This is a genomic window from Paenibacillus sp. FSL R5-0407, assembly GCF_038009185.1.
Classification (GTDB): Bacteria; Bacillota; Bacilli; order Paenibacillales; family Paenibacillaceae; genus Fontibacillus; species Fontibacillus vini.
The window spans coordinates 4,000,001-4,057,671 of record NZ_JBBPAX010000001.1; the positions used below are offsets into that span (position 1 = coordinate 4,000,001).

The window sequence follows — 57,671 nt, forward strand, 5'->3', positions numbered from 1 at the left end:
CAGGGAGCTTGCTCTCTGGGGTTGTGGGACGTCTCACATGGAGTTACAAAGGAACAGGGTAGACGAAGAGGTCTGGAAAGGCCCGCCAAAGAAGGTAAAAGCCCTGTAATCGAAATTCTGTTCCCTCCGAGACGGATCCCGAGTAGTGCGGGGCACGTGAAACCCCGTATGAATCTGCCAGGACCATCTGGTAAGGCTAAATACTCCCTAGTGACCGATAGTGAAGCAGTACCGTGAGGGAAAGGTGAAAAGCACCCCGGAAGGGGAGTGAAAAAGAACCTGAAACCGTGTGCTTACAAGAAGTCAGAGCCCGATCTATGGGTGATGGCGTGCCTTTTGTAGAATGAACCGGCGAGTTACGTTTGCAAGCAAGGTTAAGCCGAGAAGGTGGAGCCGCAGCGAAAGCGAGTCTGAATAGGGCGATTAAGTTTGTAGGCGTAGACCCGAAACCGTGTGATCTACCCCTGTCCAGGGTGAAGGTGCGGTAACACGCACTGGAGGCCCGAACCCACGTATGTTGAAAAATGCGGGGATGAGGTGGGGGTAGCGGAGAAATTCCAATCGAACTCGGAGATAGCTGGTTCTCCCCGAAATAGCTTTAGGGCTAGCCTCGGAAAGAAGAGTAGTGGAGGTAGAGCACTGATTGGGTGCGGGGCCCGCCAAGGGTTACCAAGCTCAGTCAAACTCCGAATGCCATATACTTTTATCCGGGAGTCAGACAGTGAGTGCTAAGATCCATTGTCAAAAGGGAAACAGCCCAGACCATCAGCTAAGGTCCCCAAGTGTGTGTTAAGTGGGAAAGGATGTGGAGTTGCACAGACAACCAGGATGTTGGCTTAGAAGCAGCCACCATTTAAAGAGTGCGTAATAGCTCACTGGTCGAGTGACTCTGCGCCGAAAATGTAACGGGGCTAAACACACCACCGAAGCTATGGCTTGAATCGACTTCACTGCTTCTTTGAGGGAGTGAAGACCCAAGTGACATTTTTGCCGAAAGCAAACCTGTTAGAGGTTTCGGCTAAATGCTTCCAGGGGATAAACACACTTCGAAGCTGGAGTGAAGTCGATTCAGGGGTAGGGGAGCGTTGTATGTAGGTTGAAGGTGTACCGTAAGGAGCGCTGGACAGCATACAAGTGAGAATGCCGGTATGAGTAACGAAAAGATCAGTGAGAATCTGATCCGCCGAAAGCCTAAGGGTTCCTGAGGAAGGTTCGTCCGCTCAGGGTAAGTCGGGACCTAAGGCGAGGCCGAAAGGCGTAGTCGAAGGACAACAGGTTGAAATTCCTGTACCACCGTAAACCGTTATGAGCAATGGGGTGACGCAGTAGGGTAGTGACGCGAGCTGATGGATGCTCGTCCAAGCAGTGAGGCTGATGTGTAGGCAAATCCGCACATCGATAAGGCTGGGCTGTGATGGGGAGGGAAAATTTACAGTACCGAAGGTCATGATCTCACACTGCCAAGAAAAGCCTCTAGCCAGGTGAAGGTGCCCGTACCGCAAACCGACACAGGTAGGCGAGAAGAGAATTCTAAGGCGCGCGGAAGAACTCTCGTTAAGGAACTCGGCAAAATGACCCCGTAACTTCGGGAGAAGGGGTGCCCCGGTAGTGTGAATAGCACGAGGGGGCCGCAGTGAAAAGGCCCAAGCGACTGTTTAGCAAAAACACAGGTCTGTGCGAAGCCGCAAGGCGAAGTATACGGGCTGACGCCTGCCCGGTGCTGGAAGGTTAAGGGGAGTGGTTAGGGGTAACCCGAAGCTATGAACTGAAGCCCCAGTAAACGGCGGCCGTAACTATAACGGTCCTAAGGTAGCGAAATTCCTTGTCAGGTAAATTCTGACCCGCACGAATGGCGTAACGACTTGGGCGCTGTCTCAACGAGAGATCCGGTGAAATTTTAATACCTGTGAAGATGCAGGTTACCCGCGACAAGACGGAAAGACCCCATGGAGCTTTACTGCAGCTTGATATTGGACTTTGATACGATTTGTACAGGATAGGTGGGAGCCTAAGAAGCCGGAGCGCCAGCTTCGGTGGAGGCGCCGTTGGGATACCACCCTGATCGTATTGGAGTTCTAACCTGGTACCGTGATCCGGTGCGGGGACAGTGTCAGGCGGGCAGTTTGACTGGGGCGGTCGCCTCCTAAAGAGTAACGGAGGCGCCCCAAGGTTCCCTCAGAATGGTTGGAAATCATTCGAAGAGTGCAAAGGCATAAGGGAGCTTGACTGCGAGACTGACAAGTCGAGCAGGGACGAAAGTCGGGCTTAGTGATCCGGTGGTACCGCATGGAAGGGCCATCGCTCAACGGATAAAAGCTACCCTGGGGATAACAGGCTTATCTCCCCCAAGAGTCCACATCGACGGGGAGGTTTGGCACCTCGATGTCGGCTCATCGCATCCTGGGGCTGAAGTAGGTCCCAAGGGTTGGGCTGTTCGCCCATTAAAGCGGTACGCGAGCTGGGTTCAGAACGTCGTGAGACAGTTCGGTCCCTATCTGTCGTGGGCGTAGGAAATTTGAGAGGAGCTGTCCTTAGTACGAGAGGACCGGGATGGACGCACCGCTGGTGCACCAGTTGTTCCGCCAGGAGCATAGCTGGGTAGCTACGTGCGGACGGGATAAGCGCTGAAAGCATCTAAGCGTGAAGCCCCCCTCAAGATGAGATTTCCCAACTAGTAAGACCCCTTGAAGACCACGAGGTTGATAGGCCTGAGGTGGAAGTGCAGCAATGTATGGAGCTGACAGGTACTAATCGGTCGAGGGCTTATCCAAATTTCTAATGCAAATTTAAGTTTCGTATCCAGTTTTCAAGGATTAACACCTTGAATTTATGGCTTGGAGAGATACCCAAGTGGCTATAAGGGGACCCTCTGCTAAGGGGTTAGACTGCGTAAGCGGTGCGAGGGTTCGAATCCCTCTCTCTCCGCCATTTGTACAAGCTTAATATTATTAATATGGCGGTGTAGCTCAGCTGGCTAGAGCGTACGGTTCATACCCGTGAGGTCGGGGGTTCGATCCCCTCCGCCGCTACCATATTACCCAGGAGGCTTAGCTCAGCTGGGAGAGCATCTGCCTTACAAGCAGAGGGTCGGGGGTTCGATCCCCTCAGCCTCCACCATTTCATATTTCACAACATGCCGTTGTAGCTCAATTGGTAGAGCAACTGACTTGTAATCAGTAGGTTGGGGGTTCAAGTCCTCTCGACGGCACCATCTTTACCAAATGCGGAGCCGTGGTGTAGAGGCCTAACATGCCTGCCTGTCACGCAGGAGACCGCGGGTTCGAATCCCGTCGGCTCCGCCATTTTTTACAGAATGTATATTTCCACAATGAAGTGGGAAAGTTACCAACTTAACCGCTTTATTTTTTTGACCAATTTCATATGGCTCGGTAGCTCAGTCGGTAGAGCAGAGGACTGAAAATCCTCGTGTCGGCGGTTCGATTCCGTCCCGAGCCACTTTATGTTACTTAAGACTACGGTCTTAATGCAGCATAACCCTGGAGGCTTAGTGAAGTGGCTAAACACGGCAGACTGTAAATCTGCTCTCTACGAGTTCGGTGGTTCGAATCCATCAGCCTCCACCATTTCTTTTGAGCCATTAGCTCAGTTGGTAGAGCACCTGACTTTTAATCAGGGTGTCGAAGGTTCGAGTCCTTCATGGCTCATGTCAAAAGTCGTCAACTTCGGTTGGCGGCTTTTTGTGTTTTACTAATATAAATACCGGCTGACAGATCGGCGGCATTATCGTAACCCGGACAGGTTATGCTAAAATAGCATTAATAATCATAATTCATGGAGTGGAAGGGCAACGGGTATGGAAATGAATTCGCTGAAACAACAGGTGGAGGAAATCTCGGGCATTCCTTTAACCGTGATGGAGTTGGGGATGACGGAATGGGAGTCATTAGCGGCGAAGGCTGGTGAAGTTGCCAATGGCTCGCATAATGGCTTGATACGGTTGGATAACCGGTATATTTGGTTATGGAAAAGAAAAAGTACGTCGTCGGTACAAATCCTTGAAGCGGATGCGGCAAGCTTAACGGAAGTCGAGGCGAAGCTTATCGGGCTATTGATTGCTGGAACGCACGACACCGGGAAGGCCGCGCCAGCCAAAAAAGATGAGGAGTCCCGGAGCATCGAGCTTGGTGTTTGGATTGAGGAATGTCTGGATCGCGAGGATCTGCATGCCGCGGTACCGGAGAATATGGCCTTGAAATCCCGGTTGCAGACGCCAATGCTGCCTTTTCTCGTAAGTTGGGAGAATCGTGCCGGTCAAGGCGTAGCATTTTCCAAGCTGTACAAATTGCTGAGGAGTTATTTCGGCGGTGACTTGCTGCTGATACCTATAAAAGAAGATTGGATGATTCTAGTAAGCGAAGCCTTACTGACAGATCTGCGGGAAGAGAGCGAAGAAGGAGCCGACAACGAAAGGGATTTGCTCGGTGCCTTGTGCCAAGGACTTTATGAGTTGATTTCAAATGAATGGGTTGGGGGAGGCTGTCATTTAGCCGTCCACGAACTGATTTCAGGCGATCATCATATTGCCCGGGCGGCTTTGGCATTGCGGGAAACGTTAAGGATCGGACATCTGTTCGACGTGACCGAGCATATTCATTTACCTTGGGAGCTACAATTGGAACGGTTAGTATCCAGTATTCCGGCAGAAGATCGCGAACGTTTCATTAATGAGACGAGCGGACATCAAGGTATCTTTGCGGATGAAGAAATGAGGACAACACTGGAAACCTTCTTTCAAATGGACTGCAATGTAAGCGAGACGGCAAAGCGGCTTTATATTCATCGGAATACGTTGATGTACCGGATCGATAAGATCAAACAGGAAACAGGACTGGATGTCCGGACCTTTCGTGACGCGGTATTAATCAACCTGGAATTACTATTGTACAAAGTGACAAAAAGAGCCTAATGTTTTTTGTGCAGTTTGTGCATAGCGGTTTTCCGCCCGAATAGGTAATATATAAATATGAATTGTATCCGATTTCATTTTTAGATTAATACTCTAAAATTAACTTATTAGGAGGCCAAACCCATGGCAGGCGTACGCTTAGAACACATTTATAAGAAATATGCAGGCGCAGACAAAGCAACTGTAATTGACGTAAATCTTGATATTGCTGATAAAGAATTCCTCGTATTGGTAGGACCTTCCGGTTGCGGTAAGTCGACTACCTTGCGTATGATTGCAGGTCTGGAAGAAATCTCCGAAGGTAAATTGTACATCGGCGACCGCGTCGTGAACGACGTAGCTCCTAAAGACCGCGATATCGCGATGGTATTCCAATCCTACGCTTTGTATCCGCATATGAACGTTTATCAAAACATGGCGTTCGGTTTGAAACTGCGTAAAGTGAAGAAAGAAGAAATCGATCAACGCGTTCGCGAAGCAGCTAAAATTCTCGATATCGAGCATTTGCTTGATCGTAAACCAAAAGCTCTTTCCGGTGGTCAGCGTCAACGGGTAGCCTTGGGCCGCGCTATTGTCCGCGATCCACAAGTCTTCCTCATGGACGAACCACTTTCAAACTTGGATGCTAAACTGCGTGGTCAAATGCGCGCGGAAATCACTAAGCTGGTTAAACGTCTTGAAACTACTTGCATTTACGTAACACATGACCAAACAGAAGCTATGACGATGGGTGACCGGATCGTAGTTATGCAAGACGGTATCATTCAACAAGCTGCTTCTCCTGAAGAACTGTACAACCAACCGCAAAACATCTTCGTTGCCGGATTTATCGGATCCCCAACGATGAACTTCATCAACGGTACGCTGGTTGAACAAAACGGTGCGGTTTACTTCCAATCCGACTTCGCAAAAGTAGAAGTACCACAAGGTAAAGCTGTAGTTCTGAAGGAAAAAGGATATGTAAACGGTAAAGAAGTTATCATGGGCGTGCGTCCAGAAGATATCCATGAAGAGCCAATCTTCTTGGAAGGATCCCCTAACACGATCTTTACTGCAAACGTAGACGTAACCGAGAACCTGGGTCATGAAATGTTGCTCTACTTGGCAAGCAGTTCTTCCCTGATCGCTCGCGTAGACGGACGTTCCAATACTCGCGAAGGCGACAACGTGAAATTGGCCATCGATATGAACAAAATTCATATCTTCGACAAAGAAACCGAATTGAACGTATTCTTCTCCTAATCGATAAGAATCGACATAAGAACCGCCCTTCGGGGCGGTTTTTTAATTTTACTTTTTGGGGCTGTGATTGATTTACAGCGTAATTTCCTTTACGATGAATACATTGACAGGAATGAAGGATGAAGCGGATTTTTACATATTATCGCAGGCCGGGTCCGCAAGTGGGTAGGATTACCCAGTAAACTTAACGGAAGGCCATTTCGGAAAGGAAGAACACCATGGCTAAAAAAGTAAAAGTATCTGAATTGGTTCACCAATTCGGGCTGGAGGTTGTTTCCGGGGAACAGGGGCTGAAACGGGTTATTACCGTGGATGACTTGTATCGTCCGGGTCTTGAGATGGCTGGTTATTTCGAGTATCACCCGCCTGAGCGCGTGCAAATTCTCGGCAAAACCGAGCTGGCCTTCTATGAGACGCTTCCTTTGGACGAACGGAAAGACCGGATGGAACGCCTATGCAGCAGCGAGGAATTGCCTTGTATCATCGTCACGAGATCTTGGGAAGTTCCGCAAGAATTAATCGATATCAGCTCCGAGAAGAACATCCCCGTATTGCGCAGCAGTATGGCCACAACGATCCTTTCCAGCCGGATCACCAGCTTCCTGGAACGGAAACTGGCTCCAACAGCGACGATCCATGGGGTACTCGTGGATGTTTACGGTGTCGGCATGCTGATTACCGGTACCAGCGGTATCGGGAAAAGCGAAACGGCGCTCGAATTGGTTAAACGCGGCCATCGCCTGATTGCCGATGATGCAGTGGAAATCCGTCAGACGTCGGATAATCAGCTGCACGGCTCGGCACCTGAGTTGATCCGCCATTTGCTCGAGATCCGGGGAGTAGGTATCATCAACGTAATGACCTTGTTCGGAGCCGGTGCGATCCGGAACAACAAGCGGATTACGCTGGTAGTCCGACTGGAAGCATGGCAGCAGGAGAAGCAGTACGACCGCTTGGGTCTGGACGAAGAGACCACGCGGATTATCGACACCGATGTGCCTTTGGTTACGATTCCAGTTCGCCCGGGACGAAACCTGGCGGTAATTATTGAAGTGGCCGCCATGAACTTCCGTCTGAAACGGATGGGATACAATGCCGCCCTGCAATTTACGACGAAGCTGACAGAGACGATTGCTGAAGATATCGACGATTTGGATTAGGAGCGTGAATGATGGGTACCTTGTTATTGAACCCGATCGCTTTTTCGATCGGTAGTCTTGAAGTACATTGGTATGGATTAATCTTAGGCTTCGGAGCTTTGATGGGGCTGGTGTTTGCCATATGGGAAGGGAAACGATTCAAAATTCCACAGGAGTTCTTCATGGACTTGCTGCTATTGGGAGTTCCTTCGGCCATCATCGCGGCACGGATCTACTTTGTAGCCTTTATGTGGGATGACTATAAGAACAACCTGCTCGATATTTTTAAAATATGGAATGGCGGTATCGCTATATATGGCGCCCTCATCGGTGCGATTATTTGTGCGGTCATCTTTACGCGTCGACGGGGTTACAACTTCTGGCGAATCGCCGATATATGTGCGCCATCGCTCCTTATTGGCCAATTGATCGGCCGATGGGGCAACTTTGTCAATCAGGAGGCGTATGGCGGTCCGACAACCGAGGGCTTCTTGAGCGACTATTTGCATTTACCTTCATTTATTGTGAATCAAATGAATGTTCAAGGTACCTTCCATCACCCTACCTTCTTGTATGAATCTCTATGGAATCTCGTAGGGCTGGTTATCCTGATCATTTTGCGGAGACAGAAGTTTTTGCGGGCAGGGGAATTATTCTTCTCCTATTTCATCTGGTATTCGATCGGCCGCTTCTTTATCGAAGCGCTTAGAACGGACAGCCTGGCTTTCCAAGGCGCAGACTGGCTTGCTTCCTTCGTGAATGGATTGTGGACGCCTATGACTTGGATGGGCTTCGAACAGGGCTATCTGGCTCCGTCTTACGGGAATGTCCGAATATCGCAATTGTTGGCTATTCTTTTCGTAGTTGTAGCTGTAGCCATGATCATCATCCGCCGCAGAACCGTAAGGGATCTGCCGCGGTACTGCGACCCGATCGTTTCAACGCGGGTAAAAGAGGTGGAGAGCCTGACTTCCGCCCCTGTACAGGAGTCCCAGACTGCACATTCTAGTGAGGCATCCGCTGTAAAAGGGAACGAAGTTATCACCGAGGAGACAAAGGAATCAACGGAGAAATAAAGGAGCAACCGCTGCATGATTAACACCGTATTATTTGACCTTGATGGAACTATTATCGATACGAATGAACTGATCATCTCTACGTTCATGCATGTACTGGGCAGTCATTTTCCCCAACAGCCGTATACAAGGGAACAAATCATTCCGCATATGGGAATGACGCTGGAGCAACAGATGCAAACTTTTTCGGGGAGACAGGAAGTCGCCGAGCTGGTTGCAGACTATCGTTCCTACAATGGGCTGCATCATGACGCGATGGTTCGAGAGTTTCCCCGCGTGAATGAAGTCATCAGCACGCTGCATCAACGTGGTATCAAGATGGGCGTCGTAACGACAAAAATCAGACCAACGACCCTTCGGGCACTGGAACTGTTCGGACTCAAGCAATATATGGACACGATTGTGACGGTACAGGATGTGGAGCATCCGAAGCCGCATCCCGAGCCCGTATTAACGGCGGTGAAACAGCTGGGGGCGGATCCGTCCCGAACGCTCATGGTAGGGGACAGTGCGGCTGACATTCAGTCCGCGAAGGCGGCTGGGGTGAAGGCAGCTGGAGTTGCTTGGTCGCTGAAAGGCGCAGAAGTGTTAAGTCAATATGATCCGGATTATATCCTGCAGGACATGACCGATTTATACGGTGTGCTGGGATGGGAGTCAGTGGAAAAGTGAGAAAGGTCAAACGCTATCCGGTCGAGGGCCCAAACGCGTTATGGCAGCTCTATCGGACGGTAAGTCCGTGGAAGGGCGTCAAAAACTTTATTTTTATCCAGATCAGCAGGTATTGTCCGGTATTGTCCGTGAAAAATTGGATTTATCGAAGAATCCTTGGCATGAGAGTAGGGGAGCATACGGCCTTTGGCCTGATGGTCATGGTCGATGTATTTTATCCTGAGCTCATCACGATCGGCCGGAACTCGGTCATCGGATATAACACGACCATTCTGGCGCATGAGTATTTGATTAAAGAGTATCGGCTCGGCGAAGTGCGGATTGGCGATGAGGTATTGATCGGCGCCAATTCGACCATTCTGCCTGGAGTCACTATAGGTGATGGGGCTGTAGTGGCCGCCGGCTCGGTAGTGCATAAGGATGTAGCCGCAGGAACCTTCGTCGGGGGAAACCCGCTGCGGGTGCTGGAACGGAAAAACCCGGAGGGAGCCATTAACGGACCCGTTGAGACGGCGAAGACGTTTGACGGGGAGTAACGGGCAAAGATGTTTTGACTATTAGAAATAAGAGAGGCCTATGCGCATTGCGCATAGGCCTTTTTGAACGTCAGGTAAAAAATGTAGCAACTTACTTTCAGCATCGATTCAGCGCAAATTCAGTTTATGGGAGTAACCTATGAATCGTGGATATTGGTTACTGCGATGACTGGAATAGATAATGTAGTTCCCTAATTTTCCTGAATTAGGTATGATGGGATTAGAATTGGGATTGCGGTTTTAGGACATTTCAATATTTTCACAGCTTCATTTCAGCAGGATATAGGGTAACTAAATGGTATTAACTTACGTCTTGTTACATCGCAGAGGTAGTTAGCATCAGAGAGCCTATGAATACTGGGAGTTGATGACGTGAAGTCGAAGGTCAAGGAAAGATTGCCCCAGCTGGATCTGTTTCGGGCATTCGCCATATTTTGCGTGATTCAAGTGCATGCCTCTTCATTTGCGGCCGGGTGGCAAGCCTTGGATTCGTCCGCTTTTTACTTTTACAATTGGATGAACATCTTTTTTAGAATTGGGACAAGTTCGTTCATCTTTCTGAGCAGTTTCGTTTTGTTCTACAACTATTATGATAAGCCGGTAAGTAAGAGCCTGATCGGTCGGTTCTATAAAAAAAGACTAACCTACATTATCCTGCCTTATTTGCTCGTATCCTTCTGTTATTTTCTTGTGGCAGTCTGGATCCAAAGGGATTTCCTCGATCATTCGGTCACGGAACTGCTTCAACTGCTGGGGATCAAGCTATTGACGGGCAGTGCATATACACATTTATATTTTATTTTTATTAACATTCAATTTTACATTCTGTTTCCGCTGCTGCTTTGGTTAATTCAGTCTCTGGGCAAGAGCAGGGTAGCTGTCGCATGGGTTCTTCCCGCAGGACTGGCGATTCAATGGGCCTTTTTCTTCTGGAATAAATATCAGTTGGAGCTTCCCAACAAAGGGAGTTATGCTCCTTCGTATATGTCCTTTTACATGCTGGGTGCCGTGCTGGCGATTTACTTCGATAAAATCAAAGGTTGGCTGACCACGGGGGGGAAACAAGCTACCAGGCTTCAAAAGGTATTCACCTTATCGCTTTGGGGGAGCTGGCTGATCATGGCGTTTGTCGACGTGCAGCTGTACTATGGATTCCGAAAAAAACTATATTTGCCGGATACGACTACGTTTGAGCTTGTATGGAACATCCATTTGCTGCTCTCTGCGGTCGTACTGTTAAAAGGAGCCTTTCTGCTTTACCGTAAGGGCTCGGCTTTCTGGGTGAAGGCGATGACCCGCTTGGGCCAGCTATCCTTCGCCATCTATCTGTTCCATCCGTTTGTCCTGCTGATCTACCGGAAATTCCGCAATCGTTTGGCGGGAGAGGATTTTTCGCTGGCTTATTTTTTCTTTATCATCGGCGGTTCGGTTTGCGCCTTGGTTCTGTCATGGGTGTTTGTGCAGTTCTGTTTCAAACGGCTTCCCTTCGCTTCCTGGTTCCTTGGAAATGTGCCGGATTCATTAAAGAAGAAGAAAAAGAAGATGTTGCCGGGGCAAGAAGACCACAGTTCCACCCCTACTGTAAATGTAAATATGTAAGGAGCGAAGCCGGCTTGGAAACAAGCCGGTTTTTGTGTGCGGGAAAAAGAATGGGGGCGGCCATGACATTCTATAATTTTCCTAATATACTAGGAGTACAGTTCGTTCCGGCACCGCCGGGACAAGCCTAAGCAGGCGTTGACGGTTCTGGAGCAAGTATGATAAGATATGCCATATTCTTTAATTTGGTAGTATGGTAGCACTTTAATATGATAAAGAAAACTTCGATATGAAAAAGTAACTCTATGTGGTGAGGTGAGCGTTTTGTCGAAACCGAAGGGCTTTGAAAAACCAGCCGGCGTTCGCGATTATCTGCCGTATGCGGCCGAGAAGCTGCGGGCGATCGAGCGCAGTGTGCTGGATTGCATGTCCGGCTGGGGCTATCGTCAAATCCTGACGCCGACGATGGAATATTACGATACGGTAGGCATGGCCAGCTCGACGTCGGACCGTAAGCTGTTTAAACTGCTCAACAATCGGGGAACTACGATGGTTCTCCGTTCGGATATGACGGCCCCGATCGCTCGGGTCGTTGCATCGATGCTGAAGGAGGAGCCTCTTCCGCTGCGGTTGTCTTATCACGCTAACGTGTTTCGCGCGATTGAAGAGGAAGCGGGCAAAGAGGCCGAGTTTTTTCAAACCGGCGTAGAGCTTGTTGGTGACGACTCCCCGGAGGCGGATGCGGAAGTGGTGGCCCTTGCGGTAGCTTCCCTGAAAGCGGCCGGAGTTACGTCCTTCAAGATTGCGCTGGGTCATGTCGGATTCCTGAACGGGCTGCTGGAAGACGCGGTACCCGGGCAGGAGGAGATCCGGGAAACGCTGAAGGAAGGGCTGCTTCACCGGGACTATGTTGGTTACCGCGAGACTTTGGCGGGCCTGTCCTTGTCGGAGGAACAGCGCGAAGAGCTGGAAGGCATCCTTCGGCTGCGCGGCGGGAAAGAGATTTGCCGCCAGGCGCTCGAGCTCAGCGGGAATCCACTGGCGCAGCATGCGGTTCAGCATCTGAGCGAGGTCTGGGACACATTGGAGGATTACGGCGTGGCACAGCACGTGATGATCGATCTGACGATGATCGGCGATTTCTCGTACTATACGGGCATGACGTTCGAAGGATATGCCGCCGAGCTGGGCTTCCCGGTATGCAGCGGCGGACGCTACGACAACCTGCTGCAGCAGTTTGGGCGTCCGGCACCGGCAACGGGCTTCTCGCTTAAGACCAACCGGATTCTTGACGGAGTGGATGGTATCAAGCCGGAGCGGGAGCTGCCGGTGCTGATGCAGTATGATGCGGCGAACCGCAAGCTGGCGTTTGACGAAGCTGCGCAGCTGCGCGGTGAAGGACGCAGCGTAGTGATGCGCCATGTCGAAGGGCCGGAGAATGTGCTAAGCGATACGATTGCCAGGGAAGTCCGGACGGGGCCGCTGGGCCCGGCATACGGCGAGATCCGGACTTATACGAGCTTTTAGGGAGGACGGAAAGATGTTGATCATCTTTGCGATGAAGCTGTCTTCTCCGCAGCAAATTAACCGGAAAAACTACAGTTAATTTGCTGGACACGAGCAGTTAAGGATAAATAACTGGAAAAAATACAGTTATTTCATGGATTCTCGAGAGTTTGATCGGTTATTTGGGGTATTAACTGTAGATTTTCCATCTAATCGTTAAAATTGGCTGCTTAGAGAGAATTTAGCTGCAGATTTTCCAGTTAATTGTGATGGGGACCAATAGTTGAGAGTAGTAGCCCGCCTACAATGGAGTGTTGGTTGGAATAGCTGATGCTAGTGAGGCAAATGAGGCGAATGGACATTAATTGTAATACTGTGGTCGAAAGGAGGCTGATCTGTCTTGGGCGAAATTATAAAGGTTGCTATGCCTAAAGGGCGTATTTATAAAAAAGCGTCGGCCTTGTTCCGCGAGGCGGGGATTCAAATTCCGGATGATGTGGATGAATCCCGAAAACTGGTCATTCCGCTGCCGGAGATCGGTATGGAGTTCATTCTGGCTAAGCCGGTCGACGTGCCTACATATGTGGAATACGGAGTAGCTGACATCGGGATCGTTGGTAAAGACGTGCTGATGGAAGAGAATCGGGACGTATACGAACTGCTGGACCTCGGGATTGCCCGTTGCCGGATGTCCGTTATTGCGCTGCCGGATTGGAAGCCGGGGATTCACCAGCGTGTGGCGACGAAGTATCCGAATGTCGCATCTCAGTATTTTCGCGAGCATGGGCAGCAGGTGGAGGTCATTAAGCTGAACGGCTCCATCGAGCTGGCGCCGCTGATCGGTCTGGCGGACCGGATCGTCGATATGGTCGAAACGGGTCAGACGCTTCGCGAGAATGGATTGGTGGAGCTCGAAAGTATCTTTGAAATTACAAGCCGGCTGGTGGCCAACCGCGTCAGCTATCGGATGAAAAATGCGGAGATTCAAGCGGTATGCGATGCACTCGAAAAGGCCATTGCAGCGAAAAGCGAAGTGTAAGTAGGGGAGTTTGCCGCTAAGGAGCAAGCAGGAAACATAAACAAGATACAAGTAAAGAAGATATAAGGAAGTTCAAAGATAAGGAATGACGGAAGCCGGGGAGGGCTGCGGGATGAAAATCGTAAAGGCACAGGAATTTGATCTGCGGCGGGAGGTCGAATACGGATCGGCGGAGCAAAATGAAGCGGTCCGGACCATCGTCTTGGATGTGAAAAATGAAGGAGATGCCGCTCTGCTGCGGTATACGGAGAAGTTCGACGGCGTGAAGCTGGAAACGGCCGGACTGCGGGTGACGCAGGAGGAGCTGCAGGCGGCGTACAGCCAGGTGGAGCCATCGTTTGTCGAGGCTATTTCGGCGGCTGCGGCGAATATACGATCTTTTCATACGAGACAGAAGCGCAACTCCTGGATGGATTTGCAGCCGGACGGCACTCTTCTCGGTCAAATCATCCGCCCGCTCAAGCGGGTGGGCGTGTATGTGCCGGGCGGCAAAGCATCGTACCCTTCCTCGGTGCTGATGAACGTCATTCCGGCACAAGTTGCCGGCGTGCGGGAGATCGTGATGGTCACGCCGCCGGCCACCGGCGGGAAAGCGGGTATCGACCCGTATATCCTCGTCGCGGCGGCCGAAGCCGGCGTGCACGAAATTTACCGGGTCGGGGGAGCGCAGGCCATAGCTGCGCTGGCCTATGGCACAGATACGATTGCGCCGGTCGATAAGATCTGCGGACCGGGCAACATTTACGTCGCGCTGGCGAAGCGCGAAGTGTACGGCGTGGTCGACATCGACAGCATCGCCGGGCCGAGCGAGATCGCCGTGCTGGCGGACGACAGCGCCGATCCGGCCTACGTGGCGGCGGACCTGCTGTCGCAGGCCGAGCATGACGAGATGGCCTCAGCGATCCTTGTGACGCCGTCCGAGGCTTTTGCCAAGGCATGTCAGGCGGAGGTGGAGCGCCAACTGGCGGAGTTGCCGCGCCGGGACATCGCCGGAGCGTCGGTTCGGGATTACGGCGCAGTCATTCTCGTCGATTCCGTGGAAGAGGGAATCGACGTTATCAATAAGCTGGCGCCGGAGCATTTTGAGCTCATCGTAGAGGAGCCGATGGCTTATCTCGGCTTGATCGAGAACGCCGGAGCTATATTCCTTGGACCATATAGCTCGGAGCCGGTGGGCGATTATTTTGCCGGACCGAACCATATTATTCCGACCAACGGCACGGCGCGGTTCTCGTCGCCGGTCGATGTGGACGATTTTATTAAAAAATCGAGTCTGATTTATTACAGCAAGGAAGCGCTGCTGCAAAACGGCGCGACGATCATGGAGCTGGCTCGTCGGGAAGGCCTGGAAGGCCATGCCCGGGCGATCGAGATCCGGCTGCTTAAAGAAGGAAAGGCGGGGGCGAACAATGACAACCAATAATTCGGAAGCGCGGGAACGCCGCGCGGAGATCAGCCGTAAAACGAACGAAACGGACATCAACCTGCAATTTGCGGTCGATGGCACCGGTCAATCGGAGCTGGAGACGGATGTGCCGTTTTTGAACCATATGCTGGATTTATTTACGAAGCACGGGCATTTTGATCTCTCGGTGCAGGCGCACGGGGATATCGATATCGATGATCATCACACGGTTGAGGATATCGGCATCTGTTTGGGGCAATGTCTCCGTGAGGCGCTCGGCGACAAGCGGGGCATCAAGCGTTACGCCAGCGTATTCATCCCGATGGATGAGGCGCTTGCGCAGGTCGTCATCGACGTCAGCAACCGGCCGCACTTTGAATATCGCGCGGAGTATCCGTCCGACCGGGTCGGCAGCTTCGACGTTCAACTCGTACACGAGTTCCTTTGGAAGCTGGCGCTCGAGGCACGGATCACACTGCACGTGATCGTGCATTACGGTCAGAACACGCACCACATGATCGAGGCCGTGTTCAAGGCGCTCGGCCGTGCTATCGATGAGGCGACGAGCCTGGATCCTCGCGTGACGGGCGTGCCGTCGACGAAGGGAGTGCTGTAGGTGACGATCGCAATTGTCGACTACGGCATGGGAAATTTGCACAGCGTCAGCAAGGCTGTCGAGCGGCTCGGCTACGAGGGGCTCGTCACCGGTGACGCTGATGCGATCTTGGGCGCCGACGGCGTGCTGCTGCCCGGCGTAGGCGCCTTCGGCGACGCGATGGAGCATCTCCGCGCGTCGGGGCTGGACGCCGTGGTGCGCCAGGCGGCCGCGGCGGGAGTGCCGCTGCTCGGCATTTGCCTCGGCATGCAGTTGCTCTTCAGCGAGAGCGAAGAGCATGGGCGGAACGAGGGGCTCGGCATTTTGCCGGGCAAGGCGGTGCGCTTTGCAGGAGGCAGCGCGGTAAGCGGCAGTGCCGATGCGGGCACCAGCGCTAGCGGCGATCATGGCGCCGCAGCGAGTGCCGGTGGCCCCATGGGCGGCCTGAAGGTGCCGCATATGGGCTGGAACCGGCTGGCGTTCCTGCAGCCGGATAGCCCGCTCCTGGCGGGCCTTGAGGAAGGACATGTATACTTCGTCCATTCCTATCACGTGCTGCCGGAGCGCCGGGAAGATCTGCTGGCCGTTACGGACTACGGCCATCCGGTTACGGCCATCGTGGGCCGCGGGAACGTATATGGCATGCAGTTCCATCCGGAAAAGAGCGGCGAGCTCGGCATGGCGCTGCTTCGCAACTTCCTGTCGCTGGCTGAGCGGAAATAGGTAACTAGACTACTATTTGAGTAAATGGCAAGTGGCGGAGGGTGGATCCCCTTGTTGGAGAATATCCAACGAAAAGGGTCCAAGTAGGCAGAGTGGGCTGATTCATTGGAGATTATCCAATGAGATGACCGAAATGTACCCGAATCGGGCTCGACAAGGCCAAAATGATTGGAGAATATCCAACCAGGCCACCAGCGTTGAGTGTTACAACGCAATTTCGTTGGAATTTTTCCAATGAAGGGAACTCCGCGACAAACTTTATATATAAAAGAACGGGAGGAAGAAACATGTCTTCATTCGTGATATACCCGGCGATCGACATCCGGGGAGGGAAATGTGTACGGCTTGTCCAGGGGGACTATGCCCGTGAGACGGTATACAATGAGAATCCGGTGGAAGTCGCCCGCTCTTGGGAAGCGCAAGGGGGAAGCTTCATCCATCTGGTCGATTTGGACGGAGCCAAAGCCGGGCATCCGGTGAATGATGCGCTCATCGGCGAGATCGCCCGCAGCGTGCAGGTGCCGGTTCAGGTCGGCGGCGGCCTGCGGACGCTGGCCGATGTAGAACGGCTGCTTGGCCTCGGCGTCAGCCGGGTCATTATCGGCACCGCGGCGATTGAAGACCGCGCCTTTACAGAGGCTGTGCTCGGTACCTACGGCGACAAGGTCGCCATCGGCATTGACGCGCGTAACGGATACGTGGCGACGCGCGGCTGGCTGGAGACCTCCGAGGTCCAAGCTGAAGTGTTGGCCAAAGAGCTTGCCTCCAAAGGGGCGGAGACTTTTATTTTCACCGATATCTCCCGGGACGGGATGATGCAAGGACCGAACGTGGAAGCCATTCGTTCGCTCGCTCAGGCTTCGGGACGCAAGGTGATTGCTTCCGGCGGAGTAACCGTGCAGGACGATCTTCTGAAACTGGCCGCTTACGCCGATCAAGGTATCGGCGGGGCCATTGTCGGCAAGGCGCTTTACACCGGCAATATTGACCTAGCGGCGGCGCTCGAAGCCATTTCATCGGCAGTGAAATAGAGAAGGGGAGTTGAGAGGACGATGCTGGCAAAACGAATCATTCCATGCCTGGACGTGAAGGACGGCAGGGTTGTGAAAGGCGTCAATTTCGTTAATCTCCGCGATGCCGGAGACCCGGTCGAATTGGCCGCGCTGTATGATCGCGAAGGGGCGGACGAGATTGTATTCCTCGATATTTCGGCTTCGAATGAAGGCCGGGCTACGATGATCGAAGTCGTCCGGCAGACTGCCGGAGAAATTGCGATTCCCTTCACGGTCGGGGGCGGGATCTCGCAAGTCGACGATATGAAACGCATTTTGCGGGCCGGGGCCGACAAAATCGGCATCAACACGGCGGCCGTCCTGAACCCTCAGCTGATCTCCGACGGAGCGCGCCGTTTTGGCTCCCAATGCATCGTTGTGGCGGTGGATGCCAAGTTCAATCCGGCGTGGGGGGAATGGGAAGTCTATACGCATGGCGGTCGCAAGGCATCCGGAATTAAAGCCCTGGATTGGGTCAAAGAAGCCGAGTCGCGGGGTGCGGGCGAGATTTTGCTGACGAGCATGGATGCCGATGGCACCAAGGACGGATTCGATCTGCCGCTTACGAGTGCGGTAAGCCGCTCGATAGGGATTCCGGTCATCGCTTCCGGAGGCGCTGGCAAGGCGGATGATTTTTATGAAGTATTCACGGAAGGACAGGCGGACGCTGCGCTGGCGGCGACGATTTTTCATTATAAAGAAATAGCAGTACCGGATTTAAAGAAGGACCTGAAGTCCAGAGGGGTGGAAATACGATGACACAAAACCAATCGCTGCAGCTTTCCCTGCCGCTGGAGGCGCTTGTGCAGGAGATCAAATGGGATGCGCACGGACTGGTTCCGGCCATCGTTCAGGATGCGTCCAGCAAAGAAGTGCTAATGCTCGCCTACATGAACCGGGAATCTTTAGGCAAATCGGTGGAAACCGGCCAAACCTGGTTCTGGAGCCGTTCCCGTTCCGAATTGTGGAATAAGGGCGCGACATCGGGCAACACCCAGCAAATTCGTGCGCTCCGCTATGATTGCGATGGGGATACGCTGCTTGTGGAAGTGGACCGTCAAGGACCGGCCTGCCATACCGGAGAGGATACGTGTTTCTTCCGTACGGCGGCCGTTGGGGCAGGCGACGCAGTACCCGGAGCATCTACCGGTTGGACTGAATTCGTTCCCGAAAATCAGGTTGTGCAAAGCACGGATCTTGGCAGCCGATTTGCGGTCCTGGACGAATTGGAGCGTCTGATCGCCGAACGTTACGCGGAACGACCGGAAGGCGCGTATACCACGTATTTGTTCGAGAAAGGCATCGATAAAATTTTGAAAAAAGTAGGCGAAGAGACCGCCGAATCCATCATCGCCGCCAAGAACGGGGATAACGACGAGCTGCGATACGAGGTTAGCGACTTGATCTATCATCTGTTGGTGCTGCTACGCGAGCGCAACTTACCGCTCGATGACATCATGCGCGAACTGGAGCGGCGTCATGAACGGCCGCGCCGCGACTAAGGCGGGGTGATCCAGGATGCTGATCGATTATCATACCCATCACGCCCGTTGCGGGCATGCCGTTGGTTCGTTGGAACAGTACGTACAGCGCGGTATTGAGATCGGTTTGACTCAAATCGGGCTGTCCGATCATATGCCGCTGCTGCATGTAGATCCGGCAACATATTATCCGGAAATGGCCATGCCGATGGAAGAATTGCCGCGTTATGTGGAAGAGGCGTTTGCCCTCAAGGAAAAGTACCGCGGTCAGATCGACGTCCGGGTAGGCTTAGAGGGAGATTACATCGAAGGCTGGGAAGAGCAGATCAGTTCCATTATCCGGGAGTATCCTTGGGATTATGTGATTGGATCGGTTCATTTTCTCGGCGAGTGGGATATTTCGGACTTCCGGCAGGTGCATAACTGGGAGGGCCAGGACGTGTTTGCCGTGTATGAACGGTATTATGATGCGGTTGCCAAGGCGGCACGGACCGGGTTGTACGACATCATGGGCCACCTCGATGTAATTAAGCGCTTCGGAAACCGGCCGGACCCGGGAAGAGAAGAGGAAACCATCGAGTTGGAGCGGCGAGCGCTTAGCGCGGTCAAAGCGGCCGGCATAGCGATGGAGCTGAATGCCTCCGGGCTGTCCAAGCCTGTGGCGGAAATGTTCCCGAGCCGCCGGATTCTGGAGACTGCCGTACAAATGGGCATTCCGCTTACGGTCGGTTCAGACGCGCATGATCCGCTCAAGCTGAGCGAGCACCTGGACAAGGCGCGGACTTTGTTGTATGAGCTCGGCGTGCGCGAATTGGCCACGTTCGAGGGACGGCGTAGAACGATGATTCCGCTTCTTTTAACGGAATAACGGTTACTGAGTAAATCTTAAGACGGTCTTGGGACCGTCTTTTTTGTTTTGGTCGTCTCACATTCAATATCCATCCGATTCGACAATTCTCTCCCTTTCCTTTTGCTGGTGGAAATTCCTCCGGAATGTGCGATTTTCCGTAAGTATTTCCCGTGGGAGGACAGCTTTCACTATGGTATACTGTGAGATGGAGAATAAGACTTGAGAGTAAGAAAAGGGAGGTGCCTTGTTTGAAAGAGAAAAGGGAACCCGAAGAGAAACGGGGAAACGTACTGCCGATCTCTATGGATGCGGGCTTTTTCTTTGAGCGGGCTGTCTCTTCATTGGACCGTTACCACTACGACAAGGCATTAAAATATTTTCGCAAAGCGGTGGAGTATGAACCGAACAATCCGGTAAACCATTGCAATATGGCGGGGATTTTGTCGGAAATGGGGGACTACGAGGCGTCCAACGCCGCGTTATCCGTCGTTCTGAAGGAGATCGACCCGAATATGACGGAATGTTATTTCTATATGGCAAATAACTATGCGAACATGGATAATTTCGAGGCTGCCGAAGAGGCGCTTGTAACGTATTTGGAAGAGGATGCTAACGGCCAGTTCCTGACGGAGGCGGAGGAAATGATGGACCTGCTCCAATACGAGCTGGATCGTCCGACGAAGCTGAAGAGCATCAAATCAATGGAAGGCGTAGTCGAGCACGACCGGGCCCGTGAATTGCTGGAAGAAGGCAAGTTTACGCAAGCCGTGGCGATCCTGGAAGAAATCGTGGAGAAGCGCCCGGATTTCCATGCGGCCCACAACAATTTGGCGCTTGGCTATTACTATCTTGGCCTGTTCGACAAAGCCATGGATACGATCGGAGAGGTACTGAAGAAAGAGCCGGGCAATCTGCATGGGCTGTGCAATTTGGCTATATTTTATCAGCATGCGGGCAATAGCGCTGCACTGCTGGAGCTTTCGGGCCGGTTGCGCAAAATCATTCCTTTCCACCAGGAGCATGTGTTTAAGTTAGCAACAACGATGGGGATTCTGGGCGAGCATGAAGCGGCCTTCGGACATTTTAGCCGGCTGCTTCGAAATGGAGAGATGGACCAGGACCCTTCGTTGTATCATTATGCCGCGGTAGCGGCCTATCATACGCAGCGTATGAGCGCTGCCAAGACATTGTGGCGCAAGGTTAAGAGGCTGGATCCTGGCAGCGGAGTAGCGGACTTTTATTTGCAGGGCCTGGAAGAACGGGAGACGACCGGGGCTCAAATTTCCCGCTCTATGACGGTTAGCTATCATTATCATCTTCCATTTGAAGAGCAGTTCAAGCATTGGGAAACGTCCCAAGACAATCTGGCTTCCGAAATTAGCGGGAATCCGTTGGTACGCTCGTCCTTTTTCTGGGCGCTGCGCCACGGGGACGCAAAGACGAAGCTGCAGGTCATCCAGGCATTCGGCCTGATTGCCGACCTGGAAGTGGAGGAAGCGCTGAAGGCTTTTCTGCTGGAACCTGAAGAAGATCAGTATTTAAAAGATATCGCCTTGTTCGTCCTTCGTAACCTGGGCGTTAATCACCCGTTGCCCGTCTGCTTCGGCGAAAAAACCACGCTGGTAGATCCCAGCCGGGTCGCATCTGGTTTACCGGTCTGGAAGACCGAGTGGCAGGCGGTCGTCGATTTGGCGTTGAAGCAGATGAAGCGGAGCTTTGACCTTCAGCAGCAGCATGATCTTGAAACCTTATGGGCGGAATTTCTCACCCTATTATATCCGGAGACTCCCGAAATTACGCATATCGAAGGATGGGCCGCCGCGCTGGAATATTTGACGGCCAAAATCCACCGTCGTCCTGTCACTTACGAAGCTGTGGCGGAGCGCTATGGGATTTCGGCATCCACGGCCCGCCGGTATACCCGACGGATCGATGAAGTATGCGGAGTGAAGGAGAAGATGGAAACCATCTTTCCTTCCGTCCAATAGCTGTACAAAAACGGGTAAAGCAAGTCCAACTTGGGTAAAACTTAGTATAAGTAGATATTCAAAAAGTCGACTTTTCAGCACCGAGAAGGTTGGATGAAGGAGGGACTGAGGAGCGGAGCGTAGGCAAAACCTACGTGAGTACCGGAAGGCCCTTCTGAATTCAAGACTCGACGCCGGGTATGCAACCTGGGCTACTTCGTGATCAAAAGGTGACTTATTGAACAACCTCTATAAGAATGAGTTTCAATAAGTCAGGCTTTAGAGGCCTGGCTTTTGAATATCTTTTATGTTGAGAATTACATATTTCAAGGAGGAGGCGCCATGTATAAATCAATTGTAATCGGAACCGGTCCCGCAGGTTTGACGGCGGCCATTTATCTGGCCCGTGCGAATTTGAACCCGCTTGTCATTGAAGGAGTTCAGCCGGGCGGGCAGTTGACGACGACGACCGAAGTGGAGAATTTCCCTGGATTCCCCGAGGGCATCCAAGGACCTGAGCTAATGGACAATATGCGTAAACAAGCCGAACGTTTTGGTGCCGAGTTTCGCAGCGGTTGGGTGGAGCAAGTGAATTTTACCGATCGTCCGTTTAAAGTGAAGGTAGAAGGCGGAGAAGAACTGGAAGCGGAGAGCATCATTTTGTCGACCGGAGCTTCGGCGAGATATCTCGGGATTCCGGGCGAGCAGGAAAACGTAGGTCGCGGGGTCAGCACTTGTGCAACTTGCGACGGATTCTTTTTCCGCGGCAAAAAGATTGTCGTGGTCGGAGGCGGCGACTCCGCTATGGAGGAAGCTAGCTTCCTGACGCGATTCGGTTCCAGTGTGACGGTGGTACACCGGCGTGATGAGCTGCGGGCCTCCAAGATTATGCAGGACCGGGCCAAGAACAACGAGAAAGTGAAATGGGCGCTGAACCGGACTCCGTTATCGGTTGAAACGGATGAGACCGGCATAGTGAAAGGCTTGAAAGTACGGAATAATGAAACCAATCAGGAGGAACTCGTGGAGGCTGACGGCGTCTTTGTGGCGATCGGGCACACGCCGAACACGAAGTTTCTGGGTGACGCGATTACTACCGACGATCACGGCTACATTGTCGTGAAGCCGGGTACGACGGAGACGAATATCCCGGGCGTATTCGCCTGCGGAGATGTACAGGATACGCGCTACCGTCAGGCAATCACCGCTGCCGGGTCGGGCTGCATGGCCGCGATGGACTGCGAGAAATACCTCGAAGGCAGCATGGTACATGACTGGAGCGAGACCCTGAACCCGTAAGACAGCATAAATGAGAAGCCTTTCCCTAATCCGCCCGGCCTGACCGGGCCGGACTATGGGAAAGGCTTTTTGAGATGCCGGAGTAGACTATCTGTAAGCTAGAAGTGTAAATTTTGGTATCAACGGCTGATCAGTCGTATATCCTATGTATATACACTTTGGGAGGAATGAGTTATAATTGGCTCATTAGAAAGGAAAGGATGCGACAGTGATGACTACGGCAACGCTCAGCAAGTGGGGAAATAGTACAGCTATTCGTATTCCGAATCAATTACTGAAACGGCTCAATCTGGAAGAGGGCACTGAAGTTGAGATTATTGTGACACCAGAAAATGACTTGTTACTTCGTCCTGTCGATAAACCGCAAGAATCGAATGAGGAGCTGCGAGCTCATTTGCAGAGTCTGCTTTCAAAGATTAAGCCGGGTGCTCGTCATGAGGAGATCGATCTCGGTGTTGAAGGGGATGAGTTAATTTGACCCATCCGCGGCGCGGAGATTTGGTGTGGCTCGATTTTGATCCGCAAGCGGGTCATGAACACGCTGGTCGGAGACCGGCAATTGTGTTGTCCGAGGCCGACTTTAATGAATTGACCGGTTTTGCAGTCGTGTGTCCGATTACGAGTCAGATAAAAGACTATCCATTCGAGGTTGTTTTGCCGGAGGGACTACCGTTTTCCGGGGTAGCTCTTACGGATCAATTCAAAAGTTTGGACGTGAGAAAGCGGCGAATCCATATCGCAGGACATATTAGTCCGGAGTCAGAATTTATGAGAGCCGTCCTTCGCAATGCGCGATCTATTTTGGCATAGAGCAAAGCGCCGTTTAACCTTGGAAGCAGGGTTAAACGGCGCTTATTTATTTTGACAATATCTCAAATCCAACCCTTCTCTTCAGCAAGACGAACGGCTTCGATCCGGCTCTTCACCTCAAGCTTATTCAAAATCTCGGAAATATAATTGCGAACCGTCCCGTAGGACAAATGCAGGCTTGAGGCGATTTCGCCGGCGCTATTTCCATCTGCTGCAAGCCTTAGGATATCCTGTTCTCTCGCGGTAAGGGGGTTTTCCTCCCGCATGCTGCCGAAAACCAACTCGGGCGATACTTCCAGATGTCCGGCCATGACGCGGCGAATCGCTTCGGCCAGCTCATCGCTGGACTCGTCCTTGAGCAGGTAGCCTTGAATGCCTGCCTTGGCGGCTCTTTCAAAGTAACCCGGTCTGGCGAAGGTAGTCAAAATAATCACTTTGCACGGAGACCCTTGCACCTTCAGTTTATCTGCGACATCGAGCCCGCTCAGCCGGGGCATTTCGATATCCATCAGGCAGACATCGGGCTGGAGCCGCTCAATCAGGTCGAGCGCTTCAACCCCGTCCGCCGCTTGTCCGATGACTTCGAGATCATCTTCGAGATCCAGCAGAGAGGCGAGCGCGCCTCGCAGGAGGCGTTGGTCTTCCGCGATGACAATGCGAATCACGCCGATACACCTTCTTTCTGTTCTTTAACGATTAAGGGGACGGTTACCAGAAGCCGCAAACCGTTTTTCTCCCCGGAAGATAAAGACAAGGAACCATCAATTAGGGAAAGACGTTCGGCCATTCCTTTGAGCCCGTTACCGGGATCAACCTTGGCGGCAGCGGCAATCGTATCTCCCGTTTCGAGTACGTTTCCGTTGTCCTCCACCGACACTTTAACGACCGCATCGGTTGTGCTGATCGTGATGAAGCAGCGGCTTGCCTCGCTGTGCTTTACGATATTGGTGACAGCCTCTTTGATGCAAAGGCTGAGGATGTTTTGCGTCAGGTCGGATACACTTTCCAAAGCAGCATCCCCTTCAATGTCCAGAGAAATGTCGGCGGCCCGGAGGATTTCCCCGGCCTCCGCCAGACCTTCCGCCACACTTACGGCCCGCATATCGGAGACGAGCTCCCGCACTTGGCGAAGCGCGGCCCGGGAGGTCCGCTGGATCTCCCCGGCTTCCGTTTGGGCACGCTCCGGATCTTTAAGTACCAGCTTTTCTACGAGCTGGCTTTTTAAAGTGATCAACGAAAGGGTATGCCCCAAGGTGTCATGCAAATCCCTCGCGATGCGCATGCGCTCTTCCCGTTTGACCAACTCTTTGATCTGCTGATTCGCCAGATCCAGCTCCTTTTCGAGGTTCTGTCTGCGGACCATAGAGCGGATCCCGAAAGGGGACGCAAGCATAATGGCAAAGAAGGGCAGTGTAAAGACGAAATCATTTAGAGATATACTTGCTACTGCTAGCGATAGGGGCACAAGCTCGACCAAAGCAAAGGCGATCATGGCGATATTGAATTTGCGGTGATCGGTATACCACCCGATAAAATTGGCCGTGAAAAAGCCCATGTACAGGTTAAACGGATTGTAGAACATGCATAGCACGACGATGATCGCCATTTGCAGAGCGAGCCACAGGGAAAAGGCTTTTCCCGATACCATGTAGAGCTGACGATAGGTTACAACGAATAAGGCGATCATTGCGTAGCCGAGGATCAGCTTCAGGCCGGTCTCGTTACGGATGTTGAATATGGGCAGAGCGATATAGATCAGCCACATGAAAGGAAATAATCCGTACTTTTTTGGAAACAGCGTGAACTTTTTCCCGGTTGACATTTTGAGCTACACCACTTCCTGTTTTTTTCTGATATACGTGGATAGTATCATAAACAGAATGAGATAGCCCAGCAAAATCACAACATTACTCCAATGCGGTGCATTCCCGCGAATAATTTCCCATGCTCCATTGCCAAAATTGTAGGAAGGTAGCCATTTTCCGATGTTTTGCATGAGCTTCGGGAGGACTTCCATCGGCATCCACATGCCGCCGATAACAGCGAGAGCCATGTAAATGGCGTTGCTGACTCCACTGGCTGTGTCGACCCGTTTCATGGTGCCGACCAGCGTACCGATGGCCAGAAATGGCAAGGAGCCGATCAGAATCCACAATGCACTGTAGATCCAAATAGAGATAGGCAGCGATACGTTGTTGATCAGAACACCCGCCACAAAAATGAAGATGATTGAGAGAAGATGCATTACCGTTTGGCTGAACATTTTTCCAAAGAAATAGATGGGGCCAGGCAGCGGCGTCACCCGCATGAAAGTCGTCCAGCCCTGTGTCCGTTCCTGTACCAGACGAATGCCGAGGGTCATTATGGCAGAGCCCATTACACTGAAGGTGGTCATCGACATGAGATAATGTGCGGCCCATTCCGCCTGATTGTCCGCCCCGGTATTGACGACCCGGGTAAAGATGAAGTAGAACACGATCGGCATCAATAGAGACCAGAATACATAGTAGGGATTTCGGATTACCCGCAACAGCTCGGCTTTGCATTGTTTTAACAGCATGGACGTTTTCATAGTTATACGGCCTCCTCTTGATTTACGGTCAGTTGTTCAAAAGCCTCATCCAATCGCCCTTGGTCGATCCGGATATCCCGAACCTCGAGCTTTTCCGCAAAAATGGACTCCAGCGCCAGGTCGGTATCGTCCGTATTCACGTAGATCCGTCCATCCCTGTCATAGTGATCGGTTAGCAGCGGCAAGGCTTTAAGCCGTTCGCGGAATCCCGGTCCATCTTGGCGGGGCATGAAGGAGACCGAGCGTTTCACGATCCGGGACTTGATCTCATCCGGCGTTCCGTCTGCTACCAGGGCACCTTTATGAAAAAGAAGAATCCGATCGGCGGTATCGTCAGCTTCCTGCAAATAATGGGTCGTGAAAATAATTGTTTTACCCTGTCCGGCCAGCTTCCGGACACTGTCCCAGAATCGGCGGCGGGCGGTAATATCCAGTCCGACCGTCGGCTCATCGAAGAAGAGCAGGTCGGGATTGCCCGCCATGGCGAGAGCGAAGCCGAGACTGCGCTTTTGTCCGCCGGACAGCTTTTCCGCGTATCGCTTGAGGTCGCTGTCCTGAAGCCCGGTCAGGGTTATCAGAGATTCCATATCCATCGGGTTCGGATAGTAACTGCGGATGAGGTCCAGTACCTCTCTGACCTTCAGCCGGTCCATAATGCTGACTTCCTGAAGCATCGCCCCGGTCTTGTCACGGACGGATTGGTCCTTGGGGGCTTTGCCGAACACTTTGATCTCACCTTCCGTTGGCTCAAGTAACCCGAGGATCATCGATAACGCGGTAGTTTTGCCCGCCCCGTTGGGTCCCAGAATTGCCGTAACCGAGCCTTTTTCAATTCGAAAAGAAAGGTCGTTGACCGCTTTTTTATCCTTAAACATTTTGCTGACATGCTTCATTTCTATAATGGCTTCCATAAGTTCGCCTCCGTTATTACTGATCTTATCCATAGAATACCGGAGGGATGGAACCGTCGTTAGTAAGGAGTGTCATGAAATGAGGGTGACAACTGTCATGAAATGAAGCGGGAGGAACGAAAAAAGCCGCTGCATAGGCAGCGGCGGGGCGCATTAAGCGAGCGTCAGGCCCGATGTGAGCTAGAATATTTTTATCAAAAGAACGATTACGCCAATAATGCCGACAAGGATCAGTAAATTTGAAACTTGCCTCCAAAGCCCGGGTGTTCCTTCGGATTGAAGCTTTTTTTGGTTAGTATCGTAGTTGGCTTTAAAGGCGTACGGGTCGTCAGGTTCGCGGAAAGGTTTATGGTTATCGCTAAACATGAATCAGCTCCCCTTTCGTATTCCTTGATTTCCATAATTATACCAAATGGAGTAAGAAAAGTTCCAATCCATAGAAAAACCGCCCGGGTAGCGAGCGCCCCCTTAGCTTTATAGATGCTTTGGGATGCTCCTTCCGGACGGTTTGTTTGTTTTGCAGGCGTTAAATTTCCTTGCGTCGGAAATGGATCAGTCCGACTGCGAAGAACAGGAGGAAGCTGCCGACGACGGTAATCATCAAGCTTTCGAGCGGAAGGTTAAACGCGCCGAAGTTCTCCTCCCTGGTTGGCATCATGGCAAGAACGGGCTGGGCCCACGGATAGAATGGGCCGACTTTTGCCGAATTGACGATCAGTATGTTGGGGATCGTCAGCGAGACATTCAGGGCGAGCGGAGCGGCAAAGCTCGCCCAGCTCAGGGACACGCCGAGCTGCAGCGCAACCAGCGGCAGGCAGGAAACCCAGCCGCCCAGCAGGCTGGAGGCGATTGCGGCCCAAGGGATCGGGGCCGTGAAGCCCTGGATCCAGCCGGCGGCAAGGATGCCGGCCAGGAACAGCAGCTGGCAAATGGCCAGCAGGCCAGCCACGACGGTGAACTTGGCCAGATAAACGGATGTTCGCGAGACCGGCAGGACAAGCAGTTGCTTCCAGCCGCCGCCGGTATGCTCGTACCGGCATAGGAAGGCCGGGAACAGGCCGGACATAATCGGCAGGAAGAACAAGGCATGAAGCGTGACCATGGCGCCGAGCATGACGGTCCAAGGGTTCGCATCGCTATACGACGTTTCGGTCAGCGCGCCGATCAACGTAGACAACAGGGGACTGGCCAGCAGAAGCAGCCAGATGCGCGACTTCGACATTTTCAATCTTTCCGAAGACAAAACACGGAAAAAGGAGCCCATTTATTCCACATCCTTTCGGTTGAAGTGGATCATACCCATCACCATGATAACGGCGCCGCAGATGATGCCTGCGCCGACGAACCAACTGGCATGAGGGCCGCTGTAACTGAAGGTCGGCCAATTGAGCGGGAACCATTCCGGAAGCTGCAGGGCAAACGGAGATATGATGGCTGCCGCTACCCCAAATGTCACCGGCAGAGCCTGGTTTCGGAAGGTTAGCGACAGCCACAACTGAAGCGCGAGCAAAGGCAGCGCGCCCAGATAAGGGAAGAAGCCCATCCGCAGGATGTCGCTCAGCGGAATATCAGTACCGAAACCAAGCGCCAGGCCCAGCACGATCGTAAAGATCGGCAGCAATATACAGGACGCCGTAAGCAGCAGAAAACAAAGCGTAAACTTGCCGCTGAACACGGCGGTTCTGGAAATAGGCAACGCCAGAAGTTGTTTCCAGGAACTCATTTGATGTTCCACATTAGCGACCAAAGAGCTGACCAAGGTTACGCCCAGGTAAAGCGCAATGGGAACGAAAATGACGACATTGTCGATCAGGCCGCCCCAGAGGTCCTCCGCGTACTGCTTTTTCAGGTAATCAAGCCGCAGCCCGAAATTGAGCGCCTGCATGGCGACAAGACCGATTGGGGCCAGAAAAATAAGGAACCAGATTCCTTTCCCGCGGATTTTGAGGAAGTCGGCCGACAAAGAACGTAGCATCATGGCCGGACTCCCTCCCCGATAACTTCCATAAAAATATCTTCAAGCGACTTTTTATTCTGTTCCACCCGGTAAATGTCATGGCCGTTCTCGACCAGACGCTTGACGAGTTGGGCCACCTGCGGATCTTTCATGCCCGGGAATACCAGTGTGCCCTCCTTCAAGATACCGGCAGCACCCAGGTCGCGGGCCAGCCAAAGCGCGGAATCAGGCTCGGAGACGACCAGTTCCATGTCATGCGAGGCTTGAAGCCGCAGATTCTGGATCGTATCCTGGAATACCATTTGCCCTTCCCGGATGATACCTACCCGGTTGGCCATTTGCTCAACTTCGCCCAGCAGATGGCTGGAGACAAGCACAGTAATACCATATTGGGCCGGCATGCTCTTGATCAGCTCGCGAATCTCATGAATCCCGGCGGGATCAAGACCGTTGGTAGGCTCGTCGAGAATGAGCAGATCCGGGCTTCCAAGCAGGGAGGCGGCAATGCCAAGCCGCTGCTTCATCCCGAGGGAGTAGCCTTTAACCGCCCGGCGCGACTCGCTCGTGAGCGACACGATCTCCAGCACCTCGTCGATGCGCGACTTCGGCGCGCCCAGAATGCGGCGGATCGCTTCCAGGTTGTCTACGGCGTTCAGATGGCCGTAATAGGACGGGTACTCAACGAGCGACCCGATCCGGCGGAGTATTGCGAGTTTATCCTTGCGCAGCTCGCGGCCGAAGATGCGGATAGAGCCTTCAGTGGGCTGGATCAGACCGAGCAGCATGCGGATTGTTGTCGTTTTGCCGGCTCCGTTCGGGCCGAGGAATCCGTAGATATCCCCTTTGGCTATTTCCAGATTCAAATGGTCCACCGCTGGCCGTCCACGGTATTTTTTAGTTAAATCCTTCGTTTGAATAATCATTTCATGATTCACGTAATATCACCTCGGTAATGATCATATCGTCCGAAGTTTAAAGGTGAAGGGGGCCCAAGTTTAAATTTTGTTTAAATCTTTGGTTTGATAGAGGTTGGTTTGATGGGTTTAGCAGGCCGATATCAAGTCTTTAACAAGTCTAAGTTGAGTACAGCAGGTTACTCGGAGTACTTCAGGTAATTGAGAAGTTATCTTAGAAACTGCTGAGTATACTTCAACCTCGGCCGATCCCGAGAACTCGGGTCAATCCCTTCCAACCCTCGCCACCCCCCTCCGATCCCCGCCCAGCGCTGCTAACGAACCGTACCGTACTTATTTGCTAAAAAATGGCCTCAAATCAGATCTAACGAACTCCAGCGACGCTATTGAGTAAATTTAGGCATAAATAGTAGCAGTTTGCTCGGAATAAGGTTACTGGGGTTCGTAAGAATCTTAAACTGCGGTATTTAGGCCAAATAAGGTTTACTGAGTTCGTTAGGTGCAGAGAGACGAGAGTTTTCGAGGCAAATGGCAAATTGGATATACGGTGGAAAGTTAAAACAAACTCCCAAAGTGCCATCAAACCCCACCAACCCCACGAATCTCATTTTCTAACGAACCGTACAGTACTTATTTGAGAAAAAATGGCCCCAAACCAGATCTAACGAACTCCAGCGGCGCTATTGAGTAAATTTAGGCATAGAAAGCAGTAGTTTTCTCGGAATAAGGTTACTGGGGTTCGTTAGAATCTCAAACTGCGGTATTTGGGCCAAATAAGGTTTGATGAGTTCGTTAGGCGCAGAGGGACCAGAACCAGGGAGCTCCCAGGCGAGTGGCAAAATGTTTGTCTAAAGAAACTCCAGCGGTTTTGAGTATGTTCAGCGAATGTTCAACCCAATAACCCATATGTACGGTATCGTTGCTGGCCTCCGGCGACGAACAGAAGACGGAGCTCGACTAGTTTGTGAAGAATCCTTCTAGCGTTTTGAGGGGTTATTCTGAGGTGGTTCGCCAGCTCTGCTGGTGTAAACGGGCGGAATTGCCGTCTAGCGTAACGAAGAGTCTCCGCCTCGAGCCAGGTTAAGGGAGAAGGTATGTCCGTGCTGATAAACTTTCCGATAAAGGCGAGGACCAACTGCTGGCAGCGTTTCGGTTCGTCGGTGATGGAAAGAAAAGCTATCGGGAGAAAAATCCAATCGTCCAATGCCATTAAACAGTGCCGCCAACATAAGTCTTTAAAGCGTCGTACATCGAGATCTCTTGCATGAGGTCCGTAACCTTGAATCTCGATGCCTCCCTTTGCTGCGCCACCCGGCAGGTAGGCTAGATCCACGTAACGGTAGCCGTTGTTTGCATCTCGTACTTCCCATTCCGGATATAGGTGATCGAAGTTTTTTACGGCAGGGAACCAAACCGAACGCAAGAATTCAATTGTGCCATGGCCGAGACCTTTTTCCAATATTTCGCGTCTTCTAATGTTTTGTTCCTCCTCAATAGCTGCTTGAATCCATTCCTTATAAGCTTGTTCGAACCTCAACATCGTTAATAACACCATCCTCTCATTCATTGAGTATTGGGGTAGAAAAGCAAAAAGCCGCCCTGACAACTTCGCCTCCCATCAGGGAGGGAAATATGCCAAAGCGGCGTGTGCTTCACGACCGGACCAATGAATATCTACAGTATAACCTAAATGGGTGATAACTCAATTCTTTTGAACGGGATAAATGTACACCCTCGTCCCGCCCTCAACGGAAGACTCCGTCTCCCGCACCAGCTCCATTTCCCGCAGCAGCAGATCGACGATTTGCAGGCCGAGCCCGGCACCCTTGGCAGGGGAAAGGGAGCCAAGTCCTGGGCCGCGATCGGCGATGACCAGCGCCGTTTTCCGGTGGCGCTGTTCGATCGAGATGCCGACATAACCGCCGGATCCCGCATGACGGACCAGATTCTGGAACAGGTTATCCAGTACGCGGCGGAAACCCTGCTCATCTATGTGCCAAATCAAGGGATCCTCCGGCAGATCGATATCGGCCTCGATTCCCGCTTTTTCCCACAGCGGGTACCAAGCGGCGGCGCTCACCCGCACGACGCGAAGCATGTCCCGATCCTCCAGATTCATAGCATAGCGTCCGCTGGCGAGCAGATTGTAGGATAGGAGATGATCGATGAGACCGCTCAGGTCATTAATCTTGGTCTCCATCAGCGCCAAGGCTTGTTGACCCTGATCCGACAATGGCTCTTTACGGAAGGAATAGAGCTGGCCCCCAAGCACGGTCAGCGGCGTCCGCAAGTCATGAGACAAATTACTGATCAGGCTTTTGCGGAGCTCCTCCTCTTCATGTTCCCGGCGTCGGCTGTCATCGAGCTCATCAACCATATGGTTAAAGGCCTGCTCCAGGCGTCCGATTTCATCGGGCCGGCCCAACGGGACGCGGACGGGCAATCCGTTCGGTCCGGTACGGGTCATGCCGGATTCCAACCGAAGCAGGCGTTTGCGGATGTCGCGAAAGAATAAATACGAGATCAGAATAAAGAAGGAGAACATCAAGAAGATAAAGAATCCGTAAAACCGATAATCCCCTTCCCGGCCTCCGGTCAACGGTTTCATATTTTTGCGCGGGAGCTCAAACACCATAAAGCCTTGGCCAGCGGCCTGACTTTTGCCGCCAATAAAAGCGACGACGGTAAAAGGATCGGAATCCACGGCATGCTTCATATAGGCAACTGCATCTTCCGGCGTCCATTTGGACGGCAAACCGCTTTGTTCCGGCAATTGCAGGCGGGTCAGTCCCTCCGCATCCACCCAAAACATAGAGGCATCAGGATAATCCTGCTTTAAAGCCCGAAGTCTTTCGTTAATTTCCTCGGGGGTTTTGCCGCTTAGAGATGAGGCTGCATTATGCCAAGCATTCTCCAATTGTAGTCCCGATCCGTAGGAACGGACGACCTCCGTTTTGTCTGGAACAGACGCGGGAAAGAAAGCCCGGTTGACGCCCCATGACGCCAAAAAGCTCACCGGGATCAGAATGGGTATAAATACAAGCGCGAAGCCGATGATGCCCAAATAGCGGGACAACAGCGAGTTGCGGAACTTCTTGAAAGGCTGGCCGCTGTGTCTTCTCATGCCCGTACCCGGTAACCGATCCCGCGGATCGTCTCGATGACTTCGGGCGCGGCGGGGTCACGCTCCAGCTTTTCGCGCATATGGCGGATATGCACCATTAAGGTTTTATCCCCGTCCAGATAGGGCTCTCCCCAAACCGCCTCATAGATCTGTTCCTTCGTCATGATTTGACCCAAATGCCGCAGCAGGTATTGAAAAATATGAAATTGCTTTCCGGTCAGCGTAATTTCTTCCCCGGTCTCACGGTTTTTGATGATATTCTCCTTCTCGTAGACGAGCAGGTGGCGAAGCTCCAGAGGTTCGGCTGAAGGAGGGCCGCTGCGACGGAGGAGAACTTCCGCCCGGGCAGCTAATTCATCGGGATGAAACGGCTTGGTCAGGTAATCGTCGGCAAATTGCAATCCTTGCAGCTTGTCGTCGATAGAGGTTCGGGCGGACAGCATCAAGATCGGGAGTCCCGGATATTGCTTTTTGAGCCGCTGTCCGACGGTGAATCCGTCCAGTCCGGGCAGCATGACATCGAGAATGGCCAAGTTGCACGAGGCTGCCTCCTCGATCGCCCGCTCTCCACTGGTGAGCCAGGTGACGCTATAGCCGCGCTCTTTTAAATCTCTGCTGACCCATTCCCCGATTTCGGGATCATCTTCAATATATAGAATGTTTTTGCCTGGTATCATAACTGGGATCCTTCCTTTCTGGCTTTTCGACTCTATTGTTGCAAATTGGTGAGGAAAAATAAACTGCCAAGAACAACATAATAAATTTGTGATTCTGATCACAAGTTCAAATTGCCCGCCATGTTACTTTTTTTATATGAGAATGGTTATCAATTGAATTTTACTTATTGGTGTGCAAATAGATTGAGATGGAAGAACGAAGGGAGATCCGTGCAATGAGCGAACTCATCAATAACCGGGAGCATGGGGTGCCGGAACAGTCGCGCCGTCAGGCTCTGCTGAAGGAAATCATCAAGGAGCTGCACCAGGGGAAGAGCGTGGAGGAAGTCAAAGCGCGTTTTGAAGAAGCGGTAGGCGATGTCACGGTATCTGAGATTTCCGCTATGGAGCATGCGCTGATGGAAGAGGAAGGCATTCCGGTTGAGGAAGTGCAACGGTTGTGTTCCGTGCATACGGCGATTTTTAAAGGATCGATTGAGGATATTCACCGTTCTTCCAAGCCGGAGGAGCAGCCCGGACATCCCGTGCATACCTTCAAACTGGAGAATCGCGAAATTGAGCGTTTGGTTAATTTTAAGCTGGAACTGCATCTGGATAAATTCCGGAAAGAAGACTCCGAGGACATCATATTAAAGCTGCTGGAGGATTTGAACCTGCTGATGGATCTCGACAAGCATTACAGCCGCAAGGAAAATTTGCTCTTCCCTTATCTGGAGAAGTACGGGATCTACGGGCCGACTAAAGTCATGTGGGGGGTCGATGACGGCATCCGCATGATGATTAAGGAGGTCAAGGGCAAGCTGGCCGCTTATGATGGGGACAAGGAGACACTGTCCATTGATCTTGAGCGGATTATCCAGGAAGTGAATGCCATGATCTTTAAAGAGGAGAACATCCTGCTTCCGATGGCGCTTGAGAAATTAACGGAGGACGAGTGGGTGCGAATCGCCCGGGAATCCGACCAGATCGGCTTTTGCCTGACGGCTCCCGAGCAGGAATGGGTTCCTGAACGCATACCGCTTCCCGGCCTGGTGGCCGTAGAAGAGGAGGGGAAAGGCGAAACACCGCAGGGCTTCGTGAAATTCCAAACCGGCATTTTGTCGGTGGAGCAGCTTGAAGCGGTTATGAATCACCTGCCCGTCGATTTGACCTTTATCGATGAGAATGATGTGGTCCGGTATTTCTCGCACGGCAAGGAGCGGATTTTCGCGCGGACTAATGCGGTAATCGGCCGTACGGTTCAGAACTGTCACCCGCCCCAAAGCGTACACGTCGTCGAGGAGCTGTTGGCGGATTTTAAATCGGGCAAAAAGGATGCCGAGGATTTCTGGATTCCGGTCAAGGATAAATTTGTGTACATCCGTTACTTCGCGGTCCGCAGTGAGGACGGGCGTTATCTCGGAACTCTGGAATTCACGCAAAATATCGCACCGATCCGCGCCTTGGAAGGGCAAAAGCGGATATTGTCTTAACATAATGGATAGCCCCGATTTCCTTGGGTAGGAGTCGGGGTTGTTTTTATATCGGCATGGGCGTACTGCTCTCGTATATCGTTTGCATTCCACAGTAAGGACAGGCCGCCTATACCCTTGCCGGAAGGACCTGGCCAGACACTGAACTTATGGGGCTGTGATCGTTGTCATATTGCCCGGAAGCCTTGTCTTTACTGGATTCTCGGTCTCCCTGCGTCTCTTGACCGAACGGGAGGGTTCGCTTATAGTTGGTACGTAGGAATATTCTTTTTTAAGGTTGTCCAAAAAGTCATCTTTCCACGACGAAGTAGATCAGGATGAGGATTCGACGTCGAATCCTGAATTCAGCCGGGCCTTCCGTTGCTCACGTACCTAATGAGCAAATGCTTACGAAGTCGTTTTCTACGAAAACGTTTAGCTCTGCTACTCAGTCCCTATCTTCATCCAACCTAAAGCGTTTTGTAAAAACGCACTTCGGAAGGATAAGCTTCGGTCCTGAAAACCTGACTTTTTGAACTCGAACTTTTATCATTTACTATTTAAGAGAAAAAGGTGGCTTGTACAATGTCTGAAAAAATCTACATTGGTGTTGACCTGGGCGGGACGGCGATTAAAGTCGGCATCTGTAATGAGGAAGGTCAGCTTCTTCATACTTACGAAGGGCCCACCGAAACGGAGAAAGGCGCGGAGACGATCATTAATAACATTGAGCGTTACGTTCGCCTGATTGTGGAACAATCCCCTTTTGAGTGGGAGCAAGTGGCAGGTGTAGGTGCCGGGGTGGCCGGCTTTACTAACGTTCGCGAAGGCATTATTATTTTTGCGCCGAATGTAGGTTTGAAGGATCTTCACATCCGTGAAATCTTGGAAGAACGTTTGGGCAAGCCGATCAAAATAGACAACGACGCCAACGTGGCAGCACTCGGCGAGGCTTGGGGCGGCGCAGGCAAAGGCGTCGAAAATTGCGTATGCTATACCCTGGGCACCGGGGTCGGCGGCGGTATTATCATTGACGGCAAAATTTATCAAGGCTTCTCCGGCCTGGCTGGGGAACTTGGACATATGGCTGTCGTTCCCGATCTGGAAGCGATTCAATGCGGCTGCGGCCAAATGGGTTGCCTGGAGACGGTTTCTTCGGCTACCGGAATCATTCGGATGGCTAAGGATGCCGTTGCCCGCGGCGAACGTACGTCTCTTGCCCTTGTGGACAACATCATGGCGAAGGACGTATTCGACGCGGCTAAAGCCGGCGACGAAACGGCTGTACGCATCGTAAACCGTGCCGCATTCTATCTTGGGAAATCGCTGGCGGCAGTAGCTGTCGTGCTGAACCCTGAACTGTTCATTATCGGCGGCGGCGTTTCCAAAGCCGGTGATATTCTGTTTGATGAAGTACGCAGTGTGTTTGCGAAGCATACTCCTGAACCGGTTCAAAAAGGATTGCAAATCGTTCCCGCTTCTTTGGGCAACGATGCCGGAATGGTTGGGGCCGCAGGTTTGTTCCTTCGTTCTTAATTAGCAGTAATCAGGAATCCATGCAAGAGATATAGAGGAATAGGAGACTTTGCGAGGAGGGAAAAGGATGCCGGAAAAAGATATTTCTTCTGTTGCCAATCTGATCATTATCACAGGCATGTCTGGAGCCGGAAAGTCGTTGGCCGTAAGAAGCTTGGAGGATCTCGGATTTTTCTGCGTTGACAATTTGCCCCCGGTACTTATCCCTAAGTTTGCCGAACTCATCGAGCAATCGAAGGGTAAGATCGCCAAAGTGGCGCTAGTCATTGACCTGCGCGGCCGGGAGTTCTTTACGGCGCTGTCGGAATCGCTCGGGTATATCAAGGACCATTTTACGATCAAAAGCGAAATCCTGTTCCTGGACGCAACCGATGCCGTGCTTGTACAGCGGTATAAGGAAAGCCGCCGTCGCCATCCGCTGGCGCCGGAAGGAATGCCGCTCGACGGAATCCGGCTGGAACGCAAGATGCTCGAGGAACTGAAGTTGTCGGCAACTCAAGTGATCGATACCAGCAACATGAAGCCGGGGCAGCTTAAAGAAAAGATCATTTCCCGGTTCTCCCACTTGGAGAGCAGCAATTTATCTGTTAATATTACTTCTTTCGGGTTCAAGTACGGCATACCGATCGACGCCGACCTGGTGTTTGACGTCCGTTTCCTGCCGAACCCGCATTATATAGAGCAGCTTCGTCCACACACGGGACAAGACAGTGAAGTATATGATTATGTTATGAAGTGGCCGGAAACCCAGGTATTCCTGACCAAATTGCTAGACATGCTGCACTTCCTGCTGCCTCAGTATCATAAAGAGGGAAAAAGCCAGGTCATTATCGGGATCGGCTGTACCGGCGGCAAACACCGTTCGGTTGCGATCGCGGAATATTTGGGCCGGATGCTCGGGACCAGCGAAACGGAGAGTATTCGCGTGAGTCACCGGGACGAGGGCCGGGACCGGCATTAGAGGCCGCTCAGAAAGTCAAGAGGTGAGTCAGAAGTGATAGATCGGGCCAAGGAAGGAAGAGTGCCGCGAATCGTGGTGATGGGCGGGGGAACCGGCCTATCCGTCATGCTTCGCGGGTTGAAGGAAAAGCCGCTCGATATCACGGCCATTGTTACGGTAGCCGACGATGGAGGCAGCTCCGGAATTCTTCGGAGCGAGCTGCAAATGCCGCCTCCAGGGGATATCCGCAACGTATTGACCGCGCTGGCGGACGTGGAGCCGCTGTTGTCGGATATGTTAAGCTATCGCTTTGCTTCCGGATCAGGTTTGGCCGGCCATAGCTTGGGCAACCTGATTCTAGCTGCGATTACTGACATTTCCGGTGACTTCGTCACCGCCGTCCGTGAGCTCAGCCGCGTGTTTGCCGTACGCGGGCGCGTATTGCCGGCCGCAGGCCAGGCCGTCGTGCTGCATGCGGAGATGGAAGACGGATCGATTATTACGGGCGAATCCAAGATTCCGGAAGCCGGCGGCAAAATTAAGCGGATTTTTCTCGAGCCGGAAGAGGTCGAACCTTTACCGGAAGCTGTCGAGGCGATCCGGGAAGCCGATGCGATTCTGATCGGACCGGGAAGCCTGTACACGAGCATCATTCCGAATTTGCTGGTGCCCAAGCTGGCCGAGGCGGTTCTGGAAAATGAGAGCGCGATTAAAATATTCGTCTGCAATGTGATGACCCAGCCGGGCGAAACCGACGATTACACGGTGAGCGACCATTTGCAAGCCGTGTATGAGCATGTGGGTAACCACTTGTTTGATTACGTCATTGTCAACGATGGCGAAATCCCGACCCAGGTCCAGGATTTCTACGCCGAGAAAGGCGCCAAGCCCGTTCAGGTCGATTGGGATGTTGTGACAGGCCGGGGCTATAAAGTCATCGCGGATACGCTTGTCCTGTTCCGCCGCTATTTGCGGCATGATGCGGACAAATTGAGCCACCATATTTATCAGCTGGTGCAAAACTGGATTTTACGAAAGAGGTGAGTCCCTTGTCGTTTGCGGCGCAAACCAAAAAAGAATTGACCATGGTCGAAGCCGATGCCTGCTGTGAACAGGCGGAGTTGTCCGCGCTGATTCGAATGAACGGTTCGGTTCAGGTTTCGAACAAAAAGGTCATTTTGGATATCTCAACGGAAAACGCCGCGATAGCAAGGCGGATTTATTCTTTGTTGAAGAAGCATTTCCAGATCCATACGGAACTTCTTGTACGTAAGAAAATGCGTCTCAAGAAGAACAATGTTTACATCGTACGGATCCCTGGCCGGGTTCAGGAAGTCCTGAAAGAACTTCACATTGTTTCGGAAGGATTTATTTTCACGCCCGGGATTAATCCGGAGCTTACCCGGAAAAACTGTTGTAAGCGGGCGTACCTGCGGGGAGCTTTTCTTGCTGGAGGCTCGGTCAACAATCCCGAAGGGTCTTCGTACCACCTGGAGATTTCCTCCATGTACGAAGAGCACTGCCAATCGCTGGTCGATCTGGCCAATGAGTTTCATCTGAATGCGCGCTGCATTGAACGGAAAAAAGGCTTTATTTTTTATATCAAGGAAGGCGAAAAAATCATCGAGCTGTTGAATATCATCGGTGCGCATCAGGCTTTGTTTAAATTCGAGGACGTGCGGATCATGCGCGATATGCGTAACTCCGTCAACCGGATCGTCAATTGCGAGACGGCGAACTTGAACAAGACGATCGGCGCGGCGGTACGGCAAATCGACAACATCAAGCTGCTGCAGAAGGAAATGGGCCTGGAAAACCTGCCCGATAAATTGCGGGAGGTTGCCGAGGTGCGTCTGGCGCATCCGGATATGAACCTGAAGGAAGTCGGCGAGTTGTTAAAAGGGACGGTGAGCAAATCCGGTGTCAACCACCGGCTGCGCAAAATCGACGAGCTGGCGGAAAAAATTCGGGGGAGCTAAAGTTGTTTTGCTAGTGTGACGCAGGCTGTGTATGATATAATGATATAAATTATAAATGTTCACATTGTTGAACACGTGATCGAAATTGTAATAGGGGGTAAGGTTTGATGATCAAAAACCCGGTAACCGTTCGTCTGAAAACGGGTCTTCACGCCCGGCCGGCGGCGCTTTTCGTTCAGGAAGCGAATAAATACTCGTCCGAAATTTTCGTTGAGAAAGACGATAAAAAAGTGAATGCCAAGAGTATCATGGGTATAATGAGCCTTGCCATCAGCACCGGCACCGAAATCTACATCAGCGCGGAAGGTGCAGACGCCGAGCAGGCTGCAAACGCTTTGATCAATCTGGTTAGCAAAGAGGAATTGGAGAACCAGTAAGATTACTCCAATTCACTTTTCTTATCCAACAAAAGAAGGGGATGACTCCGTTCATGCGAGCGGTTTCATCCCCTTTTGGTTTTTCAGGATCAAGCGATCGGTCATAACAGGAGTAAGATAATTTTTTTGATTATGGTATGTCCTGCAACATTTGATTCTGTATTGCGTTTAGTAGTTAAATTCACCAATAAATGGAGGGTCATGACATGAAAACTTGGATAAAGCCGGTAGGCGCAGTGTTAATAGCAGGAACTTTGCTGGTAGGAGGGACTTTTTTGAGTGGATCGATCAATTCCAACCATCCGGTCTATGCCGACAATGAGTTGCAGAAGAATATTATTAGCGTCGTAGGGAGCGGGGAAATTTCAGCCAAGCCGGATGTCGCTTATCTGTCGCTGGGCGTGGAAACACAGGCCGATACGGCAAAAGAAGCGCAAGCTGCAAATGCGGCAAAGATCGCTAAAATCAATACATTGCTGAAGGATACCTGGAAGATTGACGCGAAGGACATTCAAACCGGTCAATTTTATGTACAGCCTAACTATACCTACACCGAAAAAGAAGGACAAAAGGTAAAAGGATACACCGCGCAGCATACGTTGAACGTGACTTATCGCGATTTGGCAAAAGTCGGTCAACTGCTGGACGGCGTTTCGCAAGCCGGAGCCAACCGCATCGACAATATCCGGTTTAGCACCGAGAATCCGGATCAATACCAGGAGCAAGTAATCGAGAAGGCGATGAACAATGCCAAGATGAAAGCGGGAGCGATTGCCAAATCCGCCGGCCGCAGTCTTGGGGTAGTAGTAAGCGTAACGCAATCGGGCGGAGGAGAAACTCCGGTCTATATGCAAAATGAAGCTCTTCAGATGAAGACCATGGATTCAGCCGCGAGCACAGCTATTGAGCCGGGCGAAGTGACTTTGAAGACAACGCTCAGCGTCATTTTTGAAATGAAATAAGAAACGAATCGAAGCCGGGCTCAAGGCAGTTGTAACTGTCATGAGACTTGGCTTCTTTTTTGTACTGTTTTTTAGGGATATGTATGCACATATTATATCCGAGCCGTATGGTCTCACTATTTCACAATTTTGTTCACTGATGGAGGGATATGAGGATGCGATTACGGAGCAAGTGGATCACCGGGATATTGTGCGTTGCCCTAATGATTGGATGCTATAGCCAAGCGGATATCGTCGCTGCTAAGGAGGAGCCGCCGCAGGGGTTTATTGAAATTGTGGATCTGGATAAAAACGTGCTGATCAAAAGAGTAAAGTTCGATAATGAGCTCAGCGATAAGATGAAGGTCGTTTTAGCTGACATGCGACTGAACGGACGCAGCAACTTGGACTTTCCCAAAGGCATATTAATGAAGGTTCCGCTGCATACACGCGTGCGCAACGAATGGTTTGACGATATGATTCGTGAGGCAATCGTCATATTTGAGCCTGGGCAGCAGCCCCTCGTCTTGCTATTTAACCGGAAGAATCAACCTGTTCTTTTTACAGCGTCAAGCGATGGGGGATTGTTGGGGTTAGTTAAGAATTGAGCACCGCCCTCCGGCACGGCGATAAGGATCTACTCACTCCCAGAAACCGAGCCCCTGCCGACTTGCTTGTGGTGGTATTAGGTTTATTTGGGTGAATTTAGGGTGTTAGAACTAATCGAATGGGGATAAAGCACCTTGAGTGAGACTCATGGGCCTGTTACTATCTTTAAGGGATTTATTCTAAAATTCGTAGGTAGTCCATTAAATGGTAGTGACGGGAGATGAGACGAGTTATGGTCAAAAAGAAATGGGTGGCAGGCGCTACCATCATCGGAATGCTGACAACAGGTGCCGCTGGAGTATATGCGGGAAGCAACCTGCAGGAAATCAAGGCTTATCTTAATACCAGTCTTGGCATCGTTGTAAATGACAAGGATTTTAAACCGGTGGACAGTAAGGGTAAGGTACTGACTCCTATTACTTATAACAACACGACCTATCTGCCTGTAAGAGCCGTATCGGAGGCGCTTCAAGTTCCCGTTGAATTTGACGCTGCTAACAACAAAGTACGCATCGGCAGCAGCGACGGATCTTCCGCCTCGCCGGTGGTCACACCTCCGCCGACTCAGACTGAGCCTCCGGCCACATCGGGGAGCTCTTCAAAGAGACCGCAGCATCTTCCTTCCGATTTTCCGCTTCCGGCAGACTTCAAGACAACTCATCTCAATGATACTAGTTCCGGCGGCAAAAAGTCCGTACTGATGATTTATAAAACAAAAGAAGACGCGAAAAAACTGAATGAGCTGTATTCCGATTATCTGAAGAAGCGCAGTTATGCCGATGTGCTAAATGCTTCTACAGAATCCAGCGTATCCTTGATGGGAGAGAGCACGAAGGAAAGCTCTATGATTAGCAGCGGCTCCGAAAGGGATGCGGAAGGATATATTGAAGTTACAATAAATTGGAGCGAGCTGTAACAAGTTTGCAACATGTTTCTGAAAACAGGCTTCCGCCCTCCGGCGGGAGCTTGTTTCTTTGTAAAACAGCATCGGCATTGCGCCCGAGATCCGGCAACCTCCCTAGAAAAGTGTTGTAACCGGGACTAAAACAAGGTATAGTGAATATGCAAAAAATGAATCGTTGGACCTGATAAAGCCATACCAATGGATATGGCTTTTTTTTTCTTAAAGCTGACTTTAACCACAATCACAACCTATGAAGGAGTTGCTGCATAAATGATTGAATTGTCCGGGGTTGAAAAACACTTTGCTGGACAAGTCGTTGTGCACCCGCTTTCGCTCACCATTAAGGAAGGGGAATTCCTGACCTTGCTGGGCCCGAGCGGCTGCGGCAAGACAACGATTCTGCGCATGATCGCCGGATTCGAGTATCCGACCAAGGGGAAAATCCTGCTTGATGGTGCCGATCTGACGAGTCTGCCACCGAATCGCCGGGATTTGAACCTGGTCTTTCAGCATTATGCGTTGTTTCCGCATATGACGGTAGAGGACAATATCGCCTTCGGGCTGAAAATGAAAAAGCTGCCGGCCAAAGAGCAGCAGGAACGCATACAGGAAGCGGTAGAAATGACTCAGCTGACGCCGCTGGTCAAGCGTTATCCGCACCAGCTTTCCGGCGGACAACAGCAGCGCGTGGCGATCGCCCGCGCGATTGCAAACAAGCCTAAGGTGCTGTTGCTGGATGAACCGCTAGGCGCACTGGATTTGCAGCTTCGGAAGAACCTTCAATCGGAGCTGAAGCATCTGCAGCGCAGTCTTGGTATTACGTTTGTGTACGTTACGCATGATCAGGAGGAAGCCATGATGCTGTCCGACCGGATCGTGATCATGAACAGCGGTAAGGTTGAGCAAATCGGCACGCCGCGGGAAATCTACGCTACGCCGACTACGCTGTTTTCCGCTACATTTGTGGGAGAGAACAATATTTTCTCACAGGATGGGCGGTTGTTTGCCGTGCGTCCGGAAAAATTGAGGGCCGTCCGTTCGCAGGACGGAGCCAAGCGCATCGGCGAAGTGTTGGACGTCCTTTATTTGGGGAGCATCCATAAACTGGTCGTTCAGCTTGAGGATGAGCCGATGACGGTATCCATCGTACTTGATTTTACCGATGAACGCACTTGGCAGGTTGGAGAGAAAGTCGGCGTAAATTGGAATACGGAGGATGAGGTGGTAATCGGGCCATGAAGAAATCTAGCATGGGCCTTCTGCCGGTCCTCCTGTGGCTGAGCCTGTTCCTGGTCGTGCCAATGCTGATCGTGGTAGGGATTTCTTTTATGAGCCGGGACGATCTCGGCAACGTGGTATTTCATCTTAATCTCGACGCGTACGCCACGTTTTTCGACCCGCTATATTTAGGCATTTATTGGGACACGATAGTCCTGTCCATAGTGACAACGGCCTTATGCCTGCTGCTCAGTTATCCGCTGGCCTATTATATTGCGAATGCCGGGCCGAAAATGCAGACTTGGGGACTCGCGTTAATCACGGTTCCGTTCTGGATCAATTTCCTGATCCGTACCTATGCTTGGGTGCTTTTGCTGCGGACGCAGGGCGTGGTCAACAATCTGTTGCTCGACTTAGGCTTCATCCAAGAGCCGCTTCAAATGCTTTATACGAAGGGGGCTGTGCTGCTTGGCATGGTATACACCTTCATTCCGTTCATGGTGCTGCCGATTTATGTGGCGCTGGAGCAAATGGACAAGAAACTGCTTGAGGCTGCCAGCGATCTGGGAGCGACCGGTTGGAAATCGTTCTGGCATATTACGCTGCCGCAAACCAAATCCGGAATCATGACCGGTTCGGTGCTGGTTTATGTATCGACAACCGGAATGTTCGTGGTGACCGATATTCTCGGCGGAGCCAAATCGGCGATGATCAGCAACATTATCCAAAGCCAGTTTCTTGGGGCGCGAAATTGGCCCTTCGGCTCTGCGCTGTCGGTTATTTTCGTGATCACGTCGCTGATCTTGATCGCCCTCTTCAATAAAGCCATGACATCCAGACACATGACTGCAAAGGAGGGGCGCTGATGAAGAGCAAGAATCACCCGCTGCTCGGGATCCATTCCCTGCTGGTCATGATCTTTATTTATTTGCCCATCGCCTTTATCATTGCGTATTCGTTCAACAGTTCTCGGCTTGCCGCGGATTGGAGCGGGTTTACGTTTGAATGGTACGTCTCCTTGTTCAGCAACCGCCGTGTCATGGAGGCGCTCAGCAACACGCTGATCGTGGCACTGGTATCGACCGTGTTCTCGACGCTGTTGGGAACGATGGCGGCGATCGCGATCCGCAAGGTCGGAAAAAAAAGTAAAGCCGGCATAGGCGGGCTGCTTTACCTGCCGATTATTATTCCGGATATTATTATGGGCTTGTCCTTACTGGTGTTATTTACCCAATTCCATATCCCGCTCGGAAAGTTGACGATTATTATCGCGCATATCACGTTTAGCATTTCTTATGTTTATGTGATTGTGACGACGAGACTGACCGGCATGGGAGGCCAACTGGAGGAAGCCGCTCAGGACCTTGGGGCCGATGCCTGGCAAACCTTCCGTCATGTCACCCTGCCGCAAATCATGCCGGGGATTATCTCGGGAGCGATCATTGCATTCACCATGTCTCTGGACGATTTCATGGTCAGCTTCTTCGTCAGCGGACCAAGCTCGACGACGCTGCCGATTTACATCTATGGACAGGTCAAACGGGGTATTTCCCCGGAAATTAACGCACTTTGTACCCTATTGATCCTGGTGAGTGTGACATTGATTTTCTTGGCCCAGTTCGTGTTAAATAGAGGCAAGGGCCAAAAGAAACGCTCTGTCCTGCCGTTTTAACGGAGTTAGGTAATGAAATTATTACCAAAAAGATCATCTATAAATTAGATGAATTAAAGAATATGATGTAAAGCAAGGGAGTAAAATGATTCCGAAAAAGTGGAACGCTCGCCTTTGGATCCGGATTTCTACTGCATTTGATTCTATAAGATCATGAAATCTGGAACCAACAGCGATTGTAGGAACATTTTACGTACTTGCCCCGCATCCATTCCATACTTCAACTTATCATAGATGGAAGAAAGAGAGGAGATAAAGAATTGAAAAAAATGAAATGGGCCGGCCTGGCGCTGGCGGCCGCTATGGTGCTTACAGTATTGTCCGGTTGCGGATCTTCCAAGGAAACGCTGAACATTTACAGCTGGGCTGACAACTTTGATGCGGATGTCCTCGCGGCATTCGAAAAAGAGTACGACGTGAAGATCAACTATGACGTATTTGCCAACAATGAAGACTTGCTTGCCAAAATCAAGGCGGGCGGCTCGGGCTATGACCTGATCCAGCCTTCCGATTACATGGTTGCGACCATGATCAAGCAGGATTTGCTGGCCCCGTTGAACAAGGACAATATCCCGAATTTCGCGAATATTGCCGATACCTACAAGAACCCGTCCTTTGACCCGGACAACAAGTATTCCGTGGTTTATACCTCCGGCGTCACAGGCATCGCATACAATACGAAATATGTAAAAGAGGAAATCGACAGCTGGGAAGATCTCTGGAATCCTGAATACAAAGGAAAAGTCATCCTCCTTGACGATAACCGCGAGGTTATTGGCATGGCGTTGAAAAAAGCCGGAAAATCCAACAGCTCGACGGACGAAGGAGAAATTACCGCGGCGGTGGAAGATTTGAAGAACTTGCTGCCAAGCGTGCTCGCTTTTGATACCGACAATATCAAGCAAAAGATGATTCAAGAGGAAGGCTGGATCGCGACGGTTTGGTCCGGCGACGCTTCGGTCATCGCCAAGGATAACCCGGACGTGGCCTACGTGGTGCCTAAGGAAGGCGGCACGATCTGGTCCGATAACTATGCGATTCCAAAAGGCGCAAAGCATCAGGAGCTTGCAGAGAAGTTTATTAACTTCATGCTTGATCCCGAAAATAGCGCCACAAACTATGAATCGATCGGCTACAGCGATCCGAACACGAAAGCTCACGAGTTTCATAGCGAAGAATACAACAATGATAAAATGATCAACTTGTCGGAAGACGAATTGTCCCGGACCGAATGGTTGCAGGATGTCGGCGACAAGCTGCAGCTTTATGATCGTTTCTGGACCGAGCTTAAGAGCGGCCGGGAATAATGCCTTGAAGAAGAGCGTGGAAAACACGCTCTTTTTTGTTTGTGAAGTTTTAATCGGGGGTAGGGATGTAGGGTACCGGAAACTTTGTCCCATGTTTTTGCGTCTATAATTTAAATTCGAGTAAAGAGAGGTTCTGAGCGATGATCAACTTAAAGAGAACAGCAGTTATGGCAGGCCTTGTAGGCTCGCTGCTTGCGGCCCAGGGTTCGGCCTCCGCAGCACCCGCCGTAAAAGAGGAAGCGAGTGTATTCGTCAACGGAAGATTGCAAGTGGAAGTATTGACCGTGAATAATCGTACCTTTATTCAACTCGTTGCTTTGAAGGATCCTGCTTGGAACATTTCCTATGAATCAAAAAAGAAAACTGTAATTGTGTCCAGCCCGTCCAATCAGAAGACGATTACATTGAAAGCGGGAGAGAAGACCGCAGAAATCAACGGTAAAAAGGTGGCCATCGATGTGCCGGTTACCGTGAAGGAGGGGCGGACTTATGTGCCGCTAAGATTCATTTCCGAGCAGCTCGGCGGGGCCGTATCCTTTAACAAGGAAGAGAACCGGGCGGTGATCCGGACGCCTTCCGGACAGGCCGATTATACGACTCTCATGAGCGGGGATTTGACGGAAGCCCGGGAAGTGGCCTCCCGCCTGGAGCTGGTCTATGAGGATAGCTTCAAGCCCCTTCCGGAAACGGGAGAGGGGTTTACAATCACTAACACCTATCCTAAAGGAGAGGCGCTGCGTTTGAAGCGCGATTATAAAGGGATGACCTGGTATGCGGAAGTCAACAAGGAGGGTCTGCTGGTCGTAAAGTGGCAGAAGGATAGTCTTGGTGAAAAAAGCGAGAGCGGGACACCTCCGAAGTCTTTCGGCGAAGCGGTGTTTTTCTCCGATAACTTCATGTCGGAATTACTGGTTTACGGCACCGTAACCGCTGACGGGAAAGCCACGGAGCTCGGCAGAATCAGCTCCGAGGGGAACGGGGGCATGGCATCGGCTTTGGCGGTTCCCATCGAAGGAGAAATCCGGAGCGACGCCGTAGCGGGTACAATCGGCAAGTAAACTCCAGAAGGTCTACATGATTTTCCTCGCTCGCGGAAATAATGGGTGTAATTCCGTGAAGAGATGAGGTTGAGAAATGAAAAAGTTCGTTTTTCAAATAGGGAGCGCGATGCTCGCCATCGGTTTGCTGGTTTCGGGATGGGGCGGCATCGTTGGGCCGGGAGCCCCGGTTCATGCGCAAGCCCATGCATATGGCCAGTCTTTGGCGAAGCAAACCCAAAAGCCTGAGGCCGGCCAGCCGGTCAAGATTACGCTGAAGGGAAAACCGCTCAAACAGCAAGGCCTGCAGGGTAAAGAAGGCGTCCTGGTTCCTCTGGAGATGATCCGAAAGGACTTAAAGATTCCGGTCAAGTACGACAAATCATCCAATACGTATACATTAAAACGGCAGAATGTAGTCGTACAGCTTCAACCCGGAGAAACGGGGGCCAAAGCGATTGTAGACGGAAGCACGCAGATCCTTCCCTACGAATGGAAAGTGGTTGACGGCAACCCCTATGTGTCAGTGAAGGTGCTTTCGGACAATTTGGGTTACACCACGCAGTGGAATGAGGCGGGAAGTGCGCTGAATCTGACGCCTCACCGGTTAAATGATATCAAGATCAGCACCCGTAACTTGGAGAAGGTGATTCCCGAGGCCTCCATCAAGATACAATATCCTCAGGTCAGCGGTTTGCGAAGCAAACAAGCCGAGGAGAAGATCAACACCTTGCTCCAATCCAGAGCCGATAAGTTTATGCAAGAATCACTCAAAGAAGCGAAGAACAACCAGCCCTCACCCAACGGCAGTCCCTACGAGTTCCTCGGCAATTACACCGTCACATACAACCGTGGCGGGCTGCTGAGCATTCTTGTGCAAACCTATGCCTATACAGGCGGGGCGCATGGCATAAGCGTCAGAGAAGGGCTGACGTTCCGTCTGAGTGACGGAAAGCTGCTGACGCTCGACGAAGTATTGCGAGCCAATCCGAATTTCCGCAGCATCGTCGATCCTTCCATTGCCAAGCAGCTTCAGCAAACCGAAGGGTATTTCGGTGGATTTAAGACCATCGGAAACAACCCGGATTTCTATTTAAAAGATAACGGCGTTGTGATCTTCTTCCAGCTGTACGACTATCTTCCGTACGTGTTCGGATTCCCCGAGTTCTATTTCTCATTCCCTGAGCTCGGAATTAAATCGAGAAAATAAAGAAAAAGACGGTGCCAAGGAAAGATCCTTGCACCGTCTTTTTTTAGAAGAGATTACAATGAAAAATACATAACAAATTCGGCGGGGAGATGTAGCTTCTAACAACCCTCCGGTTTCTACTTTAAGCTTTTCAGCAAATTGTAGAGCACCTGGACACTTTCGGCGCGGGTCAGCTGTTCCTGCGGAGCAAATTGCCCGCCGTCCCGACCTTGGAGCAATCCTGCCGCGCTGGCAGCAGCTACAGCATCCTTGGCCCATGCATTGATTTGATCAGCATCGGAAAACTTGCTTCCCGCAGGGACCGCGAGCTGACGGCCTGCTTCCATTTCATAGGCCCGAACCAGCATGACGGCCATTTCCTGCCGGGTTAAAGTGCTTTCCGGCTCATATTCGTTACCGCTCCGACCGGTTAGCAGGCCTGCCTGTGCAGCGGTCTCCACTGCTGCCGCATACCAGGATTCCTGCGGCACATCGGCAAACCGGGTTGCCGATGTGCCGCCTGAAACCGGGGTTGTCCCGAGCAACCGTATCAGCATGGCGGCGAACTCGGCCCGGGTGAGCGCCCTCTGAGGCTCAAATCTGGTATCATCAATTCCATCAAAGACGTGCTTCGCCGCCATCCGTACAATGACGGTTTTGGCCCAGTGACTGTCACTTACATCCTCGAAACTGCGGGCATATGCCAGTACCGCATATTGTCCTCCCAGCGGGACTTCAGCGGTAATCTTGCCGTCGGTCCATTGGCCGCCCACATAAACGAGCTGCCCATCGGTTCCGATGGCATATACGCCCAACAACTCGGGATCGGCATCGTATCCGGTCTTGATGGTAAGCACAATCTTCTCATTTTCCAATGCCGAGACCTGGGCAAACGGATCGCCGTTTTGGTCTACAGCTTCCACTTTGATGCTATACGGCTCACTGGCCGCTGTCCATTGAACGGCTCCCGGAATGGCCACACTTCCCACTGCCTGCTTTATCAGTCCGGAATCAGCGGCTACGGTCGTAATCCTGATTTGTGTTTCCTGTACGCCCTTACCGGCATCTTCCAGCAGCTTGCGCAGGGTTTGCCCGCGGAGTTCAAGAGTTAATGGCTCTTTCACCAGCTTCAGAGTGCTGCTTTCTCCTACAGCGCCAGCCACATCCGCCGGCAGCAGCAGCGTTTCCTTGTCTTTGCTCCACTGTACAGTGAAGCTACCCGTTCCTTCCGGCTTCAAATCTCCTTGGCTCAGCCGCTGGATCCCATCGGGCTGCTGGGGCACAGGAACCGGTGTGGAGGGTAGGGAAGGGGTCCAGGAACCCGGATTTTCCTCAACCCCCGGTTGATTCACGGGTGCGGCCACATGGACTGTGCGGATGACTTCCACTGCCGCGTTGCCCGCCGCATCCTGCACATTATAGTGAACCTTGTAGGCTCCTGCCAACCCAGTATTCACGGCATCTACCAACTTGTCGGCAAAAGTAACGGTGGTTACCAGACGATGCGTAATATCCCCGTCCCGGTCATCTGCGGCAACGGCTCCGGCATCCGTGTATACCGCACCGTTTGCCACATACACCGTTGCGTCACCCAACAGCGTGATTACCGGTTGCACCGTATCCGATTCGCCATCTGTTCCGATGACTACCGTCCGGACGACCTCGTTTGCCACATTTCCGGCCAGATCTCTGACATTGTAATGGACCTTGTAGGTAGATTGCGTCACGGTGCTGATTCCGTCCGCAGGAAGCCCATTCCAGCTGTAACCGGTGATGATCCGGTCTGTAATATCTCCATCTTGGTCATCCATGGCAGTGGCGCCGGCATCTAAATATTCGGAGCCTACATTCAGGGTCACCAGAGCGTTCCCCCGCAAGGTAATCACGGGTTTCACTATATCCTCGCCTTGGGAAGGTGCTTCCATTTCCTCAAAAATCAAGTAGTCGATATTACCGACATACGTTCTATCCGTTGAAAACGTAAGAATGATATCATGTACGCCCGTAACAGACTTTTCTATTGTTCCCGTATACTTAAGATAAGTATTATAGTTGTCGGGTGCATCCGGAGTAACAGCAGCCGTCAGATAGCCGATTTTATGGGCATCGTCAACGCTGTCAACATAGATGGTGACAGTTCCCCCGCAGTTTGAAAATTTGAGCGCCATGTTCATTATGAAACTTTGAATGCCGTTATTCCCGAAATCCACGGAGTTAATGGTCATGCTGCCGCTGTCCACCACATCTCCTATATAATTGAAGCCATTGGTCAAGTTTCCGGACATGCCCGTAGCGGCTGCAGCAGCCTTCTTCGCATTGGGCGTTTTGTCTTTCCCGGGGGTAAACTCAGAAGCCCATTCTCCTTCTATATAGCTAAAAGCGGATACTTTATAGTTGGTGGACAGGGTCGGTGCGGTGTAGGTATTGAACAGCTTATAGTTTGAATATACGGAAGCCTGTACAGAAAAGTCCCCGTATCTTAGCACGTTGATCTGGCCGGTTGTTTCATTTATGGTCGCAATATCAGGACGAGACGATGACCACTTGATTGAAAAATCGGCATTTGACGGCAAGTAGGTTGCTTCCGCGCTCATGGTGTAGACCGTTTTCCCCTGGGCGGCATTCAACGGGGTATCTGACGTTAACGGTTCGCCCTCCAGAAGGAAGGTGAGCTCGATCAGTTCTGTCAGATCAGCTTTGGCCACGTAAGGAATGAATATGAAATAATCCAAATTCCCCACATACGTCTTCCCGGCGTTCGGCTTAAACACCAAGGTGACATGATGCGTGCCTGTGATCCGTTCGCTGAAGTCTACATTAAACTCCCTAAAAACACTCCAATCGGCAGCGGTCGGTGTTGTGGTCAGGGAACCGATTTTTTTGGCGCCTGACAAACTGCCGTCGGAATCGCCGTCAATGTAAATCTCGATGGTACCCGCTGCGTTGCTTTCTTTTACTGCTGCTGAGAAAGTGGCCGATTCAGCCCCGTTGTCTCCGAACTGGACATTGGAATAAAATGCCCATGACCCGGCGAGGGAGCCGCCCAAATTATCCTTATGATCGCCTTCCGCATGCACAAGATGATAGGTGTCATATTCACCTGCTTCAATTCTTGCGTATGCATCCTTGGGTTCGTTGCCAATTTTCTTATCGTATACGCCGGGCGATGCATAAAGGGCGTCTATGAGGTCAGATGCGGCAGCAATCGCTTGGCCTTCTACATATTTGAATTTGAACAACTGGTTTGGTGTCAAATCTTTTGTAGAGATGGATTTGTAGGAGGAGACCGAAGCAGTCGGACCATTAAACGAAGAATTTGTAGATTTTTTCGTCCAGCCATAAGATTGTCCCTGGTTATCCTTGGCATAAGCAATACGCATTCCGCGGTCCTTATTCGCTCCCATGGTGAAGGTTACTGTCTTATCCGGATCTGTATCGGAGACGGAATACCCCTTAAAGGCTTGCGATGTGCCGAAAATAATGATGTCATCTGCTGTGAGGCCCGTATAATAGTGCGCATTAAAGTCTGCAACGGTCGGCTCCTGGGAGAACACCCCATCCGTATTATACGTGAACCAAAAAATTACGGATGCGCCAGGCTTGACGACTCTGTTTTCGGATAATTCCAGCCGACCCTCCCAATTAACGGCAGCATCTCCCTGGGCAGTATCCTCTCCGATATTTCCCCAGAGGAACGCGTATTCATCCGTGGACATGGACTTTGTGCCAAGATTTGTGACTTCAAAGTATTTATATCCTGGACTTGCATTAGGATAAATCTCCGAAATTACCGGATTTGCTTCCCCGGATTCTTGATAGATTCTTAATGTGTAGGTTGTCACGCGCCCGGCGGCATCCGCTAAGTAAAGAAGTACGGAATTATCCGCCTTTGTGATATCGAAGCTTAATGTACTTTGTCCACCGGGTCCGGTAAAATCCTGATCCGGCCCATCGTTGATACGCGCGGTAACCGTATATTCAACGTTGTGCTTCACATTCAGGGACAGAATATTTTCAGACAAAAACAGTTCATAGGAAAAGCGATTTCCCGAAAGCTCCGTCACAGCTTTATTATTTACTTCAATAGCGTCTAATTTCGGCATTTGGTTCAGCGACAATTCCGCGTATACGGCAGAGTGATCGGAAAGATACTCATTTCTGATAATGTCATGCTTATAGACGCCGATATTGCCTGCCGAGATAAAGATATGGTCAATAGCGTCTTTGGCTCCTTCATTGTAGTTATTGCCAAAGCCTGCTGAACTGGGAAGAGTTGAATAGTCATTGGTCACATATTTGGCATTCAAATAACCATTTTCCCCGTTTGCAAGATAGTTATAGCCCTCCGATTGTTCCGTCGCGTTGATATCTCCCGTCAAGATAACAGGCGCATGATATTGGGAGACCAGTTCATCCGCTGTTTCTTTGACCTGAATGGAGCAAAGCCGTTGGATATAGTCCGAGGTTTGGTGGTCATAATGGGAATTTACGTGAATGTATGCGATTTCATTTGTTCCTATGAATTTAAAAACCGCGTATGACATGACACGGGGCCTGGACATTCCTTTGTACAGAACTGTGCCTTGGGCGCCCAGAATGTCCGTATATTTGGAGGTCTTATCGTTGGGCGTTTCCGAGAACCAGTATCCTCCGGTTTTTTCAACTTCATATAGATCACTTCTGTAGAGAATAGGTGAGTACTCATTGTAGCCGCTTGTTAAATCTGTTGCGCCGTCTTCTGCCTTATTGCCTGTCATGGCATATGTTGCTCCGTTTTGATACCCGTAAGTGAGCACACTACTCTGAAGATAGTTCAGCCATTCCGGGGTAACCTCATTCAGACCCATGGAATCAGGCTGTTTCCCATCAATCAGAGCCGTGAGCATTTCCCCCCGGGTCTTCCCGTCTTGTTCCCGTTCAATCGTTTCGGTCGAACTCGTCATCACATTAAAGCTGATGATCTTCAGTTTGTCATCGTTCGTTTGTGCGCTAGCCCCCCTTATACCCATTCCGGAAAATATAGGAACCATCATGCCAATCAAAAGGATATAAGATACCGCCTTTACTGCCTTCCGTTTCACATTAAACCCTCCTCGTTCCTTATTCCTATTTGAGCGATTGCTTTCCGTGAGTAGGTCCCCCCTTTTGTTATCGCATTACTCCTTCATCATAGATAGGGCTTCTATTAAGCGTCTATTTTAAAAACTGGCTTTCCCTTTCATATATTAATTAAGAACTTTCGAATTCAGGTAAGCGCTTTCGATATGGGGCGATTATAAAAAGCAGTCGACCCGACCAGGCCGACTGCTTTTATATTGAATGATATCTTCCTTACTATTTATCAGGAATGCCCGTTGCCCTCATTGCGATCTGCTCCCGGTAAGCGGAAGGAGACAGACCATACTTTTTCTTAAACAACGTGGAGAAATACGAAATGTTATATATGCCCACGGATTCACTGATTTTTGCTGCGGTTTCTTGAGAGGATGCCAGCAGCACCTTCGCTTTCTCCAAGCGGACATGGTTCAGATACTCGCTAAATGATTGCTGGGTAACGCTCTTGAACAGCTTGCCAAGATAACTGGGTGAAAGATCAGCAATACTGGAGACCATCTCCAGCGAAAGGCTGGGCTCGGGATAATGCTCTTGAATGTAGTTTTGCACTTTTTCTATGACAATATTATGCTTCTGCGCATTCATCCAATGATTCTTCTCTTCAATCAGTGCGCAAATATTGGCACAGTAGCGGTTGAAGACCTCCATGATTTCCGCCATGTTCTCAGCTGTCTCAATATCGGTAATTGTGTCCAGGTATTCATTGAAGTTGGATTCAGGCACATGCTGCAAATATTCAAAGTGTTTGCGCAGGGAGAGCATCAGTTGAATGCTGTACGTGACTACCTGGTTAACGGAGCCGGATGAGATTTGCTCGATAAACTGTTCGGCAGCTTCTTGTATGACAGGCGTTTTGCCGGATTGGACAGCCTCGATCAGCTTCTTCTCACAGCCGGTAGGGTAGCTTACGGTAGTCATAATATGCGACCGGGTAGTTTGCGCGTCCAGGATCGATTCCTTTCCATAGATCAACCGATACTTGACGTATTGCTGAGCCGAGGTATAGGAGAACGGAATGTTTTTTCTGCCGTAGCTCATGTCACCAACCCCGATAGAGACCGTCACTTTAAAATAACGTTTCAGAAAGCTCTGTATATTGTACAGGGCAGGCTTAAATTCCTCAGGCAGTTCATTCTTCGCATACTGGATGATGGCAACCGCTTCATTTCCTCCCGTAATCAGATAATCGCACGCCCCAAAAGGCTCCAGCATTTCCTTCGCAATATTGCCAAGGGCAAACCCTAGGAGGGGTTGCTGCTCGGTTTCCGTCCGCTCCCGGGCAGGCTCCATTTCGTCGATTTTGAATACCATGACACAGAAATAGGGTCCTGAAATCTTACCTTCAATGTCTCGAATCAGCTCTCCCGGCACCGAGTTGTCAAGCTGGTGACCGCGGAGTAACGAATGCATGTAATGCTCCCGGATCGTCCGGGATGACCGGTTGATCACGAACTGCATGGATTTCTCTCTCTCCTCCAGCGAAGTAAACACTTCGGCCATTATCTGATACTCGTCGATGAACGGTGAAGCGGGAGCGGGGGAATCCGGCATGATCTTCTCAAACAGTGTCGAAAGCGGCTTATATATATTTTTCGTCAGGAAAATGGAAGCTAGCAAACCGGCCAGCACGATGCCTACCGTAATTAGCAATGTGACATTGCGTAACTTGTCAATATTGGAGATTAGACCGGAGTAAGGGGTAGCGCTTACAAAATACCAGTTCATCTCTTCTGATTTTACATAAGTGATCAGGTGCTTCTTATTATGGATATCGATTGTGAAGCTGTTCTCCGTCTCGTGTTGGTTTAGAATCCGCTGTACGTATTGTTCGCCGGACAAGTCCTCCAGAAACAGATTGGAGTCTGTATGGGATAGGACGCTTCCTTCATTATTCATGACGAACACGTTGTTGGCGGAATCCGCCTTGCTGATCTTGCGGATTGTCGTCAGGATCGACTGCTCTTCTACGTTGATGTAGATGAGCGGGTTGTCGGAGGTCCGAAATGAAAAATCCGGGTATAGCAGAAAGGTTAGGAACTGTAGAGGCGTCTGATTGCGGTCAGGGGCAATCAAACCCCGCGGATAGAACTCCATATACTGTTCCGCACTGATGGCATAAAGTGAGGAGTCGAACGGAAGCCCGGCTGTATCAACCGTTGTCTTCGTCGACGGGCGATAGATTCCGATGCTGTAAATGTAAGGATAGCCACTTTTAATCTGGGATAGCTGTTGAAAGACATGATAATTGCTCGTCTTGTCTTCTTTCGTATCATTCAGGAACGAGGTGATCTCCGGCTGAGTGAGCAACGCGTTGCTGATCGCCATGACTTGATTATAGACCACGTCGGAGGCATAAGTGACTTGGGATAACATTGCTCTGGAATTGCGGTCGATTTCCTTCACGGCGCTCTTGGAGAAGAGATAGAAGAGAACACTCGACAGCAGGCTGACTGTGAAGAGAATGAGCAGAAAGTATGAAATTGTAAGCTTCTGGAACGCCCTATATCGAACAAGCCGATTCATGGTGGTCCGCATGAAGAATCCCCCCCATTGCAGCAATATAACTTCTTCACTATAGGACATATCCGGCTAAAAAGGTACTCCATTTCGCAAAAATGAAAGTCAGTTCGGATATTTGGAAGCCGGGCGCCACATTGTGGAAGGGTTCTCCGGATTTCAAAATAGACAACAGCAAGTCACGCTGGCTACGCTAAAAGTAAGCATCGTCTGCCGAAGTGAAGCGGCGGAGAGATGTTGTGTAGAAGGAGCGTGGAGTAGATGGATACAGAAAAATCAGAAGCAGCTTCACAGCAATTAAAAATAATGACCTTCAATATTAGGAACCGGTCAGGAACGGGTGATATTGCCTGGGTGAACCGACGGTCCCTCGTGATTCGAGCCATTGAATCGTTCGGCCCCGATCTTCTGGGAATGCAGGAAGGGTACAGAGACCAGATTCAAGATATCCTGGAGGGGCTTCCAGTTCCATATGGATCGGTCGGTATCTCCCGCTATGGCAATACAGAAGATGAGTACAACAATATCCTGTATCGCTCAGATAAGTTACGGATAGTGGATTGGGGTCAATTCTGGCTTAGTGACGCCCCGGATTTGCCGGGCAGCCTCAGCAAGCACGAGACAAAATATCCAAGAATTTGTACTTGGGCGAAATTCCGAATGCTTAATGAAGGGGAGGCCGCATTCTATTATTTCAATACGCATTTGGGATTGACAGAGGAGGCCCGGTCTCAAGGCATTAATATCGTGTTGGATCGGATTCAAAGATATGTAGATGACCCAGAGATTCCTCTTTTTCTTGGAGGGGACTTCAATATGGAAGAGACCAGCAGCCTTTTTAAACGAATCGAGGAAGCGAACCTTCA

Annotated in this window: 49 protein-coding genes, 8 tRNA genes and 1 rRNA gene (2 of these 58 running past the window's edge); 45 read left to right on the top strand and 13 right to left on the bottom strand. The window is 51.2% G+C overall.

Features of this window, described 5'->3' with window-relative positions:
* From NYE70_RS18930 to NYE70_RS19070, 29 genes are all read left to right on the top strand, one after another.
* A 23S ribosomal RNA gene (locus NYE70_RS18930) occupies window positions 1–2,771 on the top strand (it extends 277 nt beyond the left edge of the window).
* Between the two features lie 65 nt (window positions 2,772–2,836).
* Window positions 2,837–2,928 (top strand) — tRNA-Ser (locus NYE70_RS18935).
* 27 nt (window positions 2,929–2,955) lie between these two features.
* A tRNA-Met gene (locus tag NYE70_RS18940) sits at window positions 2,956–3,032 on the top strand.
* Window positions 3,033–3,041: 9 nt separating this feature from the next.
* Window positions 3,042–3,117 (top strand) — tRNA-Val (locus NYE70_RS18945).
* A gap of 18 nt (window positions 3,118–3,135) precedes the next feature.
* Window positions 3,136–3,211, top strand: a tRNA-Thr gene (locus NYE70_RS18950).
* 14 nt (window positions 3,212–3,225) lie between these two features.
* Window positions 3,226–3,302 (top strand) — tRNA-Asp (locus NYE70_RS18955).
* 81 nt (window positions 3,303–3,383) lie between these two features.
* Window positions 3,384–3,456, top strand: a tRNA-Phe gene (locus NYE70_RS18960).
* A 43-nt stretch (window positions 3,457–3,499) separates the two neighbouring features.
* Window positions 3,500–3,584 (top strand) — tRNA-Tyr (locus NYE70_RS18965).
* Between the two features lie 8 nt (window positions 3,585–3,592).
* Window positions 3,593–3,665: transfer RNA gene (locus NYE70_RS18970), tRNA-Lys, on the top strand.
* 149 nt (window positions 3,666–3,814) lie between these two features.
* Window positions 3,815–4,927, top strand: a complete 1,113-nt coding sequence (locus NYE70_RS18975; protein ID WP_341047397.1) for a PucR family transcriptional regulator — start codon at window positions 3,815–3,817, stop codon at window positions 4,925–4,927.
* A 123-nt stretch (window positions 4,928–5,050) separates the two neighbouring features.
* A complete protein-coding gene (locus tag NYE70_RS18980; protein ID WP_211025086.1) occupies window positions 5,051–6,169 on the top strand; it encodes an ABC transporter ATP-binding protein in 1,119 nt (372 codons plus the stop codon).
* A 218-nt stretch (window positions 6,170–6,387) separates the two neighbouring features.
* Window positions 6,388–7,329 carry an HPr(Ser) kinase/phosphatase gene (hprK, locus tag NYE70_RS18985; protein ID WP_211025088.1) on the top strand — a complete coding sequence of 314 codons (942 nt, stop codon included), beginning with the start codon at window positions 6,388–6,390 and terminating at the stop codon, window positions 7,327–7,329.
* Window positions 7,330–7,340: 11 nt separating this feature from the next.
* A complete protein-coding gene (gene lgt, locus NYE70_RS18990) occupies window positions 7,341–8,384 on the top strand; it encodes a prolipoprotein diacylglyceryl transferase (protein ID WP_290407893.1) in 1,044 nt (347 codons plus the stop codon).
* A gap of 15 nt (window positions 8,385–8,399) precedes the next feature.
* On the top strand, window positions 8,400–9,056 hold the full coding sequence (ppaX, locus tag NYE70_RS18995) for a pyrophosphatase PpaX (RefSeq protein WP_211025092.1): 657 nt from the start codon (window positions 8,400–8,402) through the stop codon (window positions 9,054–9,056).
* Window positions 9,053–9,592, top strand: coding sequence for an acyltransferase (locus NYE70_RS19000; RefSeq protein WP_341047403.1), 540 nt, complete (start codon window positions 9,053–9,055; stop codon window positions 9,590–9,592). The genes ppaX and NYE70_RS19000 overlap by 4 nt, the downstream gene beginning before the upstream one ends.
* A 372-nt stretch (window positions 9,593–9,964) precedes the next feature.
* The gene (locus tag NYE70_RS19005) at window positions 9,965–11,191 is read left to right on the top strand and encodes an acyltransferase (RefSeq protein WP_341047406.1); all 1,227 of its coding nucleotides are present in this window, start codon (window positions 9,965–9,967) and stop codon (window positions 11,189–11,191) included.
* A gap of 264 nt (window positions 11,192–11,455) precedes the next feature.
* Window positions 11,456–12,658, top strand: a complete 1,203-nt coding sequence (locus NYE70_RS19010; protein ID WP_211025098.1) for an ATP phosphoribosyltransferase regulatory subunit — start codon at window positions 11,456–11,458, stop codon at window positions 12,656–12,658.
* Between the two features lie 379 nt (window positions 12,659–13,037).
* On the top strand, window positions 13,038–13,676 hold the full coding sequence (gene hisG / locus NYE70_RS19015) for an ATP phosphoribosyltransferase (RefSeq protein WP_290407844.1): 639 nt from the start codon (window positions 13,038–13,040) through the stop codon (window positions 13,674–13,676).
* 112 nt (window positions 13,677–13,788) lie between these two features.
* Window positions 13,789–15,099 carry a histidinol dehydrogenase gene (gene hisD / locus NYE70_RS19020; RefSeq protein ID WP_341047407.1) on the top strand — a complete coding sequence of 437 codons (1,311 nt, stop codon included), beginning with the start codon at window positions 13,789–13,791 and terminating at the stop codon, window positions 15,097–15,099.
* Window positions 15,086–15,697 carry an imidazoleglycerol-phosphate dehydratase HisB gene (hisB, locus tag NYE70_RS19025; RefSeq protein ID WP_341047409.1) on the top strand — a complete coding sequence of 204 codons (612 nt, stop codon included), beginning with the start codon at window positions 15,086–15,088 and terminating at the stop codon, window positions 15,695–15,697. The genes hisD and hisB overlap by 14 nt, the downstream gene beginning before the upstream one ends.
* The gene (gene hisH / locus NYE70_RS19030; protein ID WP_341047411.1) at window positions 15,698–16,399 is read left to right on the top strand and encodes an imidazole glycerol phosphate synthase subunit HisH; all 702 of its coding nucleotides are present in this window, start codon (window positions 15,698–15,700) and stop codon (window positions 16,397–16,399) included.
* A gap of 287 nt (window positions 16,400–16,686) precedes the next feature.
* A complete protein-coding gene (gene hisA / locus NYE70_RS19035; RefSeq protein WP_213656394.1) occupies window positions 16,687–17,430 on the top strand; it encodes a 1-(5-phosphoribosyl)-5-[(5-phosphoribosylamino)methylideneamino]imidazole-4-carboxamide isomerase in 744 nt (247 codons plus the stop codon).
* Between the two features lie 21 nt (window positions 17,431–17,451).
* A complete protein-coding gene (gene hisF / locus NYE70_RS19040; RefSeq protein WP_211025109.1) occupies window positions 17,452–18,210 on the top strand; it encodes an imidazole glycerol phosphate synthase subunit HisF in 759 nt (252 codons plus the stop codon).
* Entirely contained in the window at window positions 18,207–18,953 is a 747-nt protein-coding gene (gene hisIE / locus NYE70_RS19045) for a bifunctional phosphoribosyl-AMP cyclohydrolase/phosphoribosyl-ATP diphosphatase HisIE (RefSeq protein ID WP_341047414.1), read from the top strand. Before hisF ends, hisIE begins: the two co-directional genes overlap by 4 nt.
* Window positions 18,954–18,969: 16 nt before the next feature.
* Window positions 18,970–19,800, top strand: a complete 831-nt coding sequence (gene hisJ, locus NYE70_RS19050) for a histidinol-phosphatase HisJ (RefSeq protein WP_341047416.1) — start codon at window positions 18,970–18,972, stop codon at window positions 19,798–19,800.
* A gap of 284 nt (window positions 19,801–20,084) precedes the next feature.
* The gene (locus tag NYE70_RS19055) at window positions 20,085–21,770 is read left to right on the top strand and encodes a tetratricopeptide repeat protein (RefSeq protein WP_341047636.1); all 1,686 of its coding nucleotides are present in this window, start codon (window positions 20,085–20,087) and stop codon (window positions 21,768–21,770) included.
* 321 nt (window positions 21,771–22,091) lie between these two features.
* Window positions 22,092–23,048 carry a thioredoxin-disulfide reductase gene (gene trxB / locus NYE70_RS19060; RefSeq protein ID WP_290407852.1) on the top strand — a complete coding sequence of 319 codons (957 nt, stop codon included), beginning with the start codon at window positions 22,092–22,094 and terminating at the stop codon, window positions 23,046–23,048.
* A gap of 211 nt (window positions 23,049–23,259) precedes the next feature.
* Window positions 23,260–23,526 carry an AbrB/MazE/SpoVT family DNA-binding domain-containing protein gene (locus NYE70_RS19065; RefSeq protein WP_341047418.1) on the top strand — a complete coding sequence of 89 codons (267 nt, stop codon included), beginning with the start codon at window positions 23,260–23,262 and terminating at the stop codon, window positions 23,524–23,526.
* Window positions 23,523–23,858, top strand: a complete 336-nt coding sequence (locus NYE70_RS19070) for a type II toxin-antitoxin system PemK/MazF family toxin (protein WP_341047420.1) — start codon at window positions 23,523–23,525, stop codon at window positions 23,856–23,858. Before NYE70_RS19065 ends, NYE70_RS19070 begins: the two co-directional genes overlap by 4 nt.
* 62 nt (window positions 23,859–23,920) lie before the next feature.
* Here NYE70_RS19070 and NYE70_RS19075 read toward each other — a convergent pair whose 3' ends face one another.
* From NYE70_RS19075 to NYE70_RS19125, 11 genes are all read right to left on the bottom strand, one after another.
* Window positions 23,921–24,523, bottom strand: coding sequence for a response regulator transcription factor (locus tag NYE70_RS19075; RefSeq protein WP_341047421.1), 603 nt, complete (start codon window positions 24,521–24,523; stop codon window positions 23,921–23,923).
* The gene (locus NYE70_RS19080) at window positions 24,520–25,680 is read right to left on the bottom strand and encodes a sensor histidine kinase (RefSeq protein ID WP_211025119.1); all 1,161 of its coding nucleotides are present in this window, start codon (window positions 25,678–25,680) and stop codon (window positions 24,520–24,522) included. The genes NYE70_RS19075 and NYE70_RS19080 overlap by 4 nt, the downstream gene beginning before the upstream one ends.
* A gap of 6 nt (window positions 25,681–25,686) precedes the next feature.
* Window positions 25,687–26,430 (bottom strand): ABC transporter permease, encoded by a 744-nt coding sequence (locus NYE70_RS19085; protein WP_211025121.1) that lies wholly within the window; start codon window positions 26,428–26,430, stop codon window positions 25,687–25,689.
* A 2-nt stretch (window positions 26,431–26,432) separates the two neighbouring features.
* Entirely contained in the window at window positions 26,433–27,341 is a 909-nt protein-coding gene (locus NYE70_RS19090) for an ABC transporter ATP-binding protein (protein ID WP_341047422.1), read from the bottom strand.
* Between the two features lie 180 nt (window positions 27,342–27,521).
* Window positions 27,522–27,707 carry a hypothetical protein gene (locus NYE70_RS19095; RefSeq protein WP_290407856.1) on the bottom strand — a complete coding sequence of 62 codons (186 nt, stop codon included), beginning with the start codon at window positions 27,705–27,707 and terminating at the stop codon, window positions 27,522–27,524.
* Between the two features lie 160 nt (window positions 27,708–27,867).
* Window positions 27,868–28,605: an ABC transporter permease gene (locus tag NYE70_RS19100; protein WP_290407857.1), complete on the bottom strand. Its 738-nt coding sequence runs from the start codon at window positions 28,603–28,605 to the stop codon at window positions 27,868–27,870.
* On the bottom strand, window positions 28,606–29,319 hold the full coding sequence (locus NYE70_RS19105; protein WP_290407858.1) for an ABC transporter permease: 714 nt from the start codon (window positions 29,317–29,319) through the stop codon (window positions 28,606–28,608).
* Entirely contained in the window at window positions 29,316–30,221 is a 906-nt protein-coding gene (locus NYE70_RS19110; protein ID WP_211025219.1) for an ABC transporter ATP-binding protein, read from the bottom strand. The genes NYE70_RS19105 and NYE70_RS19110 overlap by 4 nt, the downstream gene beginning before the upstream one ends.
* 880 nt (window positions 30,222–31,101) lie before the next feature.
* Window positions 31,102–31,752 carry a transcriptional regulator gene (locus tag NYE70_RS19115; RefSeq protein WP_341047423.1) on the bottom strand — a complete coding sequence of 217 codons (651 nt, stop codon included), beginning with the start codon at window positions 31,750–31,752 and terminating at the stop codon, window positions 31,102–31,104.
* Window positions 31,753–31,914: 162 nt separating this feature from the next.
* Window positions 31,915–33,336, bottom strand: a complete 1,422-nt coding sequence (locus NYE70_RS19120; protein WP_341047424.1) for a sensor histidine kinase — start codon at window positions 33,334–33,336, stop codon at window positions 31,915–31,917.
* Window positions 33,333–34,013: a response regulator transcription factor gene (locus tag NYE70_RS19125; protein WP_211025129.1), complete on the bottom strand. Its 681-nt coding sequence runs from the start codon at window positions 34,011–34,013 to the stop codon at window positions 33,333–33,335. The genes NYE70_RS19120 and NYE70_RS19125 overlap by 4 nt, the downstream gene beginning before the upstream one ends.
* Window positions 34,014–34,228: 215 nt before the next feature.
* Here NYE70_RS19125 and NYE70_RS19130 point away from each other — a divergent pair, with 215 nt between their 5' ends.
* The 15 genes from NYE70_RS19130 (at window position 34,229) to NYE70_RS19200 (ending at window position 49,194) form a co-directional block, all read left to right on the top strand.
* Window positions 34,229–35,485, top strand: a complete 1,257-nt coding sequence (locus tag NYE70_RS19130; protein ID WP_341047426.1) for a DUF438 domain-containing protein — start codon at window positions 34,229–34,231, stop codon at window positions 35,483–35,485.
* 564 nt (window positions 35,486–36,049) lie between these two features.
* Window positions 36,050–37,000 (top strand): ROK family glucokinase, encoded by a 951-nt coding sequence (locus tag NYE70_RS19135; RefSeq protein WP_211025133.1) that lies wholly within the window; start codon window positions 36,050–36,052, stop codon window positions 36,998–37,000.
* A gap of 67 nt (window positions 37,001–37,067) precedes the next feature.
* Window positions 37,068–37,961 carry an RNase adapter RapZ gene (gene rapZ, locus NYE70_RS19140; protein ID WP_213656411.1) on the top strand — a complete coding sequence of 298 codons (894 nt, stop codon included), beginning with the start codon at window positions 37,068–37,070 and terminating at the stop codon, window positions 37,959–37,961.
* 78 nt (window positions 37,962–38,039) lie between these two features.
* Window positions 38,040–38,984: a gluconeogenesis factor YvcK family protein gene (locus NYE70_RS19145; RefSeq protein ID WP_341047637.1), complete on the top strand. Its 945-nt coding sequence runs from the start codon at window positions 38,040–38,042 to the stop codon at window positions 38,982–38,984.
* A 5-nt stretch (window positions 38,985–38,989) separates the two neighbouring features.
* Window positions 38,990–39,919, top strand: coding sequence for a DNA-binding protein WhiA (whiA, locus tag NYE70_RS19150; protein WP_211025137.1), 930 nt, complete (start codon window positions 38,990–38,992; stop codon window positions 39,917–39,919).
* A gap of 107 nt (window positions 39,920–40,026) precedes the next feature.
* Window positions 40,027–40,296, top strand: a complete 270-nt coding sequence (locus NYE70_RS19155) for an HPr family phosphocarrier protein (RefSeq protein WP_114497387.1) — start codon at window positions 40,027–40,029, stop codon at window positions 40,294–40,296.
* Window positions 40,297–40,502: 206 nt separating this feature from the next.
* On the top strand, window positions 40,503–41,258 hold the full coding sequence (locus tag NYE70_RS19160) for an SIMPL domain-containing protein (protein ID WP_211025140.1): 756 nt from the start codon (window positions 40,503–40,505) through the stop codon (window positions 41,256–41,258).
* A gap of 155 nt (window positions 41,259–41,413) precedes the next feature.
* Complete coding sequence (locus NYE70_RS19165) at window positions 41,414–41,845, top strand: hypothetical protein (RefSeq protein ID WP_341047431.1); 432 nt, start codon at window positions 41,414–41,416, stop codon at window positions 41,843–41,845.
* Window positions 41,846–42,078: 233 nt separating this feature from the next.
* The gene (locus NYE70_RS19170) at window positions 42,079–42,762 is read left to right on the top strand and encodes a stalk domain-containing protein (RefSeq protein ID WP_211025144.1); all 684 of its coding nucleotides are present in this window, start codon (window positions 42,079–42,081) and stop codon (window positions 42,760–42,762) included.
* 258 nt (window positions 42,763–43,020) lie between these two features.
* Window positions 43,021–43,989 carry an ABC transporter ATP-binding protein gene (locus NYE70_RS19175; RefSeq protein ID WP_290407861.1) on the top strand — a complete coding sequence of 323 codons (969 nt, stop codon included), beginning with the start codon at window positions 43,021–43,023 and terminating at the stop codon, window positions 43,987–43,989.
* The gene (locus NYE70_RS19180; protein ID WP_341047433.1) at window positions 43,986–44,834 is read left to right on the top strand and encodes an ABC transporter permease; all 849 of its coding nucleotides are present in this window, start codon (window positions 43,986–43,988) and stop codon (window positions 44,832–44,834) included. Before NYE70_RS19175 ends, NYE70_RS19180 begins: the two co-directional genes overlap by 4 nt.
* On the top strand, window positions 44,834–45,640 hold the full coding sequence (locus NYE70_RS19185) for an ABC transporter permease (RefSeq protein WP_341047434.1): 807 nt from the start codon (window positions 44,834–44,836) through the stop codon (window positions 45,638–45,640). The genes NYE70_RS19180 and NYE70_RS19185 overlap by 1 nt, the downstream gene beginning before the upstream one ends.
* A gap of 260 nt (window positions 45,641–45,900) precedes the next feature.
* Window positions 45,901–46,947, top strand: a complete 1,047-nt coding sequence (locus tag NYE70_RS19190) for an ABC transporter substrate-binding protein (RefSeq protein ID WP_341047435.1) — start codon at window positions 45,901–45,903, stop codon at window positions 46,945–46,947.
* Between the two features lie 140 nt (window positions 46,948–47,087).
* Window positions 47,088–48,005 (top strand): copper amine oxidase N-terminal domain-containing protein, encoded by a 918-nt coding sequence (locus NYE70_RS19195; protein ID WP_341047436.1) that lies wholly within the window; start codon window positions 47,088–47,090, stop codon window positions 48,003–48,005.
* 76 nt (window positions 48,006–48,081) lie between these two features.
* Complete coding sequence (locus NYE70_RS19200; protein ID WP_244861670.1) at window positions 48,082–49,194, top strand: PdaC/SigV domain-containing protein; 1,113 nt, start codon at window positions 48,082–48,084, stop codon at window positions 49,192–49,194.
* 116 nt (window positions 49,195–49,310) lie between these two features.
* Here NYE70_RS19200 and NYE70_RS19205 read toward each other — a convergent pair whose 3' ends face one another.
* Together NYE70_RS19205 and NYE70_RS19210 are read right to left on the bottom strand one after the other, a co-directional pair.
* Window positions 49,311–54,254, bottom strand: coding sequence for an S-layer homology domain-containing protein (locus NYE70_RS19205; protein WP_290407865.1), 4,944 nt, complete (start codon window positions 54,252–54,254; stop codon window positions 49,311–49,313).
* 253 nt (window positions 54,255–54,507) lie between these two features.
* Entirely contained in the window at window positions 54,508–56,823 is a 2,316-nt protein-coding gene (locus NYE70_RS19210) for a helix-turn-helix domain-containing protein (RefSeq protein ID WP_290407866.1), read from the bottom strand.
* A gap of 243 nt (window positions 56,824–57,066) precedes the next feature.
* Between NYE70_RS19210 and NYE70_RS19215 the strand changes: the two genes are divergently transcribed.
* Window positions 57,067–57,671 carry the 5' portion of an endonuclease/exonuclease/phosphatase family protein gene (locus NYE70_RS19215; protein ID WP_290407867.1) on the top strand. 208 nt of this gene lie beyond the right edge of the window, so the window shows 605 of its 813 coding nt (coding positions 1–605); its start codon is at window positions 57,067–57,069; the stop codon falls past the right edge of the window.

Coding starts and splice junctions, on each gene's coding strand:
- hisIE (WP_341047414.1), top strand. CDS start 18,207: ATGACACAAAACCAATCGCTGCAGCTTTCCCTGCCGCTGGAGGCGCTT.
- NYE70_RS19095 (WP_290407856.1), bottom strand. CDS start 27,707: ATGTTTAGCGATAACCATAAACCTTTCCGCGAACCTGACGACCCGTAC.
- NYE70_RS19180 (WP_341047433.1), top strand. CDS start 43,986: ATGAAGAAATCTAGCATGGGCCTTCTGCCGGTCCTCCTGTGGCTGAGC.
- NYE70_RS19170 (WP_211025144.1), top strand. CDS start 42,079: ATGGTCAAAAAGAAATGGGTGGCAGGCGCTACCATCATCGGAATGCTG.
- hisF (WP_211025109.1), top strand. CDS start 17,452: ATGCTGGCAAAACGAATCATTCCATGCCTGGACGTGAAGGACGGCAGG.
- NYE70_RS19085 (WP_211025121.1), bottom strand. CDS start 26,430: ATGAAAACGTCCATGCTGTTAAAACAATGCAAAGCCGAGCTGTTGCGG.
- NYE70_RS19110 (WP_211025219.1), bottom strand. CDS start 30,221: ATGATTATTCAAACGAAGGATTTAACTAAAAAATACCGTGGACGGCCA.
- NYE70_RS19090 (WP_341047422.1), bottom strand. CDS start 27,341: ATGGAAGCCATTATAGAAATGAAGCATGTCAGCAAAATGTTTAAGGAT.
- hisJ (WP_341047416.1), top strand. CDS start 18,970: ATGCTGATCGATTATCATACCCATCACGCCCGTTGCGGGCATGCCGTT.
- NYE70_RS19135 (WP_211025133.1), top strand. CDS start 36,050: ATGTCTGAAAAAATCTACATTGGTGTTGACCTGGGCGGGACGGCGATT.
- NYE70_RS19130 (WP_341047426.1), top strand. CDS start 34,229: ATGAGCGAACTCATCAATAACCGGGAGCATGGGGTGCCGGAACAGTCG.
- NYE70_RS19210 (WP_290407866.1), bottom strand. CDS start 56,823: ATGCGGACCACCATGAATCGGCTTGTTCGATATAGGGCGTTCCAGAAG.
- hisB (WP_341047409.1), top strand. CDS start 15,086: ATGACAACCAATAATTCGGAAGCGCGGGAACGCCGCGCGGAGATCAGC.
- NYE70_RS19165 (WP_341047431.1), top strand. CDS start 41,414: ATGCGATTACGGAGCAAGTGGATCACCGGGATATTGTGCGTTGCCCTA.
- NYE70_RS19065 (WP_341047418.1), top strand. CDS start 23,260: ATGACTACGGCAACGCTCAGCAAGTGGGGAAATAGTACAGCTATTCGT.
- trxB (WP_290407852.1), top strand. CDS start 22,092: ATGTATAAATCAATTGTAATCGGAACCGGTCCCGCAGGTTTGACGGCG.
- rapZ (WP_213656411.1), top strand. CDS start 37,068: ATGCCGGAAAAAGATATTTCTTCTGTTGCCAATCTGATCATTATCACA.
- NYE70_RS19115 (WP_341047423.1), bottom strand. CDS start 31,752: ATGTTGAGGTTCGAACAAGCTTATAAGGAATGGATTCAAGCAGCTATT.
- NYE70_RS19055 (WP_341047636.1), top strand. CDS start 20,085: ATGGATGCGGGCTTTTTCTTTGAGCGGGCTGTCTCTTCATTGGACCGT.
- lgt (WP_290407893.1), top strand. CDS start 7,341: ATGGGTACCTTGTTATTGAACCCGATCGCTTTTTCGATCGGTAGTCTT.
- hisA (WP_213656394.1), top strand. CDS start 16,687: ATGTCTTCATTCGTGATATACCCGGCGATCGACATCCGGGGAGGGAAA.
- NYE70_RS18980 (WP_211025086.1), top strand. CDS start 5,051: ATGGCAGGCGTACGCTTAGAACACATTTATAAGAAATATGCAGGCGCA.
- NYE70_RS19080 (WP_211025119.1), bottom strand. CDS start 25,680: ATGTCAACCGGGAAAAAGTTCACGCTGTTTCCAAAAAAGTACGGATTA.
- NYE70_RS19155 (WP_114497387.1), top strand. CDS start 40,027: ATGATCAAAAACCCGGTAACCGTTCGTCTGAAAACGGGTCTTCACGCC.
- hprK (WP_211025088.1), top strand. CDS start 6,388: ATGGCTAAAAAAGTAAAAGTATCTGAATTGGTTCACCAATTCGGGCTG.
- NYE70_RS19175 (WP_290407861.1), top strand. CDS start 43,021: ATGATTGAATTGTCCGGGGTTGAAAAACACTTTGCTGGACAAGTCGTT.
- NYE70_RS19125 (WP_211025129.1), bottom strand. CDS start 34,013: ATGATACCAGGCAAAAACATTCTATATATTGAAGATGATCCCGAAATC.
- NYE70_RS19200 (WP_244861670.1), top strand. CDS start 48,082: ATGAAAAAGTTCGTTTTTCAAATAGGGAGCGCGATGCTCGCCATCGGT.
- NYE70_RS19145 (WP_341047637.1), top strand. CDS start 38,040: ATGGGCGGGGGAACCGGCCTATCCGTCATGCTTCGCGGGTTGAAGGAA.
- NYE70_RS19160 (WP_211025140.1), top strand. CDS start 40,503: ATGAAAACTTGGATAAAGCCGGTAGGCGCAGTGTTAATAGCAGGAACT.
- NYE70_RS19105 (WP_290407858.1), bottom strand. CDS start 29,319: ATGATGCTACGTTCTTTGTCGGCCGACTTCCTCAAAATCCGCGGGAAA.
- hisD (WP_341047407.1), top strand. CDS start 13,789: ATGAAAATCGTAAAGGCACAGGAATTTGATCTGCGGCGGGAGGTCGAA.
- NYE70_RS19185 (WP_341047434.1), top strand. CDS start 44,834: ATGAAGAGCAAGAATCACCCGCTGCTCGGGATCCATTCCCTGCTGGTC.
- NYE70_RS19100 (WP_290407857.1), bottom strand. CDS start 28,605: ATGGGCTCCTTTTTCCGTGTTTTGTCTTCGGAAAGATTGAAAATGTCG.
- NYE70_RS19120 (WP_341047424.1), bottom strand. CDS start 33,336: ATGAGAAGACACAGCGGCCAGCCTTTCAAGAAGTTCCGCAACTCGCTG.
- ppaX (WP_211025092.1), top strand. CDS start 8,400: ATGATTAACACCGTATTATTTGACCTTGATGGAACTATTATCGATACG.
- NYE70_RS18975 (WP_341047397.1), top strand. CDS start 3,815: ATGGAAATGAATTCGCTGAAACAACAGGTGGAGGAAATCTCGGGCATT.
- NYE70_RS19195 (WP_341047436.1), top strand. CDS start 47,088: ATGATCAACTTAAAGAGAACAGCAGTTATGGCAGGCCTTGTAGGCTCG.